The 57158-nt window shown below is 70.8% G+C and carries 52 protein-coding genes and 1 tRNA gene (1 of these 53 cut by a window edge); 27 read left to right on the forward strand and 26 right to left on the reverse strand.

The annotated features are described in order from the left end of the window. The first annotated feature begins 72 nt into the window (after positions 1-72). The 7 genes from ABGA98_RS10050 to ABGA98_RS10080 all read left to right on the forward strand — a co-directional run bounded on the left by ABGA98_RS10050 (position 73) and on the right by ABGA98_RS10080 (position 3332). Entirely contained in the window at positions 73-255 is a 183-nt protein-coding gene (locus ABGA98_RS10050; RefSeq protein ID WP_347617919.1) for a DUF1918 domain-containing protein, read from the forward strand. A gap of 9 nt (positions 256-264) precedes the next feature. Further along, on the forward strand, positions 265-672 hold the full coding sequence (locus ABGA98_RS10055) for a secondary thiamine-phosphate synthase enzyme YjbQ (protein ID WP_347617921.1): 408 nt from the start codon (positions 265-267) through the stop codon (positions 670-672). Positions 673-789: 117 nt separating this feature from the next. After that, the gene (locus tag ABGA98_RS10060) at positions 790-1218 is read left to right on the forward strand and encodes a DUF3052 domain-containing protein (RefSeq protein ID WP_132506048.1); all 429 of its coding nucleotides are present in this window, start codon (positions 790-792) and stop codon (positions 1216-1218) included. A 27-nt stretch (positions 1219-1245) separates the two neighbouring features. Beyond that, positions 1246-1710: a peroxiredoxin gene (locus tag ABGA98_RS10065; protein WP_347617922.1), complete on the forward strand. Its 465-nt coding sequence runs from the start codon at positions 1246-1248 to the stop codon at positions 1708-1710. Between the two features lie 14 nt (positions 1711-1724). Next, positions 1725-2036 carry a hypothetical protein gene (locus tag ABGA98_RS10070; RefSeq protein WP_347617923.1) on the forward strand — a complete coding sequence of 104 codons (312 nt, stop codon included), beginning with the start codon at positions 1725-1727 and terminating at the stop codon, positions 2034-2036. A 253-nt stretch (positions 2037-2289) separates the two neighbouring features. Then, entirely contained in the window at positions 2290-3240 is a 951-nt protein-coding gene (locus ABGA98_RS10075) for an ROK family protein (RefSeq protein WP_347617924.1), read from the forward strand. Positions 3241-3257: 17 nt separating this feature from the next. Then, positions 3258-3332 (forward strand) — tRNA-Val (locus ABGA98_RS10080). A 17-nt stretch (positions 3333-3349) separates the two neighbouring features. Here ABGA98_RS10080 and ABGA98_RS10085 read toward each other — a convergent pair. After that, the gene (locus ABGA98_RS10085) at positions 3350-3922 is read right to left on the reverse strand and encodes a GNAT family N-acetyltransferase (RefSeq protein WP_347617925.1); all 573 of its coding nucleotides are present in this window, start codon (positions 3920-3922) and stop codon (positions 3350-3352) included. Positions 3923-4094: 172 nt separating this feature from the next. Here ABGA98_RS10085 and ABGA98_RS10090 point away from each other — a divergent pair, with 172 nt between their 5' ends. After that, entirely contained in the window at positions 4095-4847 is a 753-nt protein-coding gene (locus tag ABGA98_RS10090; RefSeq protein WP_347617926.1) for a hypothetical protein, read from the forward strand. 109 nt (positions 4848-4956) lie between these two features. Here ABGA98_RS10090 and ABGA98_RS10095 read toward each other — a convergent pair whose 3' ends face one another. The 6 genes from ABGA98_RS10095 to ABGA98_RS10120 form a co-directional block, all read right to left on the reverse strand. Beyond that, positions 4957-6732 (reverse strand): FAD-dependent oxidoreductase, encoded by a 1776-nt coding sequence (locus tag ABGA98_RS10095; RefSeq protein ID WP_347617927.1) that lies wholly within the window; start codon positions 6730-6732, stop codon positions 4957-4959. A gap of 478 nt (positions 6733-7210) precedes the next feature. Beyond that, entirely contained in the window at positions 7211-7759 is a 549-nt protein-coding gene (locus ABGA98_RS10100; RefSeq protein ID WP_347617928.1) for a YciI family protein, read from the reverse strand. A 44-nt stretch (positions 7760-7803) separates the two neighbouring features. Then, a complete protein-coding gene (locus ABGA98_RS10105; protein ID WP_347617929.1) occupies positions 7804-8142 on the reverse strand; it encodes a VOC family protein in 339 nt (112 codons plus the stop codon). A 54-nt stretch (positions 8143-8196) separates the two neighbouring features. Further along, a complete protein-coding gene (locus ABGA98_RS10110; RefSeq protein ID WP_347617930.1) occupies positions 8197-9678 on the reverse strand; it encodes a hypothetical protein in 1482 nt (493 codons plus the stop codon). 45 nt (positions 9679-9723) lie between these two features. Continuing rightward, complete coding sequence (locus ABGA98_RS10115) at positions 9724-11130, reverse strand: glycoside hydrolase family 28 protein (protein ID WP_347617931.1); 1407 nt, start codon at positions 11128-11130, stop codon at positions 9724-9726. A 354-nt stretch (positions 11131-11484) separates the two neighbouring features. Then, complete coding sequence (locus tag ABGA98_RS10120; RefSeq protein ID WP_347617932.1) at positions 11485-13077, reverse strand: OmpA family protein; 1593 nt, start codon at positions 13075-13077, stop codon at positions 11485-11487. A gap of 592 nt (positions 13078-13669) precedes the next feature. Between ABGA98_RS10120 and ABGA98_RS10125 the strand changes: the two genes are divergently transcribed. Next, the gene (locus ABGA98_RS10125) at positions 13670-14506 is read left to right on the forward strand and encodes a GntR family transcriptional regulator (RefSeq protein ID WP_347617933.1); all 837 of its coding nucleotides are present in this window, start codon (positions 13670-13672) and stop codon (positions 14504-14506) included. Between the two features lie 42 nt (positions 14507-14548). On the opposite strand, the gene ABGA98_RS10130 is transcribed toward ABGA98_RS10125, so the two are convergent. Then, complete coding sequence (locus ABGA98_RS10130; RefSeq protein ID WP_347617934.1) at positions 14549-15580, reverse strand: WYL domain-containing protein; 1032 nt, start codon at positions 15578-15580, stop codon at positions 14549-14551. A 62-nt stretch (positions 15581-15642) separates the two neighbouring features. Between ABGA98_RS10130 and ABGA98_RS10135 the strand changes: the two genes are divergently transcribed. Further along, the gene (locus ABGA98_RS10135) at positions 15643-17880 is read left to right on the forward strand and encodes an excinuclease ABC subunit UvrA (protein ID WP_347617935.1); all 2238 of its coding nucleotides are present in this window, start codon (positions 15643-15645) and stop codon (positions 17878-17880) included. 66 nt (positions 17881-17946) lie between these two features. Here the strand turns inward: ABGA98_RS10135 and ABGA98_RS10140 are convergent, their stop codons facing one another. Beyond that, the gene (locus ABGA98_RS10140; RefSeq protein ID WP_347617936.1) at positions 17947-18651 is read right to left on the reverse strand and encodes a helix-turn-helix domain-containing protein; all 705 of its coding nucleotides are present in this window, start codon (positions 18649-18651) and stop codon (positions 17947-17949) included. Positions 18652-18736: 85 nt separating this feature from the next. On the opposite strand from ABGA98_RS10140, the gene ABGA98_RS10145 reads away from it, so the two are divergent. After that, positions 18737-19498, forward strand: a complete 762-nt coding sequence (locus tag ABGA98_RS10145; protein WP_347617937.1) for an SDR family oxidoreductase — start codon at positions 18737-18739, stop codon at positions 19496-19498. 311 nt (positions 19499-19809) lie between these two features. Here ABGA98_RS10145 and ABGA98_RS10150 read toward each other — a convergent pair whose 3' ends face one another. Then, the gene (locus ABGA98_RS10150; RefSeq protein ID WP_347617938.1) at positions 19810-19992 is read right to left on the reverse strand and encodes a hypothetical protein; all 183 of its coding nucleotides are present in this window, start codon (positions 19990-19992) and stop codon (positions 19810-19812) included. 130 nt (positions 19993-20122) lie between these two features. After that, entirely contained in the window at positions 20123-21100 is a 978-nt protein-coding gene (locus tag ABGA98_RS10155) for an aldo/keto reductase (protein WP_347617939.1), read from the reverse strand. A gap of 98 nt (positions 21101-21198) precedes the next feature. Here ABGA98_RS10155 and ABGA98_RS10160 point away from each other — a divergent pair, with 98 nt between their 5' ends. Continuing rightward, positions 21199-21675 carry a GNAT family N-acetyltransferase gene (locus tag ABGA98_RS10160; protein ID WP_347617940.1) on the forward strand — a complete coding sequence of 159 codons (477 nt, stop codon included), beginning with the start codon at positions 21199-21201 and terminating at the stop codon, positions 21673-21675. 137 nt (positions 21676-21812) lie between these two features. Here the strand turns inward: ABGA98_RS10160 and ABGA98_RS10165 are convergent, their stop codons facing one another. Further along, the gene (locus ABGA98_RS10165) at positions 21813-22100 is read right to left on the reverse strand and encodes a hypothetical protein (protein ID WP_347617941.1); all 288 of its coding nucleotides are present in this window, start codon (positions 22098-22100) and stop codon (positions 21813-21815) included. 203 nt (positions 22101-22303) lie between these two features. On the opposite strand from ABGA98_RS10165, the gene ABGA98_RS10170 reads away from it, so the two are divergent. From ABGA98_RS10170 to ABGA98_RS10200, 7 genes are all read left to right on the forward strand, one after another. Next, on the forward strand, positions 22304-23614 hold the full coding sequence (locus tag ABGA98_RS10170) for an MFS transporter (protein ID WP_347617942.1): 1311 nt from the start codon (positions 22304-22306) through the stop codon (positions 23612-23614). Further along, a complete protein-coding gene (locus ABGA98_RS10175; protein ID WP_347617943.1) occupies positions 23601-25640 on the forward strand; it encodes a molybdopterin-dependent oxidoreductase in 2040 nt (679 codons plus the stop codon). Before ABGA98_RS10170 ends, ABGA98_RS10175 begins: the two co-directional genes overlap by 14 nt. Beyond that, positions 25637-27031: an FAD-dependent oxidoreductase gene (locus ABGA98_RS10180; RefSeq protein WP_347617944.1), complete on the forward strand. Its 1395-nt coding sequence runs from the start codon at positions 25637-25639 to the stop codon at positions 27029-27031. The genes ABGA98_RS10175 and ABGA98_RS10180 overlap by 4 nt, the downstream gene beginning before the upstream one ends. Continuing rightward, positions 27028-29460 carry a nitrite reductase large subunit NirB gene (nirB, locus tag ABGA98_RS10185; RefSeq protein WP_347617945.1) on the forward strand — a complete coding sequence of 811 codons (2433 nt, stop codon included), beginning with the start codon at positions 27028-27030 and terminating at the stop codon, positions 29458-29460. Before ABGA98_RS10180 ends, nirB begins: the two co-directional genes overlap by 4 nt. Further along, positions 29457-29777, forward strand: coding sequence for a nitrite reductase small subunit NirD (gene nirD / locus ABGA98_RS10190; RefSeq protein WP_347617946.1), 321 nt, complete (start codon positions 29457-29459; stop codon positions 29775-29777). Before nirB ends, nirD begins: the two co-directional genes overlap by 4 nt. Before the next feature lie 64 nt (positions 29778-29841). After that, the gene (locus tag ABGA98_RS10195; RefSeq protein WP_347617947.1) at positions 29842-30831 is read left to right on the forward strand and encodes an iron-containing redox enzyme family protein; all 990 of its coding nucleotides are present in this window, start codon (positions 29842-29844) and stop codon (positions 30829-30831) included. Further along, a complete protein-coding gene (locus ABGA98_RS10200; RefSeq protein WP_347617948.1) occupies positions 30828-32153 on the forward strand; it encodes a glycosyltransferase family 2 protein in 1326 nt (441 codons plus the stop codon). Before ABGA98_RS10195 ends, ABGA98_RS10200 begins: the two co-directional genes overlap by 4 nt. Here the strand turns inward: ABGA98_RS10200 and ABGA98_RS10205 are convergent. Together ABGA98_RS10205 and ABGA98_RS10210 are read right to left on the reverse strand one after the other, a co-directional pair. Next, positions 32135-32794 carry a response regulator transcription factor gene (locus tag ABGA98_RS10205; protein ID WP_347617949.1) on the reverse strand — a complete coding sequence of 220 codons (660 nt, stop codon included), beginning with the start codon at positions 32792-32794 and terminating at the stop codon, positions 32135-32137. The genes ABGA98_RS10200 and ABGA98_RS10205 overlap by 19 nt on opposite strands. Before the next feature lie 23 nt (positions 32795-32817). Beyond that, positions 32818-33873 carry a histidine kinase gene (locus ABGA98_RS10210; RefSeq protein ID WP_347617950.1) on the reverse strand — a complete coding sequence of 352 codons (1056 nt, stop codon included), beginning with the start codon at positions 33871-33873 and terminating at the stop codon, positions 32818-32820. A gap of 88 nt (positions 33874-33961) precedes the next feature. Between ABGA98_RS10210 and ABGA98_RS10215 the strand changes: the two genes are divergently transcribed. Together ABGA98_RS10215 and ABGA98_RS10220 are read left to right on the forward strand one after the other, a co-directional pair. Next, positions 33962-35029 carry a hypothetical protein gene (locus ABGA98_RS10215; RefSeq protein ID WP_347617951.1) on the forward strand — a complete coding sequence of 356 codons (1068 nt, stop codon included), beginning with the start codon at positions 33962-33964 and terminating at the stop codon, positions 35027-35029. Between the two features lie 273 nt (positions 35030-35302). Further along, positions 35303-35947, forward strand: coding sequence for a class I SAM-dependent methyltransferase (locus ABGA98_RS10220; protein WP_347617952.1), 645 nt, complete (start codon positions 35303-35305; stop codon positions 35945-35947). Positions 35948-36017: 70 nt separating this feature from the next. Here ABGA98_RS10220 and ABGA98_RS10225 read toward each other — a convergent pair whose 3' ends face one another. Beyond that, complete coding sequence (locus ABGA98_RS10225) at positions 36018-36677, reverse strand: FCD domain-containing protein (RefSeq protein ID WP_347617953.1); 660 nt, start codon at positions 36675-36677, stop codon at positions 36018-36020. A gap of 280 nt (positions 36678-36957) precedes the next feature. Between ABGA98_RS10225 and ABGA98_RS10230 the strand changes: the two genes are divergently transcribed. Beyond that, a complete protein-coding gene (locus tag ABGA98_RS10230) occupies positions 36958-38880 on the forward strand; it encodes a Xaa-Pro dipeptidyl-peptidase (protein WP_347617954.1) in 1923 nt (640 codons plus the stop codon). Positions 38881-38922: 42 nt separating this feature from the next. Here ABGA98_RS10230 and ABGA98_RS10235 read toward each other — a convergent pair whose 3' ends face one another. The 6 genes from ABGA98_RS10235 to ABGA98_RS10260 all read right to left on the reverse strand — a co-directional run bounded on the left by ABGA98_RS10235 (position 38923) and on the right by ABGA98_RS10260 (position 44148). Further along, positions 38923-40317 carry a hypothetical protein gene (locus tag ABGA98_RS10235; protein WP_347617955.1) on the reverse strand — a complete coding sequence of 465 codons (1395 nt, stop codon included), beginning with the start codon at positions 40315-40317 and terminating at the stop codon, positions 38923-38925. Between the two features lie 54 nt (positions 40318-40371). Beyond that, positions 40372-41547, reverse strand: coding sequence for an NAD(P)/FAD-dependent oxidoreductase (locus ABGA98_RS10240; RefSeq protein ID WP_347617956.1), 1176 nt, complete (start codon positions 41545-41547; stop codon positions 40372-40374). Beyond that, positions 41544-42335, reverse strand: a complete 792-nt coding sequence (locus tag ABGA98_RS10245; RefSeq protein ID WP_347617957.1) for a hypothetical protein — start codon at positions 42333-42335, stop codon at positions 41544-41546. Before ABGA98_RS10245 ends, ABGA98_RS10240 begins: the two co-directional genes overlap by 4 nt. A 79-nt stretch (positions 42336-42414) precedes the next feature. Beyond that, a complete protein-coding gene (locus ABGA98_RS10250) occupies positions 42415-42630 on the reverse strand; it encodes a hypothetical protein (RefSeq protein WP_347617958.1) in 216 nt (71 codons plus the stop codon). Beyond that, positions 42617-43228: a hypothetical protein gene (locus ABGA98_RS10255; RefSeq protein WP_347617959.1), complete on the reverse strand. Its 612-nt coding sequence runs from the start codon at positions 43226-43228 to the stop codon at positions 42617-42619. Before ABGA98_RS10255 ends, ABGA98_RS10250 begins: the two co-directional genes overlap by 14 nt. Positions 43229-43407: 179 nt before the next feature. Then, complete coding sequence (locus tag ABGA98_RS10260; RefSeq protein WP_347617960.1) at positions 43408-44148, reverse strand: hypothetical protein; 741 nt, start codon at positions 44146-44148, stop codon at positions 43408-43410. 221 nt (positions 44149-44369) lie between these two features. Here ABGA98_RS10260 and ABGA98_RS10265 point away from each other — a divergent pair, with 221 nt between their 5' ends. Then, the gene (locus ABGA98_RS10265; protein ID WP_347617961.1) at positions 44370-45641 is read left to right on the forward strand and encodes a Scr1 family TA system antitoxin-like transcriptional regulator; all 1272 of its coding nucleotides are present in this window, start codon (positions 44370-44372) and stop codon (positions 45639-45641) included. A gap of 166 nt (positions 45642-45807) precedes the next feature. Next, positions 45808-46641 carry an SAM-dependent methyltransferase gene (locus ABGA98_RS10270; protein WP_132603089.1) on the forward strand — a complete coding sequence of 278 codons (834 nt, stop codon included), beginning with the start codon at positions 45808-45810 and terminating at the stop codon, positions 46639-46641. 18 nt (positions 46642-46659) lie between these two features. On the opposite strand, the gene ABGA98_RS10275 is transcribed toward ABGA98_RS10270, so the two are convergent. Genes ABGA98_RS10275 through ABGA98_RS10290 form a run of 4 tightly spaced genes read right to left on the reverse strand, consistent with a single transcriptional unit; the run spans position 46660 to position 51066 of the window. Continuing rightward, positions 46660-48267 (reverse strand): MFS transporter, encoded by a 1608-nt coding sequence (locus tag ABGA98_RS10275; RefSeq protein ID WP_347617962.1) that lies wholly within the window; start codon positions 48265-48267, stop codon positions 46660-46662. Between the two features lie 19 nt (positions 48268-48286). Beyond that, positions 48287-48706 (reverse strand): hypothetical protein, encoded by a 420-nt coding sequence (locus ABGA98_RS10280; RefSeq protein WP_347617963.1) that lies wholly within the window; start codon positions 48704-48706, stop codon positions 48287-48289. Beyond that, positions 48703-50220, reverse strand: a complete 1518-nt coding sequence (locus ABGA98_RS10285; protein ID WP_347617964.1) for a hypothetical protein — start codon at positions 50218-50220, stop codon at positions 48703-48705. Before ABGA98_RS10285 ends, ABGA98_RS10280 begins: the two co-directional genes overlap by 4 nt. A gap of 27 nt (positions 50221-50247) precedes the next feature. Then, a complete protein-coding gene (locus ABGA98_RS10290) occupies positions 50248-51066 on the reverse strand; it encodes a DUF4253 domain-containing protein (RefSeq protein WP_347617965.1) in 819 nt (272 codons plus the stop codon). A 128-nt stretch (positions 51067-51194) separates the two neighbouring features. On the opposite strand from ABGA98_RS10290, the gene ABGA98_RS10295 reads away from it, so the two are divergent. Then, positions 51195-51773 carry an HAD-IA family hydrolase gene (locus tag ABGA98_RS10295; protein ID WP_347617966.1) on the forward strand — a complete coding sequence of 193 codons (579 nt, stop codon included), beginning with the start codon at positions 51195-51197 and terminating at the stop codon, positions 51771-51773. A 189-nt stretch (positions 51774-51962) separates the two neighbouring features. Here ABGA98_RS10295 and ABGA98_RS10300 read toward each other — a convergent pair whose 3' ends face one another. After that, positions 51963-52976: a TIGR03118 family protein gene (locus ABGA98_RS10300; RefSeq protein WP_347617967.1), complete on the reverse strand. Its 1014-nt coding sequence runs from the start codon at positions 52974-52976 to the stop codon at positions 51963-51965. A 227-nt stretch (positions 52977-53203) separates the two neighbouring features. Between ABGA98_RS10300 and ppgK the strand changes: the two genes are divergently transcribed. Both ppgK and hrpA read left to right on the forward strand, forming a co-directional pair. Beyond that, a complete protein-coding gene (gene ppgK, locus ABGA98_RS10305; RefSeq protein ID WP_347617968.1) occupies positions 53204-53923 on the forward strand; it encodes a polyphosphate--glucose phosphotransferase in 720 nt (239 codons plus the stop codon). A 187-nt stretch (positions 53924-54110) separates the two neighbouring features. Then, on the forward strand, positions 54111-57158 hold the 5' portion of the coding sequence (gene hrpA, locus ABGA98_RS10310) for an ATP-dependent RNA helicase HrpA (RefSeq protein WP_347617969.1). It continues 843 nt past the right edge of the window; only the first 3048 of its 3891 coding nucleotides appear in the window; it begins with the start codon at positions 54111-54113; its stop codon lies beyond the right edge, outside the window.

Below are 57158 nucleotides of genomic sequence, written 5' to 3' on the forward strand. Positions count from 1 at the left end.
TCCGGGCGCAAAAAATCCCTTGTCTCCAGATCTGGTCTTTTCTTGAGGCTTTCGGAGTATCAGGCTGGAGGTATGAAGGCGACGGCAGGCGACCGGCTCCTGATGCACGGCAATATCGTTGGCGAAAGGGACCGGATCGGAGTAATCGTGGAGGTCCAAGGCCCGGACGGCGGGTCTCCCTACATGGTGCGGTTCGACGACGGGCACACGGGGCTGGTGTTTCCCGGTCCTGATGCGGTCGTTGTCCGTAAGTAAGATTTTCTTGTGAAATCTCAAATCATCTCTGTGACCACCGGTTCACGGGAGACGGTGCACGACATCACGGCCGAATGCGCCGACTTTGTACGCGCGCAGGGCGATGACGGGCTGCTGCACGTTTTCGTGCCGCATGCCACGGCCGGGGTCGCCCTGCTCGAGCTGGGGTCACGCAGCGACGACGACCTGCTCGCCGCGCTGCGCGACCTGCTGCCGCCCGACGACCGGTGGCGTCACGCCCACGGTTCGGCCGGGCACGGACGGTCACACGTCATGCCCGCGCTGATCCCGCCCTATGCCACGATCCCCGTGCTGGGCGGGAGAATGGCGCTGGGCACCTGGCAGTCCGTGGCGCTGGTCGACCTGAACGTCGACAACCCGCAACGCCAGGTTCGGCTGTCGTTTTTGTCTGATTGATTCTGGCCGACCACGGCCGTACCCGTGGCGACCGTTGACGACTGAGGGTCACAGCGTGTGGACTGTGCCGAAGCGATAAACCGCATAAGCGGGGCCACTCAAGCAGGAGGGATAAACGTGAGCGCGACCGCGGGTCAGGCGCAGGGCGAGCGCGGCCTGGCCGAACGACTCGGCCTCAAGCCGGGTCAGGTGGTGCAGGAGATCGGTTGGGACGAGGACGTCGATGACGAGCTTCGCGACTCCATCGAAGACCTGACCGGCAACGAGCTGCTGGACGAGGAGAGTGACGACGTCGTCGACGTGGCGCTGCTGTGGTGGCGCGACGGCGACGGAGACCTCTTCGACGCACTGACCAACGCCATGCGATCACTCGCCGAGGGCGGCCAGATCTGGCTGCTGACTCCCAAGGCCGGGCGTGAGGGCCACGTGGAGCCGAGCGACATCGGGGAGGACGCCACGACCGCGGGTCTCTCGCAGACCAGCAGCATCTCCGCAGCCCCCGACTGGTCAGGCACGAGGCTCGTGACGCCCAAAGGCCGACGGTAGGAGCTCGAGCGCCCGCCGTGCGGCAGGATGGTTCCCGTGAACGCACATCCTGCCGAGGTCGGCGCCCAGGCTCCTGATTTCGAGCTGCAGGACCAGCACGGCACGCCGGTGCGCCTGTCCCAGTTCCGGGGCGCCAATGTCGTGCTGGTCTTCTACCCGCTCGCTTTCAGCGGGATCTGCCACGGCGAGCTGTCCGCGCTGCGCGACACCCCGCTCGACGGGGCACACCTGCTGACCGTCTCGGTCGACTCCATGTTCACCCACCGCGCATGGGCGGATCGTGAGGGTTACACGTTCCCGCTCCTCTCCGATTTCTGGCCACACGGACAGGTCGCGCGGGCGTACGGTGTCTTCGATGAGGCGAAGGGGCTCGCGCTACGGGGGACCTTCATCATCGACCGCGAGGGCGTGATCCGGTGGAAGGTGGTCAATCCGACCTCCACCGCACGTGACGTCGCCGACTACGTGAAGGCACTCGCCGACATCTCTTGACTTCGGAGGCAACGATGCCCTGCTACCGCTGCGGGGCCCGGCAGACCGACCCGGTGCGCGGCGCCAGCCCGTGGCAGCGCGGGGTGCGCAACGAGTCCCAGGTGCTCGTCTGCCCGGACTGTCAACGGCTGCACGACCACGACCTCGACGCGTGCTCCACCTGCGGGTCCACGGCGCTGATCTGCCGGCTGGGCGAGGTGGAATGCCGGTCGTGCGGGGCCGTGCGGATGGCCCGCTCCGATGCGCTGACGGTCTCGGTGGCGCCGCCGCCGGGGCTCTCCGCGGAGGTGGAGGCGGCGCTCAACAGGGTCCTCGGGCGCGCCTGAGCTGCTTCTGGGGCGGCCGCACGGGCTCGATGCCGGGTGGTCCCACGTCCGGGTGCACAAGCCCTCAGGCGTACGCCTGGGCTCTTCCGGCGCGTGTCGCGGGCGTCTGGCGTACGCGGTCGGAGGGGTCCCGCCCGGGGTCGCTGCCTGGAGCGCCGGCCGGCGGGAGCGACCGCCTGCGTGCGCCCGCTACGTGCAGCGCTTCAACAGCGCCTTTCCGGACATGTGATGAGCTGCGCTATCGTCTCCTTCCGTGTCCGCAAAGAGTTCGTTCGTCGTAGCGCTCGACGTCGGTGGCACGTCCATGAAGGGCGGCCTGGTCAGCGAGTCCGGCGCGGTGCTGCTGAGCGAGCGGCGCCCGACCCCGCGGGCGGAGGGCCCAGAGGCGGTCGTGGCCGCCATCTCCGGCTTCATCGGCCACCTCGCCGGCTCGGGCGACGGCGACCCGGCAGGCGTCGGTCTGGCCGTGCCCGGCCTGGTGTCCGACAACTCCGCCGTCTACGCCACCAACCTGGGCTGGCGCGACGTTCCCGCCACGGACTTCACCGCCCTGGACATCCCGGTCATGCTCGGGCACGACGTACGCACGGGCGGCCTCGCGGAAAGCATCCTCGGCGCTGGTCAGGGCGTGGCCGACTTCCTCTTCCTGCCCATCGGCACGGGCATCGCCGGCGCCTCGATCATCCACGGCGAACCGTACGGCGGCTCCGCGGGCTGGGCCGGCGAGATCGGCCACACCCCGGTCTTCCCGGACGGCGAAGAGTGCGCGTGCGGCCAGTTCGGGTGCCTGGAGACGTACGCCTCGGCCGCCTCGGTGGGGCGCCGCTACAGCGAACGGGCGGGCGTGGAAGGCGTCAAGGCCGAGCAGGTCGTCTCCTCCGACGACCCGATCGCCATCGAGGTCTGGGACGAGGCCGTGGAGGCCCTGTCGCTGGCGCTGGCCACGTACACACTGCTGCTCGACCCCTCACTGATCGTCCTCGGCGGCGGCCTGGCCGAAGCGGGCCCCGCCCTCTTCGACCCGGTACGCACCCGCCTTGTCAAGCGACTGGCCTTCCGCGACGCCCCACCCCTGGTGCCGGCGGCGCTCGGGGTCGACGCCGGGATGCTGGGGGCGGCCCTGCTCGGCTGGCGCGCGGCGGGCCGTCCTGAGCTGGGCCCAGGGTGGACGGTGGATGTGCGATCGGCGCCGATGGTGTCGTAAGGTGTAGTGCCGATCAGGGGCGGTTAGCTCAGCGGTAGAGCACTCGCCTTACAAGCGAGGGGTCACTGGTTCGAACCCAGTACCGCCCACCAGCATGAACACCTGATGATCAATCGTGGAAACGGCCCCTGCGGGGCTGACGGGGACGAATGTGTCCAACGCAACATGTCGGGACCCAGTAGCGACGCTTCTGCTCGGTGATGTCGAGCAGTTGTCCGCCGTTGGCTTCGATGACCCGTTGCGAGGCGATATTGGTCTTGTCGCACATGACCAAAGCCTGAGAGATGCCTAGAGACTGGGCGATCGGCAGGGCCGCCGCGAGCATAGCCGTCGCGTGACCCTGGCGGCGCGCGCTGGGGCGGACGTCATAGCCGATGTGGCCGCCGAACGTCTCCAGCGCCGGGGTGAGCCGGTGACGGATGGCCAATCTTCCCAGGAATTGCTCGCGGTCGACCCACCATAGGGTGGTCATCGGCACGAATCCGGGACGTACACCCCATGAGTTCCGCTCGTCGACCACGCGCGCGGTGTACGCCTCGAAGGCCTCCGGGGCCACCAGAGCCTGCGGGTCGACATCGTCGATGTACCACGGAACCGGATAGTCAAGGTCGGCACGGAACTCGGCTACGGCGGCCAGAAACGACGTCCGCAACGTGCCGATCGGATCGATGAACTCTGGCATGGCGATCATGATGCCTGCGAGGGTGGGTGGCGCCAAGCCGTTATCGGGCTCAGCGACGTCGTCGCAGCATGGGCACAAGGTTGTCTCTGGCTGGCTCAGAGTTTCTTTACTGGGTCAAGGCGACGGCGCTCCGCGCCGTGCGCACGGCCCGCGCCCGCCTGCCGTCCCGGGCATGCGGCCTGACGCCAAGGTCACGAACCAGAACCTGGCCGACCGGTGTGGCGTGGACGTCAAGACGGTGGAACGCTGGCTTCAGGACGAGGCTCGTGTCCCGCATCTGCGGCACCAGTGGGCCGCCGCAGAGGCACTAGGAGTTGAGACAGCGGTGCTATGGCCAGACGCAATTCGCAATACGGTGAAAACGGGGCCGGATAAGGAAGTATTGACCGTTTATCCGTATCGCTCCGCGTGCCCGAAATCAATCTGGCGCAACCTCATCAACGCGGCGCGCAACGAGATCGTGTTCGCCGGTTACCCGAACTACTTCCTGTGGCTGGAACACCCGAACCTGGCGAAGGTCCTCAAACGGAAAGCGCAGCAGGGCTGCAAGATCCGGTTTCTCGTCGGCGACCCGGACAGCAAGGTCACCCAAAGCCGCGAGGAGGTGGAGAACGTCCCGCTGGCCGTGTCCACACGCATCCGGATCACGCTGTCGGAGATCGAGCAGCTACGCGACGTCCCCGGCATCGAGGCCCGATACGGCGACGAGCACATCGCCATGAGCGTGTTCCGATTCGACTCGGAGATGCTCGTCACCCCTCACCTGGCCAGGCTCGTTGGGCACGACTCGCCGATGCTGCACCTGCGGCGGTACCAGGACGGCGGCTTGTTCGACCGGTTCGCGTACCACGCTTCCGAGCTGTGGAGCAACGGCCGTGACGTATGGCAGCAACCGCAGCCCACGGGCCAGATGCTGGGTGACTAACTGAGTGACAATCGCCCCGGACGACCCTGGACTTCAGAGGACCGCACGGGACCATAACCCCAGGTGGGGACGGGAGCGATCCCGATCTGTCCGAGCGCCGCCGGTCGGCCTACGGGCCCAGGTAGACGTTCGACGAGAGCCATGCCGGACGCGGCAGGCCGAAATGCTCCTCGAGCATCAGTTCGGCCTGAGTAAGCGCACCGTAGACCCAACCCTGCCCGGTCGACCACGCCGATCCGCAGATGTACAGGTTGGCGCCGGGGATCGGGTGGCGCATCCGCGGCATGATCTCCCAGCTCTTCGCCCCGACCTGCCAGAAGTGGTAGGCCGCGCCGTATGGGTCCTGCACCCAGTCCTGGAAGTAGGCGGCTGTCGGGTCGGGGATGCGGGCGCGGCGTCCGTGCAGCTCGCGCAGCTGGCGCTGCGCCTCGTCGACCAGTGTTCCCGGCGCCGTCGCGTCCATCGGCCGCGGCGGCCGGGTCACCGACACCGGGACCAGGCGTTTCGGCCGCGTCAGCAGCTCGTTCCAGAACTCCACGTCGCTGAGGTCGTTATAGGAGGCCAGCAGCAGGGCATTACGGTTGGCGGGGTCGGCTCCGGGCTGGTTCCCCTCGACGCCCCAGTAGTACGTCTGACGCAGGGGCAGGTCGCTCACCGAGCGACCGGCATTCAGGCCGAGATCCTCCCACCACGGCCGGTCGTAGGCGAGGAAGAGCTTCGAGGCCGGCCTCGTGACGATCGAGCCGAGGTCGGACAGGAACCGGTTGCTGGAGAAGAGGAAAGTGTCCGGGTCCAGCAGCTCGATCGAGCGCTGGGGCATCGCCAGGACGACGTGGCGCGCCCGAACCTTGAGCGGCCGGCCCTCGGGCCACACAGTGATGGCAAGGGTCAGCACCTCCTCGCCGTCAACCGTCTCCCGGTCGATCCGGCGTACCTGGTGGTGGAGGTGGACACTCCCGCCCTCCGCCACGAACCGGCGGACGAGCTCCTCGGGCATCGTCTGGTAGCCGTCACGCAGGAGCAGGTACTGCGGCGGCGGGGAGCCGACGAAATCCGCCACCGATGCCTCCATCGCCTCGACGCTGTTGACGTTGGACACCACCGACCCGTAGCCCAAGCCGTCGCGGAGGAACGACCACCCCTCCTGACCTACCGCATCGAGCAGCAGATTCCAGAACCCGATGTCGTACAGGCGCCGCCCCTCGGCCGACGCCGTTGGCTTGATCCTGTCCCAGGCCCGATGATCCATCTGGGCAGCGTTGGGGACGAAGCGCTGAATGACGGACAGGAGCGCGTCGTCCGGCGTCATACCGCGGATCGCGGCCGGCAGGTCGTAGGGCACGACCCTCGGATCGGTGAACTGCCTCATAGTGAAGCGGCGCTGACGCAGGTAGACGAGGTTCTGTGGCTCGTCGACGGGGAAGGGGGCCGTCGGCAACCGGAGATGTCTCACCAGGTCGGCCACGACCGGCTGGTTGGTCAAGTAGCGCATCCCACCCAGCTCAGCGTGCAAGTGTGGCATACCGTGCGGCGTCACCGAGAAGAGGCGGCCGCCGACGCGCTCGCTGCTCTCGAACAGACGCACCACGAGCCGGCCGCCGCGCCGCCGCCGCAGCCTGCTCAGAACGCCGCTACGCCTGGCCTCCGATCCGAGCAGCCGCCAGCCCGCGTACGCGCCGGACACTCCGGCGCCGATGACGGCGACATCGATGACGCCCTCCCCGGCCTGCGCCGAGGCAGCCCGCGCCGGGGCGCCGAGCATTCCCCCGACGATGGCGGCGGTACCGACCGCCGCGCCCCCCTTGAGCAGATCGCGCCGCGTGGATCCACCCTTCGCCGACGGGATTCCGGCTGGGATGTCCTCGCTGTGCTCGTGGACGCTCATGCAACTCCCCTAGCGTGCTCCGCAAGTGGGGGTCGTGATGATGTTCCATCCAGTTGCCGGTCTTGTCGAGGCAACACCCCGACCGGGTGCATTGTCGTGCGGGTGGCATGGCCCTTACACGAACATCTGGTGACCGGCAACCCCCGAAGGACTTCCAGCGCGGACCACTTAGCTCAAACGCTTGGGCACTCCTGGAAATCCGGTCTCATCCTGTGGTTCGAGCTCACCGGCGCCTCCTGATGCCTGGCCACGTTCGGCGCACTCGCCAGGGCACGGACCGGTTCGGACACCTGGCGTGGACCAGGTGGGAGCGCAGAATGGTGACGTCCTCTGGGCGGCTCCAGAAGTCGTTGCCGCCGCGCACGACCAGCGTCGGTGCGGTGATCAGGCTGGCGTTCCAGACGGAAGAGGGCGGTCTGGCTCTGTGCAATTTGTTCCTTGACCTCAACCGGCTATCACATGAACGTTCGCGTGTTCGTCAGCGCCGCCCGCCGAACTCCCAGTCGTGGACCTCGATGTCCGCGTACCGGTCCTGGGTCAGGACGGCGCGTGCCGCGTCCGGGTCTGGTGCCCGCACCAGCGCCGCCGTACCCAGCCAGGTCGTGCCGTCGTCGGACAGCAGCGGCCCGTACGCGATCAGGTCGTCCCGGCCGGGCCGCGGGGCGGGGTCGGCGGCCTGCCCGGTGCCCAGGCCGAGCACCAGATAGCGGTTGCCGCCCTCCCGGCCGCCAGGGAAGTCCCACATGGTGCGCCCGAGGACGTTGTGCCATCGGCGCAACATCACGTCGCGGTAGACGCCGGCCTGGTAGTTGGGCTCGTCGAAGACGAACGCACGCGCGGTGGCAGGATCTGGCAGGTCGAGGATGTGCACGCTGCCGGTGGCCGTGTCGGTGCCGCGGGCGAAGGTCGGGCCACGGGCGATCATCTCCGCCGCGTACCGGTCCATGTAGGACCAGTGCTCCTCCACCAGCTCGTCGCGCAGCGTCGCGGTGTCAGGCCGGTCGCGGTGGTAACAGAAGAACTCCATGCCGAGAGTACCTACCATGCACCGCGCCGGCAGCTCCACCGTGATCAGGGCGCCTCGGCGAGCGACAGGCTGTTCCCGTCCGGGTCCAGCACGACGACGTGGCGCACGCCGTTGCCGTAGGTTTCCACCGGTTCGTGGCTGATGCCGTGGGCGGCGAGGCGGTCCAGGATGTCGTCGAGGCCGGTCACCCCGAGCGTGATCATGGCCCTCCCCACCCGCTCGGCCCCAGCGCCCCGGTCGTCGACGACGACCCACGCGTTCTCGCCGACCTGCCACAGGTACTCCTCGCCGATGACCTCGTCCGCAGGGCGGCCGAAGAACACCCCGAACCATTCCAGTGACTTCGTACGGTCGCTCACCGGCATGACGCTGTACAGGTCCACGTGGACCACTCCTTTCGATCGTGTCGGACGTTGGACTACTCCCGTGACCGGAACTCATCGGGGAAACGTGCTCGGAGCCGTCAAGGAATCCTCGCGGGGGTGGCCGCCGCTGCCGGTCTGCTCGCGTACGAGGAGGGCGCCGAGAGCGGCGGCGACGATCGGCAGCCCGGCGACCACCGCCGCGATCACCGGCCACGGGGTCGGGAAGGGCACTCGTGGCGGTGAGTCCCACGTGGTCGACGCCGTCAACGGCCAGATCAGCAACATCCCGATGGGGCACCCGGCGACCGCGCCCAGCACCGTGCCGCACGCCGCGCTCAGCCCCGCGCGACAGGCGCCGAACCACCGGAGCGTCGCGGCCGAGCCGTCACCGGCCCGCGCCGGCAGACGGCCTGCCCGCGGGCTCGTGGCCCTGCCTCCGCCGGTGGCCAGAGCACTGCCGAGGGCCACGAGAAGGACCGCGGCGACGACGGCCGGCCAGCCGGTCCAGGGCTGGAATCCCCGCTCCACATAGGTTTGCGCGACGTCACCCAGCCGGGCGTCGAGCCGCTCCTGCTCGCTCGCCGAGACGCGGTGGACGGAGGGATCGACGATCAGTTCGCCGGGTTCCAGCTGATGGCCGAGGTCCCGGATCGCCTTCGCCGGGACGAAGATCGTCTCCATGTGCGGATCGTCGGTCCGGGCGACGATCGCCGGAAGGGTGTGGATCGTCCGTGGATCGCCCCCTCCAGTGATGATCCTGACCGAGTCGACTTCCACGTCGGCGGTGGTGACCACCACCGCCGTGTCCTCGTCGTACGGCGTCGACCGGTCACCTGTGAGATACCGCAGCAGAGCCTCGTCACCGATGACCTCATGCGGGTAGACGGTCCCTTCCGGCAGGCCGAGACCGTCGACATGCACGCCGACATGCGGGGAGTGACGGGGGACCTGACTTTCGGCCACGGGCACGCCGGGTAACTCCCGCTGGATCGCCGCGCGTACGGCGTCCATGCCCGCCGGCGGGAGAGGGCTCACCAGGAGGGCGCCGGGCCGGGCCCGCGGGAGGTAGTCGGCCCTGAGCTGGGCCGTCGCGCCGACCGCGATGATCGTCAACGCGATTCCGGACGCCGTCGCCATCGCGGTCAGCGTGATCGCGGGAGCCGTCGCCGTACGACGACCGGCCAGGTCGCGGGCCGCCAGGCGAACGGGCAGCGGCAGCCGTTCCGCGTACCGGCCGAGCATGTCCAGCAGCCGCGAGGCGAACGGGCTCAGCCCGATGAGAAGCAGGCCCGCGCCTGTGAGAGCCGCCACGGTGAATTCGGCCCATGCGTAGGAGCCGTAGCGCGAATCTGCCCGCGCCGAGCACGCGCCGAACGCCATCAGCCAGACGCCGGCGAACGACACGAACAGGCCCCCGAGGACGTAGGCCCGGTGGATGCGCTTATGGCGGGACCGCGGCGCGGACAACAGCGCGATCGTCACCGACAGGGACGCGAACATCCCGAGCACGGTCACCATCCCGGTGATCGCCAGGGACGTTGTCTTGAAGATCATGGCGGAAGGGTAGTGGGAACCGGCCGGAGCCCTCCCGCCCCGCGGTCAGGGCACGGTCAGGGGCTCGCCGTTGGCGGTGACGTTCTTGAGCACCAGGTCCTCGACGTGCTCGACGACGACCGGCGTCGCGGTGGCGCCGAAGTCCACGTCGGTCAGCGTGATCCCGCGGATCGGGGCGTCGGCGTAACCGCGCAGGTTGAGTGCCCGGTTGGCGGTCCGTACGGTCATGTCCCGCACGTCGATCCCGCCCACGCGGGGGTTGAAACCGTGGCCGGGTCCCTCCTCGTAGTTGAAGTTGATGTCGATGACCGAGCCGCCCACCTGGCCGATCTCGAGATCCCTGGCGTGGAAGCCCTCGATGAACCCGCCGCGTACGGAGTTCGTCTTGAAGCGCAGGGCGATGTCGAGGTTGGGGCTGGACATCGCGCAGTCCCTGATGAAGACCTCGCGTACGCCGCCGGACATCTCGCTGCCGATCGTCATGCCGCCGTGCCCGTCGCGGAAGGTGCAGTTCTCGACGACGATGAGCTCGCTGGGCACGTTCACGCGGCGGCCGTCGGCGTTGCGTCCCGACTTGATCGCGATGCAGTCGTCGCCGGTGTCGAACGTGCAGCCGCGGATCACCACCATCCGGCTCGCCTCGGGGTTGCAGCCGTCGTTGTTCGGGCCGTGCGACTCGACCGTGACGTTCTGCACGAGGACGTTCTGCGACAGCGTGGGGTGGATCTCCCACATCGGTGAGTTGACGATGGTGACGCCCTCGACGAGTACGTTGTCGCACCGGTAGGGCTGGACGAAGGACGGACGCAGGTAGCCGCCCTCGCCGTATCGCCGCCGGATGACCGGCACGCCCTGCTCGGCCTGGGCGAACAGCGCGGCCCTGGCCTCGGCCTGGTGGGGCTCGCCCGGCTCCCAGCCGTCGTCGCCCGACCCCTTCCACGGCCACCAGTGATCGTGGTCGGCCTGCCCGTCGAGTACGCCTGACCCGGTCACCGCGATGTTCCGCTGGCCGTGGGCGTAGATCAGCGGGGAGTAGTTGTAGAGCTCGACGCCCTCGAATCTGGTCAGCACCAGCGGGAGGTACGCCTTCGGGTCGGTGCTGAACAGCAGCCTGGCACCCTCGGTGACGTGCAGGTCGACGTTGCTCAGCAGGTGGATGGCGCCGGTCAGGAACCGCCCTTCCGGCACGTCCACGTGCCCGCCGCCCGCCGCGTGGCAGGCCCTGATCGCGGAGCGGATGGCCTTCGTGCAGTCCGTCACCCCGTCGCCGGTCGCGCCGAAGTCCCTGATGTCGAACCGGCGTCGCGGGAATCTCGGCCCGCGCACCCTGGCCACGATGTGGTTCGCCCGCGCCCACGGATCGGGCGTGGCGTGTACGGCACGCGCGTCGAGGATCGGGACGGCGAGGGCGGACATCGCCATGGCGCGCATGGCGTTGCGGCGGCTCAACATGGGGCGGCTCCCTGCCTGCTCGGGACACCCCGGATGCTAGGCCAACCCGTTGCAGTGATCTAGGGGTGTGGGCCACATCAGGCCAGGATCAGGGGAGCAACCGTTTGCATTCGTTCGGGCCCTGCTACGGTCGGGGCATGGTGGAACGGCCGCGTTATTCCGCTGCGGACCTCACCGTGCTGAGCTGGGACGAGGCCGTGCGCAGGCGCCCGGGCATGTACTTCGGCGTCGGCCGGCAGAGCCCGGATCTTCCCACCAGGATCCTGATCGCCGTGGTCAGGGACGCCCTCCACCTCCCGGACGGCGAACACCGGATGGCGGCCTTGACCGTCGGTACGTGGCGAGCCCGGGCGATCAGGAGACGGGAATGCCGGCGACCTGGCCGATGCGCTCCGCCTCCAGCGTGACCGCGGTGACGTTGTCGGCGGGCGCCGGATAGTACACATATCCTCGGGCGACCGCGCCGGAATCAAGCGAGGGCACCCAGTTCTCGACGAATTCCCCGTGCATCTTCAGCGGGTGATAGCGCGTCTTCGTCGCCGGGTCCACGAGGACGAACGCGCCGAAGTCCGCCGCCGCGGAGAAGGCGCTGTCCCAGCCGCCGAACGGCGCGGGAATGGCGGTGAGCGCCGAGCCGCCTTCCAGGACCACATCGAACGTGGCGACCAGATAGGCGCCGTCGCGGTGGAAGGGGTGAAAGTCCACCCGCAACCGGTGATCGCCGCTCCTCCAGGTGAGCGAGCCCGCCACCGGCCCTGGCTCCGCCTGGAACGGCGCCGGCGGGCGGGTGGAGCCTCGGACGTCCGACGGGCCTGTGGTGACCGTGACGTCCGGCCTGTCCTCCTTGATCTGGTAGGAGATCTCCACCCGCCGGTTCCTGGCGCGGCCCTCGGGGTTGTCGCTGCCGTCCGGCTTCTCGTTCTTGGCGATCGGCTCGCTCTCGCCCTTGCCGGTGGCCTCGTACGTGTAGCCGGGACCCAGCTTGCCGGCGAGGTAGTCGCGTACCACCTCCGCGCGCTTGACCGACAGGTTCTGGTTGTAGGAGTCGCCGCCCTTGCTGTCGGTGTGTCCCTCGATGGTGATCGGTGGTTTGGCCGGGTCGGCCCGTTCGCGGGTCTCGCGTACGGCTTCGTCGAGAATGGTGGCGGCGTCGTCCGACAGCGTGGCCTTGTCGAAGGCGAACAGCACGTCGGTACGGAGCCCCACCGTCTCCTTGCCGCCGTCCTTCAGCGTCGTCTTCTGAGGCGCCTCCACCAGCTCGTTCACGCCGGAGACGCCGGACCAGATCTCGCCCGACGGTGGCACCACGGCCCACTGGAACTCCGCGCCCGGCGCGGGATCGCCGTCCTGGCGCTTCTTGGCGACGGGCGCGGCGGCGCCCTCGGTGACCGGGAGGCCCGTCATCGCCGCCACGGGCATGTCGGGCACCAGTGACACGCTCCTGACGCCGGCGGGGAGCGGCGGGAAGTAGACCTCGACCGGGTAGCGCACGCCCGGCCGGAAGTCGTCGGGCAGACGCGCCGAGGCCATGGGGTGCCGGGTGCCGAACGCCGGCCCATCCGCGTCCTTCTCCCGCAGCGTGAAATACACCTTGCCGCCCACGGGGTCCAGCAGCCGGAACCTGCCGAAGCTCACGCTCTGCCCGCGCAGGCCGTCGTACCCGAAGTCGCCGGAGACCGGCTTGTCCGCGGTGGTGCTGATCATCAGCTTCAGCGCGGTGAGGGCGGAATGGCGTTCGACGGCCTTGACCTCCACCCGGAACGGGTCAGGCGAGTCGAACCCGACGAGCCCCTCGCGCGCGTAAGCGACCGCCGGGCTGGGGGAAGGCCGGTGGGTGGCGTGGGTCGCCGGCGGGCTGTCGCCCGGGGGCGCGGTCGCGCCCGCCCCGCCGCAGCCGGCGAGCGCGGCGGTGGTCAGGATGACGGCCATTGCCTGAGTCGCGCGCACGTGACACCTCCGGATCGACGCCGGAAGCCTAGCCCGTTCCCCCGGCGGGTTCGGGCCTTTCGGGCAGATGGGGGCATGACCGTGACCAGATGTCGGCGAGGTTCACCTGTGCCCCGCTGAAACAGCCGACACGGGCAGGGTTTCTCGCACCCACGGATTCCGCGTACGGGCCCTGGCGGGTTTCCCGTCACCGACATGGTGACCAAAAGCGGATGGGGATATACCGCCTTCTTCAGGGGCTTTCGCGTGATCATCGAGCGGCTTGGTCAAGGCTCAGGACGGCGAGAACAACGGTGACCATGGGGATGAGGTCCGGCCAGATCAAGACAATGACGATCACCACGAGGGTGAGCGCCATTTGTGGAACGCCGTTGCGCTCATGTGGCGGCTCGGGCGGAAGTGGTGAGATTGGCGCCGGATTGTTCATCGTGTTCGCCGCTATTCCTATATAGAAGTTGGATTGGTGGATGTCCAGAGCACCACATCCAGCGCAGACAGGGCTATATCCAGCAGGCCACGATGGTGTCGTCTGAGCGACTGGAGAAATCGGCCAGGAGGTCTACCATCAGAACTCACCACTTCTGTACAGCAAATGGAGTGCCTACCTGTGACGGCAAGCCGTGCACCTGTCCCGAAACGCGCGATATACGAGCGTATTGCGGATGACTTGCGCGATGCGATTCGAAACAACGCGCTTCGGGACGAAACCAATCAACCTACTGATCGCCTGCCGGGAGAGGTCGCGCTCGCCGAGCAGTACGGGGTCTCTTTGGGGACGGCGCAAAGTGCCCTGAATCTGTTGAAACATGAAGGGCTTATCGATCGCACCCCCAAGCGCGGAAGCTGGGTCAGAAAGGTACGGAAGAAGTTCCTCCGCGACGGTGTCAAGCGCCTGGAAGGCGACTCCGAGCACCGGTTCATGCTCGCCGACATCGACACCCGTGAGCTGCAGATACGGTACTTCGCGGCCGGCGCCCGCACGGCGGAGGTGCACGAGGAGGAGATGGTCAAATGCTTCGGCAGCCACATGCGCCTGCTCTACCGGCACCGCCTGTACGAAGCCGGAGACACCCCTGTCTCCCTGGCCACCAACTACCTGCCCCTCTACCTGTTCACGGACGGCGGCGAGGCGGTGCGGCGTCAGGACACCGGCCCCGGCGGGATCTGGGCCAGGCTGGCCGAGGCCGGCCACGAGGTGGTCGACGCCGACGAATACATCGACTGCCGCATGCCCACGCCTGAGGAGGCGCACGAGCTGCAGATCCGCGGGCACACGCCGGTCTTCGTGCTGTACCGCGTCGCCGAGAACGATCGTGGCCAGGTCGTGGACCTGGCGGTCATCGTCCTGCCCGGCGACCGCTGGAGACTGCGTTACAAGGTCTGGAAGAAGCGGCAGGCCGTCGCCATGAGGCAACCGTTCTCCTCCTGAGAGCCGTCGCGAGGGGGCGCCGGGCGTGCAGGCGCCCGGGCTTCACCCCGCCGGCGACTCGCCACGGCCGGCAGGCGCCGCGGCGAGGAGCCGTTCGCCGAAGGTGCGGCAGGCCTCCAGGAGGTGCGGCGCCGCGTCGATCTCGAAGCCGGCCTCCAGGAACGCGAGGTTGAGGACCAGCCACTGCCAGGAGTCCAGCGCGAGGACGACCCGGGTGTGCGTGTCGTCCACGGAGTGGATCTCGGCGTCCTGGAACCTGAGGGCGTCGACGACGTCCGCCGCCGGCGCCGCGACCAGGACGCTGACGCGTTCCTTGCTCCTGTTGAGCCCTCGACGCAGATATTCCGACGCCGACTCGGCCGGCAGCGGGCGCGGCGTGTAGCGGTGGCCGGTCCTGGACGGGCCGGTGACCCGGTCGAGGCGGAACACGCGCCAGTCGGCACGGTCGATGTCCCAGGCCAGCAGATACCAGCGCAGCAGGTGGTGAACCTGCCGGTAGGGCTCGACGCGCCGTTCCGTGTGTTCGCCGCGGGCGTCGGTGTAGGTGAACGACATCGTCTCGCGGTGCGCGATGGCTTCGCCGACGAGGCCCAGCTGCCGGGCGGCGACGCTCGGCGCGCGTTGCGGGCTCGCCTCCAGGCTGGAGCGGATGGAGGCGACATGAGGGCGCAGCCGGGTGGGGAGGAACTGGTCGAGCTTGCCGTACGCGCGGGTCGCGGCGGCGTCGATCCCTCCCCCGACGGATGGCCCGGTGGATGGCCCGGTGGATGGCCCGGTGGATGGCTCGGTGGCCGGCTCGACGGCGGCGAGGGAGGCCAGCGCCAGCAGGGTGGCCACCGCCTCGTCGTCGTCCAGGACGAGCGGCGGCATCGTACGGCCGGAGGCGAGCCGGTAGTAGCCGCCGGGGCCGGGCTGGGTGTCGACGGGATAGCCGTATCCGCGGAGCCGGTCGATGTCCCGGCGCAGGGTCCGCGGGCTGACGTTCAGCCGCCGGGCCAGTTCTTCGCCGGTGAACGAACGGCCCGTCTGCAACGTCGAAAGCAGGGCCAGCATGCGTTGGGTGACGTCCGCCATGGCCTGATTCTCGCACCGGTTGCGGTCAGAATGTGGCCACATCTGCTCGTAGCCTCTCCGTCATGAGTGAGCGCAGCATCATCATCCGCCGGGCCCGGACCAACAACCTGGCCGACGTGGACGTCGACGTTCCGCGTAACCGGCTGGTCGTCTTCGCGGGGGTGTCAGGGTCCGGCAAGTCGTCGCTGGTGTTCGACACGATCGCCGCCGAGGCCGGTTACCAGATCAACGAGACGTTCCCGCCGTTCGCGCGGAACCGGTTGCCGAAGTGGACCCGCCCCGACGTCGAGCACATCGAGGGGCTGACTCCGGTGATCGTCGTCGACCAGCGCCGGATCGGCGGCAACGCGCGCTCGACCGTCGGCACGATCACCGACGCCTGGACCTACCTGCGGCTGCTGTTCTCCCGCCTCAGCCACCCCTACGTGGGCGAGTCGAGCCACTTCTCCTTCAACGAGCCCGCCGGCATGTGCCCCGCCTGCTCCGGCCTCGGGGAGGTGGTGGTCACCGCCGTCGAACGTTTCCTGGACCTGGACAGATCGCTCGCCGAGGGCGCGATCCTGCTGCCCGGCTTCGGCGACGGCGGCTACTGGTACGCCCAGTACGCCGACATCGGCTCTTTCGACCCCGACACCCCGCTCCGCCGATGGTCCCCGTCCGAACGCGAGGCGCTGCTGTACGGCGGTCAGGCGGCGGCCCGGCTGGGGCGTAAACCCCCGAAAGGCTACGAGGGCGTCGTCGAGCGGTTCGAGCGGATCTACCTGCACACCTCCGACAACCTGTCGGAGCGCAAGCAGGAGACCATCCGCCGCTTCACCCGCGCCGAGACCTGCCCGGAGTGCGGCGGCGACCGGCTCGGCAAGGCCGCGCGGACGGCCACGGTGCTCGATCACACGATCGGCGAGATGGCCCGCATGGAGATCACGAAACTGGCCGGACTCGTCCGCACGATCGACTCCGCCCGCGTCGCGCCCGCCGTGGAGGCACTGACCGCCAGGCTGGAGGGGATGATCAGAATCGGGCTCGGCTACCTCACGCTCTCCCGCGCGACCACGACCCTCTCCGGCGGGGAGTCCCAGCGCATCAAGATGGTCAGGCACCTCGGGTCCAGCCTCACCGAGATGACCTACGTCGTCGACGAACCGAGCGTGGGACTGCACCCCACCGACGTGGAGTCGATGATCAGGATTCTGGAACGGCTCCGCGACAGCGGCAACACCGTCCTCGTCGTCGAGCACGACCCCGCCGTCATGGCCCACGCGGACCAGGTCATCGAGCTCGGACCCGGCGCCGGCGACGGGGGCGGGCGGCTCGTGTTCCAGGGCGCCTACGCCCGGCTCCGGGAGGGCGACTCGCCGACCGGCCGCGCCCTGGCCAGGCAGCGGCCGATCAAGCGCGACCCCCGCCCCGCCACGGGCGCCTTCACTGTCGCGGACGCCACCCGCAACAACCTGCGCAACCTCACCGTGCGGTTCCCCACGGGAGTGCTCACCGTGCTCACCGGCGTCGCGGGTTCGGGCAAGTCCAGCCTCGCCGGGGAACTGGTGGCCCAGCACGACGCGGTCGTGATCGACCAGAAGCCGGTCAGCACCAACCGCCGCTCCACCCCGATCACCTACACCGGCGTCGCACCCGCCATCCGCAAGCTGTTCGCCAGGCACAACGGCGTCCCCGCCGCCCTGTTCAGCGCCAACTCCGAGGGCGCCTGCCCCGGCTGCGGCGGGCTCGGCGTCATCTACACCGACCTCGCCTTCATGGACGGCCAGGAGGTCGGCTGCCCAACCTGTCACGGCCGGCGCTTCACCCCGGAGGTCCTCGCCCACACCGTGAACGGACTGTCGATCGCCGACGTCGACGACCTCACCGTCGACCAGGCCGTCGCCCGGCTGCCCGACCAGGGCATCGCCCGCGCCCTGCGGCAGCTCTCCGCCGTCGGACTGGGATACCTGCGCCTGGGACAGTCGCTGAGCACGCTGTCAGGAGGGGAGTGCCAGCGCGTCAAGATCGCGAAGGAGCTCCGCGAAGCCGGGCAACCCACCATCTACGTGCTCGACGAGCCCACCACCGGATTGCACATGGACGACATCGACACGCTCCTGCACGTCCTCGGCGACCTCGTCGACCACGGCCACACCGTCGTCGTCATCGAGCACAACCTCGACGTCATCCGCCAGGCCGACTGGCTCATCGATCTCGGCCCGGGACCCGGCAGGCACGGCGGGACCACCCTCTTCGAAGGCCACGTCGCCGACCACACCGACCGGACCACCCCCACCGGCCGCGCCCTCGCCCTCGGCTGAGCCTTCCGTATCGGCGGGCGCGGCCGAGGAAGGCGTCCACCCCGGCTTCGACGGCGCCGAGGAGCGTCAGGGATTTTCACCGGCGCGACGTGGTGGTTCCTCACCGGAGGAGACGCGGTCCGTCTGCTTCCCCGCCTCGGCCATCGCACGGTAGAGCTGGTCCGCATCCCACGCCGGCTCTCGCAGATCGAGCCGGTTCGTTGCCCGGAACCCGTCCAACGCCAGGTATGCGTGCCGCCGCCACATCGACGGGGCAACGTGCCGCGTCGCCTCGGCGATCCTGCTGCTCGCCCACAACAGGAGAAAGAGGTCGGCGCCGGTGACGTCCGAACGCACGACGCCGGCCGCCTGCGCGCGCCCCAGCGCCCGTTGCGCGAGCACGCAGATCTGGTGGTGCGCGGCCTCGGTGCGGTCGTCACCGGAGAACCGCCGTGCCAGGAAGTCGCCGAACGCCCGATCTCCGGCCTGGGCCGCGCACAAGACTTCGAGCAGGTCGCGGAATGCCTCCCACGGATCCTCCAGGCCGAGCGCGGCCTCCGCCTCCTTGATCACGTGGCGCAGCTTCGGTTCGAGCACGGCGCACAGGAGGTGCAGACGCGTCGGGAAGTGCCGGTAGAGGGTGCCGACCACCAAGCCGGCCTTCCGTGCGATGCCGTCGAGGGCGGCCTCAGCACCTTGGTCGGCGAACGCGCGCCGAGCGGCATGGAGCAGCCGTTCGCGGTTGCGGCGGGCGTCCCGGCGAGCGGACAGCCGGTTCTCTCGGGGAGGCATGAGGCCACCGTAGCAAAAGTGTGACATACCTCAACTTTGAGGGTGCTCTCATCTTCGCTACAGTGGGCAGCGCCAAGATGAGAGCATGCTCATTTTCGACCAAGGGAGCGGCATGGCGAAGCTCGGCGGGAAGGTCGCGGTGATCACCGGCGCGACTTCTGGACTGGCACTGGCCACGGCGAAGTTGTTCGTCGAGGAGGGGGCGCACGTGGTCATCACCGGCCGGCGCCAGGATCGGCTGGATGCGGCGGTGGCGGCCATCGGCCACAACGTGACCGGTGTGCGCGGCGACGTCGGTCAGATCTCCGACGTGGTCCACCTGGCCGAGGTCGTGGCGGCCGAACTGGGCCGGGTGGACGTTCTCCTCGCCAGTGCCGGCGCCTGGACGTGGGACGAGCACATCGGCGATGTGACCGAGGAGTCGTTCGACGCCGTGTTCGGGGTGAACGTGCGCGGGACGTTCTTCACCGTGCAGAAACTGCTGCCGTTGTTGTCCGACGGTGCCTCGATCGTGCTCATCGGGTCGGGCGCCGCGGACAAGGGCGATCCGGGAACGACGGTCTACGCCGCGAGCAAGGCGGCGCTGCGGTCGTTCGCCCGAACTTGGACAACCGACTTGAAACAGCGCGGAATCCGGGTCAACGTCCTCAGCCCCGCCGCGATCGACACCCCCGCGTTCGCGGACCTCCCCCCGGGTTTCAAAGAGCGGATCGCCTCGCGGGTGCCCGCCGGCCGCCTCGGTGACGAGTACGAGATCGCCACCGCGGCGCTCTTCCTCGCTTCCCCGGACTCGAGCTTCGTCACCGGGATCGACCTGCCCGTCGACGGCGGGATCGGCCAGGTCTGACCCCGACAAGGGATCGAAGGTCAAGAGGCGGGAACTCCGTCCGTCTTCTCGTCCCTACGTATCCGGCTGCGAGGCTTGACGGCCCGGCGGCGTGCAACCGGGTTCACGGGGAGACGACCCCTCGCCGCAGGCCGGTCAGCCCCAGCGCACCGGCCTGCGGCGCCGCCGCCACTACCAGCGCGAACCTCACCCATGACTGCGATGTGTCGCTGGAGTGCCAGGGCCGGTATGGAGTTGGGATCTTCAGGTCGGTCAGAGGCTGCGGATCCACAAGCTGGTCCCGCGTAGGTGCTGATCGGACGGCCTGGACGTCATGCGGCCACGTGGTGCTGCAGGCCGGGGTCCCCGGATGGCGCCGGATCGGGCTCGGCGGCCAGGGCACGGAGCTGGTCGGCGAAGGCGAGGGCCTGCTCGGCCGTCAGGCGCGGCTCGGCGCCGACATAGAAGACCACGATGTCACCCGCGGGCGATCGCACGGCGTTGAAAGGAGTCATGATGCCGACGATTCTGTCCGACGGGACCGACAGTTTCCCGGCGCGCGGGTAGGGACGACGTCGAAGCCGGCCATCTGGTCATGCTGTGTGCTCCCTGGCGGTAGCGCAGGCGACGACGGGACCGGGCGTCCTACCAGCGGTGGTGCACCTGGGGGCGGATCAGGTCGTCGTAGACGGCGCGAACTGCCTCAAGGGTCGCGGCGTCCAGCGGAGGCAGGTCCGCGGCGGCGGCGTTCGCGGTGGCCTGGGCCGGGTTGCGGGCGCCGGGGATGACCACCGAGACGCCCTCCTGGCCGAGGATCCAGCGGAGCGCGAACTGGGCCATGCTCGCCCCCGGCGGCACCAGCGGAGCCAGGAGGCGGACCGCCTCCAGGCCGGTGGCGAAGTCGACGCCCGAGAAGGTCTCGCCGACGTCGAACGCCTCCCCGTGCCGGTTGAACGCGCGGTGGTCGTCGGGGGAGAAGGTGGTGTGCTCGTCGTAGCGGCCCGACAGCAGGCCGCTGGCCAGCGGGACACGGGCGATGATGCCCACCCCGGCGGCGCGGGCGGCGGGCAGGACCCGCCTCAGCGGCTTGAGCCGGAAGGCGTTGAGGATGATCTGCACCGTCGCCACGCCCGGCCTGGCGATCGCGGTCAGCGCCTCCTCGCACGTCTCCACGCTCACGCCGTACGCGGCGATCTTCTTCTCGGCCACCAGCGTGTCGAGGGCGTCGAACACGGCGTCCGCCGAGTAGACCGGCGTCGGAGGGCAGTGCAGCTGCACCAGGTCGAGCGTGTCGACGCCGAGGTTGCGGCGGGAGCGGTCGTTCCAGGCGCGGAAGTTGGGCATCACGTAGTTGGCGGGGATCTGCTCCACCCGCCGCCCCATCTTGGTGGCCACGGTCAGCCCGGGACGATCCTTGATGAAACGGCCGACGATCTGCTCGCTGCGCCCGTCTCCGTAGACGTCGGCGGTGTCGATGAACGTCACACCGCTGTCCACGGCCGTTTCGAGGGTCGCGCGGGCCTCCTCCTCGCTGACCTCGCCCCAGTCGGCGCCGAGCTGCCATGCGCCGAGGCCGACCACGCCGACCTGCCGACCGGTACGTCCCAACACGCGGTGTTCCATGAACCGTCCTCCGTTACGGGTGCCTGGGGATCCAGTGTCCCGTATGGTGGCCGCCCGGCGGGACGGGATGCCCCCGCCCCCCCGCTACGCTGAAAGCCATGATTCGCCCCGCCACGCCCGCTGACGTGCCCGTCATCGCCATGCTGATCCGCGAACTCGCCACGTACGAGAAGGCCGAGCACGAGGTGCGGGTGACCCAGGAGCAGTTGCGTACGGCGCTGTTCGGCGACGCGCCCGCCGTGTTCGCGCACATCGCCGAGCACGACGGCGAGGTGGCCGGGTTCGCCCTGTGGTTCCTGACCTTCTCGACGTGGAAGGGCGTGCACGGCATCTACATGGAGGACCTGTACGTACGCCCCGAGCACCGCGGCGGCGGCTACGGCCGCGCGCTGATGGGCGAGCTGGCCGGGATCTGCGCGGAACGCGGATACGAGCGGCTCGAATGGGCGGTGCTCGACTGGAACGAGCCGGCCATCGGCTTCTACGAGAACCTCGGCGCGGTGCGCCAGGAGGAGTGGCCGCGCTACCGCCTGAGCGACGCTCCGCTGCGGCGCCTGGCTGATCGGCCCTGCTGATCGGCCCTGCTGATCGGCCCTGCTGATCGGTCCCGGTGATCGGTCCCGGTGATCGGCTCTGGTGAGCCGGCTCTGCCCGGCCGGGGCGCGCGGTCACGCAGGTCACGGAGCGTGATGTGACCTGCGTGACCTCCGCGTCACACGCCGGCGTGGGTCTTGGCGCGGGTCTCCGCCCGCTCGTACATCTCGGACTCCGGCCCTTCGAGCTCGCGGTGGGTCTCCTCGATGCGGAGCGCCACCCCCAGCGCGAAGAACGACGGCGCCCACTCGCCGATGAAGATGCCCCAGCGGTCGGCCCTGTCGATGCCCGCCGCCTCCATCTTCTTCGACATGAACCAGGCCGTGAAGGAGATGGCGATCGACGCCATCCCCGCGGTGTACATGTGACCCGACTTGATCCCCATATGGTGAAGCTTCTTGATCATGTTTCTCCCCCCTTGCTGGAGTGCTGTTACCCGGAGGGGGACGTGATAAGCGATCATTTCCAGCTCGTTTCCGCCGTGACACATGTGCGTGGCTTGTTACCGAGGTGAATCACCCGTAACGAATCCACGGCGACGGAGCGTCAACGTGCGTAACGCGTCCTTCCTAGCTTGGAGATCCCGGACGCCGAGCGTAGGAGAGGTCGATGGCGCGCTGGATCGCCGACTGGCACCCCGATGACCCAGCCTTCTGGGCGAGATCAGGCAGGCGGGTCGCGCGGCGCAACCTGATCTTCTCGATCGTCGCCGAGCATCTCGGCTTCACCGTGTGGACGTTGTGGAGCATCGTGGCCACGCGGATGGGCTCGTACGAGTTCTCCACCGACCAGCTGTTCTGGCTGGTGGCGCTGCCCAACCTGATCGGCTCGGTGTTGCGCGTCCCCTACACGTTCGGCCCCGCGAAGTTCGGCGGGCGCACCTTCACCGTGGTCAGCGCCCTGCTGCTGCTCATTCCCGCCGTGCTGCTCGGTGTGGCGGTCAACGACCCGGGCACGCCGTACTGGCTCTTCCTGGTGATCGCGGCCCTGGCCGGGTTCGGCGGTGGGAACTTCGCCTCCAGCATGGCCAACATCACCTACTTCTACCCCCGCGACAAGCAGGGCGTCGCGCTCGGGCTGAACGCGGCGGGCGGTAACATCGGCGTCAGCTCGGTCCAGCTCGTCATGCCGCTGGTGATCGGCTCGCTCGGGCTGGCCGCCGCCGGGTGGTTCTGGATCCCGCTCATCGTCGTGTCGGCCGCCTGCGCCTGGTTCTTCATGGACAACCTCAGCAGCGCCAGGGCCGAGCCGCGCGAGCAGCTCGCCGTCGCCGGCAGGGCCCAGACCTGGATCATGTCGTTCCTGTACATCGGCACCTTCGGCTCGTTCATCGGCTACGCCACGGCCTTCCCGCTGCTGAGCGCGAACCTGTTCGCCGGCGCCCCGTACGCCGCGGTGGCGTTCATCGGGCCGCTGATCGGCTCGCTGGTCAGGCCGGTGGGCGGCTGGCTGGCCGACCGGTTCGGCGGCGCGCCCGTCACGCTGTGGAACTTCGCCGCGATGGGCGGCGGCGTGCTGCTGGTGTGGCTGGCCGGCACGTCCGGCGACTTCTGGCTGTTCTTCCTGGCCTTCCAGACGTTGTTCCTCACCTCCGGCCTCGGCAACGGCTCCACGTACCGCATGATCCCGGCCATCTTCCAGGCCAAGGCCGTGGCCGAGCGCGGCGAGAGCGAGGAGGCCCTGCTGTACGGCAAGCGCCAGGCCTCCGCCGCCATCGGCATCATCTCGGCCGTCGGAGCGCTCGGCGGGTTCCTGATCAACCGGGCGTTCGGGATGTCGTTCGCCGCGGCCGGCACCCCCGCCCCCGCGTTCCTCGCCTTCGGCGTCTTCTACGTGTCCTGCGCCGCGCTGACCTGGTGGTGCTACACGCGCAAGGTCGGCGCCTCCGTGATCGCGAGCCTCGCCCATGCCCGGGTCTGACGTGACGAGGACACACTGCCCGTACTGCGCGTTGCAGTGCGGTATGGCCATCGGCCCAGGAACGGGCGGAGACCTTGCCATCACCCCCAGGACCGACATCCCGGCCAACGCCTCGGGGGCGCTGTGCCAGAAGGGGTGGACGGCGGGCGAGCTGCTCACCAACGGCGAGCGCCTGACCACCCCGCTCCTGTACGGCGAGCCCGTCGCATGGGAGACCGCGCTCGACCACGTGGCCGCGCGGCTGTCCGCCCTGCGTGCCGAGTACGGCCCCGACGCCGTGGCCGTGTTCGGCGGCGGCGGCCTGACCAACGAGAAGGCGTACTCGCTTGGCAAGTTCGCCAGGGTCGCGCTCGGCACCAGCCAGATCGACTACAACGGCCGCTTCTGCATGTCCTCGGCGGCGGCCGCGTCGACGAGAGCGTTCGGCATGGACCGGGGGATGCCCTTCCCGATCACCGACCTGGCCGGGGCCGACGTGGTGCTGCTGGCCGGGGTGAACGTGGCCGAGACCATGCCGCCGTTCCTGCGGCACCTTTCAGGGCCGCGGCTGATCGTCATCGACCCGCGGCGGACCAGGACCGCCAAGGAGGCCTGGCTGCACCTGCAGCCCGCGCCCGGCACCGACCTGGCGCTCGCCCTGGGGATGTCGCACCTGGCCGTCGCCGACGATCTCGTGGACGAGACGTACGTCGCCGCGCGGACCGCGGGGTTCGAGGAGCTGCGCACGTCGCTGGCCGGCTGGTGGCCCGAGCGGGTCGAGCGGATCACCGGGGTGCCGGTTCACCAGATGCGGCAGGCGGTCAGGGCGCTGGCGGCCGCCGGCAACGCCTACGTCCTGACCGGGCGCGGCGCCGAGCAGCACGCCAAGGGCACCGACACGGTGAGCGCGTTCATCAACCTGGCGCTGGCGCTGGGCCTGCCCGGCACGTACGGCTCCGGGTACGGGTGCGTGACCGGGCAGGGCAACGGGCAGGGCGGGCGGGAGCACGGGCAGAAGGCCGACCAGCTTCCCGGTTACCGCAGGATCGACGACCCGGCCGCCCGCGAGCACGTCGCCGCCGTGTGGGGGGTGCGCCCCGGCGACCTTCCCGGGCCGGGACGGCCGGCGTACGAGCTGCTGGACGCGCTCGGCACCCCCGAAGGGCCGCGCGCGCTGCTGCTGTTCGGCTCCAACCCGGTCATCTCGGCGCCCGCGGCCGAGCACGTGGCCGAGCGCATCGCCGCCCTCGACCTGCTGGTGGTCTGCGACGTCGTCATGTCCGAGACGGCGGCGCTGGCGGACGTGGTGTTCCCGGTCACGCAGTGGGCCGAGGAGAGCGGCACCATGACGAACCTCGAAGGCCGCGTGCTGCTGCGCCGCCGCGCCGTCGACCCGCCCGCGGGCGTCCGGAGCGACCTGGACGTCATCGCCGGGCTCGCCGCGCGGCTGGGCCACCGCTTCGACAGCGAGCCGGCCGCCGTGTTCGACGAGCTGCGCCGGGCCAGCGCGGGCGGGCTCGCCGACTACTCCGGCATCACCTACGAGCGCATCGCCGCCGGGACGGGCGTGTTCTGGCCGTGCCCGTCGGAGGGGCATCCGGGCACGCCGAGGCCGTTCCTCGACTCCTTCGCCACGCCGGACGGCCGGGCCAGGTTCGTGCCCGTCCAGCACCGGCCGCCGGCCGAGGAGACCGACGAGGACCATCCCGTCTACCTGACCACCGGCCGGGTGCTGGCCCAGTACCAGAGCGGCGCGCAGACGCGCAGGATCGCGCCGCTCGTCCAGGCCGCTCCAGAACCGTTCGCCGAGCTCCATCCCGACCTGGCCGAGCAGCTCGGCATCGCGCCGGGGGACGTCGTGCGGATCAGCAGCCGCCGGGGCGAGACCAAGGCCGTCGCCAGGATCAGCGACGCCATCAGGAGCGACACCGTGTTCATGCCCTTCCACTGGGAGGGCGCCAACCGGCTGACCAACCCGGCCCTCGATCCGGTGTCCGGGATGCCGGAGTTCAAGGTCTGCGCGGTCAGAGTGGAGAGGGACTCATGAGACTCGTCGTCGTGGGCAACGGGATGGCCGGGTCGCGGCTGGTCAGCGAGGTGCGCGCCCGGGACCCCCACATGAGGATCACCGTTTTCGGCGCGGAGTCGTGCCGGCCGTACAACCGGGTGCTGCTGTCCAACGTGCTGGCCGGCAGCTCGCGCCCGGAACAGGTGCGGCTGGTGGACTCTTCCTGGTACGACGCGCACGACGTGGAGGCGGTCTTCGGCAGCACGGTCACCCGCATCGACCGGCAGGCCGGGCACGTCGTGACCGACGGCGGGCGGCGCGAGCCGTACGACGTGCTGGTCCTCGCCACCGGCAGCGACGCCATCGTGCCGCCCATCCCCGGCGTGGAGCGGGCCATCCCGTTCCGCACGCTCGGCGACTGCGAGCGCATCATGGCCGCCGCCGGGCACGCCCGCAGGGCCGTGGTCGTCGGCGGCGGCCTGCTCGGCGTCGAGGCCGCCCGCGGCCTGGCCGGGCGGGGACTGCCGGTCACGCTGCTGCACCTGGCCGGGCACCTCATGGAGCGCCAGCTCGACGTGGAGGCCGGTGAGGTGCTCGGCGAGACGCTGGCCGGGCTGGGCGTGGAGATCCGCACCGGGGTCAGCGCGGAGGCGGTGCGCGAGGACGGCGTCCTGCTGGCCGGCGGCGAGCTGGTCGCGGCCGACCTGGTCGTGCTGGCCTGCGGCGTGCGCCCGGTGACCGGGCCGGCCGCGGCGGCGGGCCTGCGGGTGCGGCGCGGCGTGGTGGTGGACGACGAGCTGCGCACCGACGACCCGTCGATCTTCGCCATCGGCGAGTGCGCCGAGCATGACGGCACCGTCTACGGCCTGGTCGCGCCCGCATGGGAGCAGGCCGCCGTGGCCGCGGACGTCATCACCGGAGGCAAGGCCCGCTACCGCGGTTCCCGGCTGGTCACCCGCCTCAAGGCGAGGAGCGTCGAGCTGGCCGCGATGGGCGAGACCCAGCTCGGCGAGGAGCACGCCGAGGTGGTGCGGTTCAGCCACCGGGCCCGCGGCACCTACCGCAAGCTCGTCATCCGTGACGGCCGGCTGGTCGGCGCGATCCTGCTGGGCGAGAGCGACGTCGTCGGCACGCTCACCCAGCTCTTCGACCGCGGCGGGCCGTTGCCCGGCGACCGGGCCGGCCTGCTGTTCCCGGGGGCGGCGGCGAGGCCGGTCGCCGACAGCCCGACGCTGATGCCGGACGCGGCCAAGATCTGCCAGTGCAACAACGTGACGAAGGGCGAGATCAGGGCGTGCTGGGAGGCGGGAGCGCGGGACGTGGCCGCGGTGGCGGCCGCGACCCGCGCCACGACCGGATGCGGCACCTGCCGCGACGCCGTGCAGGGCATCGTCGGCTGGCTGTGCGAGCAGGAAGGGGTTTCGGTATGAACAGGATCGTCGTCGTGGGGTACGGGCCGGCCGCGCACCGGTTCGTGGAGACGCTCGCGGCCAAGGGCTTCGACGGCCGGGTCACCGTGATCGGGGAGGAGCCGCGCCCGGCCTACGACCGGGTGGCGCTGACCTCCTACCTGTCGGGCACCACCGCGGAAGACCTCACCTATCCCGTCCCCGGCGGGGTCGTGACCAGGCTGAACACCCGGGTCACCGCGATCGACCGGCAGGCCGGGCACGTCGTCACCGAGGACGGCGGCGCCGAGCCGTACGACGTGCTCGTGCTGGCCACGGGATCGGCGCCGTTCGTGCCGCCGGTGCCGGGGGCCGGGCACGCCTTCGTGTACCGCACCATCGAGGACCTCGACGCCATCAGGGTGGCCGCCAAGGACGCCGCGGAGGGCGTCGTGGTCGGCGGCGGCCTGCTCGGGCTGGAGGCCGCCGACGCGCTGCGGGCGCTCGGGCTGAAGGCGCACATCGTCGAGATGAGCCCCTGGCTGATGCCCCGGCAGGTGGACGAGGGCGGCGGCTCGGTGCTGAAGTCCCACATCGAGCAGCTCGGGCTGAGCGTGCACGCCGGCGCGGGCGTCCAGGAGATCGTCACCGACGGCGAGGGCCGGGTCACCGGGCTGCGCAAGCCCGACGGAACGCTGGTGGACGCGCAGATCGTGGTGTTCTCCGCGGGCATCAGGCCGCGCGACGAGCTGGCCAGGTCGGCCGGGCTGGCGGTGGGCGAGCGCGGCGGCATCGTGGTCGACTCCGCGATGCGCACCTCCGACCCGTCCATCTACGCCGTCGGCGAATGCGCGCTGGCCGGGGGCATGATCTACGGGCTCGTCGGGCCGTGCAACACGATGGCCGAGGTGGCGGCCGAGCAGATCATGGGCGGCCGGGCGGCGTTCGAGGGCGCCGACCTGTCGACCAGGCTCAAGCTGCTGGGCGTCGAGGTGGCGCAGTTCGGGGCGATGGACGGCGCCCTCGACGTCACCTACATGGACCCGGTGGCCGGCGTCTACAAGAAGTTGTTCATCAGCGACGACGCCCGGACGCTGCTCGGCGGCATCTGCGTGGGCGACGCCTCGCCGTACACGACGCTGCGGCCGTTCGTCGGCAAGCCGCTTCCCGCCTCGCCGTCCGACCTGCTGTTCACCGGGTCGGGGGCGGCGAACCTGGACCTGCCCGACGACGCGCAGGTGTGCTCGTGCAACAACGTGTGCGCGGGCGACGTCCGCACCGCCATCGCCGAGGGCGGCGCCGCCGACGTGGCCGGCATCAAGGCGTGCACCCGGGCCGGCACGACCTGCGGCAGCTGCGTGCCGATGCTCAAGCAGCTGCTGGAGAAGTCGGGCGTCGAGGTCAGCAGGAGCCTGTGCGAGCACTTCACGTACTCGCGGGCCGAGCTGTTCGACATCGTACGGGTGCGCAAGGTCAGCACGTTCTCCCAGCTCATCACCGAGCACGGGCAGGGCAGGGGCTGCGACATCTGCAAGCCGGCGGTTGCCTCGATCCTCGCCTCGCTGCACAACGGGCACGTCCTGGAGGGCGAGCGGGCCGCCCTGCAGGACACCAACGACGCCTTCCTCGCCAACATCCAGAAGAACGGCACGTACTCGGTCGTGCCGCGCATCCCGGGCGGTGAGATCACGCCGGACAAGCTGATCGTCATCGGCGAGGTGGCCCGCGACTTCGGCCTCTACACCAAGATCACCGGCGGGCAGCGCATCGACCTGTTCGGGGCCAGGGTCGAGCAGTTGCCGGAGATCTGGCGGCGGCTGGTCGACGCCGGGTTCGAGTCGGGCCACGCGTACGGCAAGGCGCTGCGCACCGTGAAGTCGTGCGTGGGCTCGACCTGGTGCCGCTACGGCGTGCAGGACTCCGTCGGCATGGCCATCGCCCTGGAGCTGCGCTACCGCGGGCTGCGCTCCCCGCACAAGATCAAGTCGGCCGTCTCCGGCTGCGCCCGCGAATGCGCCGAGGCCAGGTCGAAGGACTTCGGCATCATCGCCACCGAGCAGGGCTGGAACCTCTACGTCGGCGGCAACGGCGGCTTCCGGCCCCGCCACGCCGACCTGCTCGCCAAGGACCTGAGCACCGACGAGCTGATCAGGACCATCGACCGTTTCCTCATGTTCTACATCCGCACCGCCGACCGGCTGCAACGCACCGCCGCCTGGATCGAGTCGCTGGACGGCGGTCTCGACTACCTCCGTGAGGTGATCATGGAAGACTCGCTCGGCCTCTGCGCCGACCTCGACGCGCAGATGGAGCACCACATCGCCACGTACGCCGACGAATGGCAGGCCACACTGGACGACCCGGACAAGCTCAGCAGGTTCGTCAGCTTCGTCAACGCGCCCGGCGTCCCCGACCCGTCGATCGTGTTCGGCAGCGAGCGCGGCCAGATCCGGCCGGTGATGGCGCGATGAGCTGGACGCCGGTCTGCGACTTCGACGCCCTGCTGCCGGAACGCGGCGTCTGCGCCCTGGTCGGTGACGTGCAGGTGGCCGTCTTTCGCACCTACGACGGCGCCCTGCACGCGCTGGCCAACCGCGACCCGTTCAGCGGGGCGTACGTGCTCTCCCGCGGCATCGTCGGCACCAGGAAGGGCGAGCCGACCGTCGCCTCGCCGCTGCACAAGCAGGTGTTCAGCCTCGTGTCGGGACGCTGCCTGGACGAGGACGCGGTGACGGTGCCGGTCTATCCCGTACGGGTGGCCGGCGGGTGCGTGGAGGTCAGCGTTTAGGGGTCCCGGCCACGGGCAGCCACCTGCTTGAACCGCGGGAGCACGGGGGATGCGGGGGTGCCTGATGCGGCTGCCACCTGCGCGTGGTCTGATCACGTCGCTGCTGTTCGACCGGCTCGCCGGCTCGCCCGGGGCGCCGTTCCCTGACGCGCGCGTGACCGGCGGGCTGGACGACGACGATCTCCAGCTCGCCCTGTTCGCCTGCTACGAACTCCACTACCAGGGGTTCGACGAGGTCGACGACCGGTGGGAGTGGGACCCCGGGCTGCTGGGCTTCAGGGCAGGGCTGGAGCGGCGGTTCGAGGAGGCGCTGAGAGCCGCCGTGCCGGGCCCTGAGCCGGTGCCGCCGCGCGAGGTGCGCCAGGCGCTGACCGCGCTGACCTCCGCTGACGGCGGGCCGTCCGTGGCCGCGTTCCTGCAGCGCGACGCGGACCTCCCGACCTTCCGCGAGTTCGTCGTGCACCGGTCGATCTACCACCTGAAGGAGGCCGACCCGCACACCTGGGGCATCCCCCGGCTCAGCGGCGGGCCCAAGGCGGCCCTGGTGGAGATCCAGGCCGACGAGTACGGCGGCGGCAGGCCCGAGCGCATGCACGCCGAGCTGTTCCGCGCCACCCTGCGGGGCCTCGGCCTCGACGACTCCTACGGCGCCTACCTGCACCGCGTCCCCGGCGTCACGCTGGCCCTGTCCAACGTGATGTCGCTGTTCGGGCTGCACAGGAGGTTGCGCGGGGCGCTGCTCGGCCACCTGGCGGCGATCGAGATGACCTCGTCACCGGCCAGCCGCCGCTGCTCCACGGGCCTGCGCCGGCTCGGCGCCGGCCAGGAGACCGCCCGCTTCTACGACGAGCACGTGCAGGCCGACGCCGTGCACGAGCAGATCGCGGCCCACGACATGTGCGGCGGCTTCGCGGACGCACACCCCGAGCTGACGGGCGACATCCTGTACGGGGCCGCGTGCGCGATGGAGCTCGAACGGCGGTGGGCCGAACACGTCATGGGCTGCTGGCGGCGCGGGGCGGGCTCGCTGCTCGACGAGCGGGTCCCGGCGTGAGCACCGCGCCCGGCCTGGACACCACGCTGGACCTCGACTACGTGCTCCCGCTGCGCTGGGACGACGACCAGGGGCTCGGCGAGCTGACCGGCTACCTGTCCCGGCTCTCCCGGCACGCGCGGGTGATCGTCGTGGACGGCAGCCGCGACGACCTCTTCGCCCGCCACGCCGCCCGGTGGCGCGGCCTGGTCCGGCACGCGCGACCGGCGGCCGGGCTGCGCTTCACCAACGGCAAGGTCGCGGGCGTCACGACCGGGCTGCTGCTGGCCACAGGCGACCGTGTGGTGATCGCCGACGACGACGTGCGCTACGACCTGCCCGCCCTGATCAAGGTGCACGACCTGCTGGCCCGCGCCGACCTGGTGAGGCCGCAGAACTACTTCGACCCGCTGCCCTGGCACGCCCGCTGGGACACCGCCCGTACGCTGCTCAACCGCGCCTTCGGCGCCGACTACCCGGGCACCTTCGGCGTGCGGCGCGGCTTCTTCGTGCGCATGGGCGGTTACGACGGCGACGTCCTGTTCGAGAACCTGGAGCTGATCCGCACCGTGCGCGCCCACGGCGGCCACGAGTTGCACGCGCCCGGCCTGTACGTCCGCCGCCTCCCGTGCGACGCGCGCCGGTTCTGGTCGCAGCGCGTCCGGCAGGCCTACGACGACCTGGCGCAGCCGGCGCGGATGGCCGCGTTCCTGCCGATGGTGCCCGCGCTGGCGGCCCTGGCCGTCCGGCGGCCTCGTGGGCTGCCGGCGCTGACCGGGCTGACTGTGCCGGCCGTGCTGCCCGCGCTGCCCGCGCTGCCCGCGCTGCCCGTGCTGCCCGTGCTGTCCGTGCTGTCCGTGCTGTCCGTGCTGCCGGTGCTGCCCGTGCTGGCCGCGCTGGCCGTGCTGTCCATGGGCCTGGCCGAGGCGGGACGGCGGCGGGCGGGAGGGCGGCAGGTGTTCCCCGCGTCGGCGGCGCTGCCGGCGCCCGTCTGGGTGCTGGAGCGGGCCGTGTGCAGCTGGCTGGCGCTCGGGGCGGCGCTGACCGGCGGCGTGCCGTACGCGGGCGGCCGGATCCGGCGCTCCGCCCACTCGGTGCGCGCGCTACGGCGGCGGGTCCGGCTCGCTCGCGGCACGGAAGCCGCCGGCCTTGTGCGAGCCGTCGCAGAACGGCTTGACCGAGGACAGGCCGCAACGGCACAGAGCGACGGTCGCCCGGCCGGCGTCGATGGGCTCGCCGTCCTGGGTGAGCAGCTCGAAGTCGCCCCTGATGAGCAGGGGACCGTCGGCGCACGTGGTCACGGTGACCGGGTCTCGCATGCCCGTCACCTGCCCCAGGGCTGAGAGCTCTCACCCGCGAGCACGATCCCCAGCTCGTAGGCGCGGACGACGGCCTGCGTGCGGTCCCGGGCGCCGAGTTTGTCCAGGACGTTGCCGACGTGCGTCTTGACCGTCTCCCTGGTGACGTACAGGCTGGCGGCGATCTCGGCGTTGTTCAGCCCTCTGGCCAGCAGGCGTACGACGTCGAGCTCTCTCGGGGTGAGGCCGGGCACGTGCGGCGCGTCCCGGCGCGGGGCGGCCAGCCGCCGCAGGGCGTCGGGGAACAGCACCGCGTCCCGGTCGTGGACCACCCGGATGGCGGTGACGAGGTCGGACGCGGGAGAACGCTTGAGCACGTAGCCGGCCGCCCCCGCGCGCAGGGCGGCCCAGACCAGCTGGTCGTTCTCGAACGTCGTGACCACGATGACCCGCGTGCCGGGTGCGTTGCGGGCCAGCTCGCCGGTGGCGCGCAGGCCGTCCATGCCGGGCATGCGGATGTCCATGAGCACCACGTCGGCCGTACGCCCGTGCTCGACGGCGGCGTGGCCGTCGGCCGCCTCGGCGACCACCTCGATGTCGTCGTGCACGGAGAGCACGGTGGCCCAGCCCGAGCGGATGAGCGGCTCGTCGTCGGCCAGCACGACCCTGATCACGGGCCTGCTCACGGGCCTGATCACCTGGGGCCCGCTCACAGGGGAAGCGTCGCCGTGACCCGCCACGTGCCGCCCACCTCCTCCTGCTCGAACGCCCCGCCGGCCAGGCGCGCCCGCATCCGCATCCCCACCAGCCCGCGCCCGGCCCCCGACGGGGGGCGCCCGGCGACCTCGTTCTCCACGGTGAGGACGACGTCCGCACCGACCGCCAGGTCCAGCCTGACCGGCCCGCGCCCGTGCCTGAGCGCGTTGGTGACGGCCTCCCTGGCGATCGCGTACGCCGTCCGCGACGTCGCCTCCGGCACCCGGTCCACGGGGTCGGCCCGGCACTCGACGGCCAGCCCGTCGACGAGAGCGTCCAGGGAGTCCAGCGTGGGCGTGCGGGCCTCGCTGCCCTCGTCGAGCACGCGAAGCAGCACGTCGAGCTCCTGCTGGGCGTCGCGGGCCGCGCCCATCAGGTGGCCGAGCGACTGCTCCGCCACCAGGACCGTGTCCTGCCGCCGCAGCGCCGCCTGGGCCGCCATGGCCTGCACCAGGACGACGCTCAGCGCGTGCCCCACCGAGTCGTGCAACTCCAGGGCCAGGCTCTGGCGGCGGCCGAGCTCCTCGATCACCCGCGACGGGTCCGCCCGCAGCAACCTGCGGGCGGCCCGCTGCTGCCCGAGCCCCGCGCCCGCCATCACCGCCAGCACCACGACGATCAGGAGCAGGACCTGCGCCACCGCGCCGGGATCCGCCCGCCAGCGGCCGGGCGAGAGCACCGCGGGGACACCAGGCGCCAGCGCCAGCGCGCCCGCGCTCAGCGTGGCACCCACGAACAGGTGCAGGGCCGTCAGAACGCCCAGGTAGACGCGGTCCGGATGCTCGGGCACCGCCACGCCGAGCAACTCCCGCAGCGCGACGACCTCCAGCCTCCCCACCAGCGGCACGCAGGCCACCAGACCCGACGCGGGCAGGCAGAGCGCCCACAGCAGCAGCACCCGCGACAGCGAGATCTCCGTCACCACGAGCAGCGCCAGGACCGCGGCCACCGGTGTCAGCAGCGCCGCCCCCAGCAGCTGGTAGAGCACCGCCCTCCAGTGAATGGTCACAACTCCAGAAGCTAGCCGACGGGCCGCGCGGGCACCTCCCTCACGTGGGGGAGGCGGCGGCCGGCCCGGCTTCCTAGCGTGGGCTGCCATGAAACCACTCGGAGTACTGCTGTCACTGGCCGTGACGGCCGTCGGCGCGCTGTGGTGGACGACTCCGGCGTCGTACCCCTTCGGTGCTCGCGACCGCGTCACGGTCTCGCTCTCGCACCTGTTCGAGCACGACGTGGGCGGCGCGATGACGGTCGCCGCCGGCCTTGCGGGACTGGCCGTCGCGCTGCTCTCCGGCCGGCCGAACCCGCTGGTCAAGGCGGGCGCGATCGTTCAGGTGCTGTTCTTCGGCGGCGTGATGTCCGACGCGGGCGTCATGTCGGTCATGGGCTACGTGATGGGGCTGTCCCTGCCGGTGGCCCTCGCCGCGGTCGTCGTCGTGCCGGTCGTCAGGGCCTGCGTCCGCGGCAGGATCTGGGGCTACGTCGCGCTCGCCGTCCTGGTCGTGGCCGGCGCCGCCGTGGCCGCGTTCCTCGGTGGCGCCATGTGGGCGTACGCGGGCAACGTCACGGCCGGGTTGCGCTCGTACGCGGGCCGCATAGCCTGGACGCTCGCCGACATGGCGGCGTTCGCCGCCTGGGTGTGGATCACCTTCCGCCTGTTCGGCGGAGCGCTGCCCCGCTGGGCCGGGCCGGTGCGGGCGCGGCGGTGGGGCAGGGTCGTCACCGTCGGGGCGGCTCTGTGCCCGCTGCCCTACGCCCTCTACCGGTTGACCTGGCTGACGCCGTGGCCGACCGACATCTCCGGGCCGATCGACCTGCCGCTCAGGCTGCAGGGACTGATGCTCGCCTTCGCGGCCGTGACCGCAGCCGTGCTCACGCTGGGCCTGATCAGCAGGTGGGGAGAGGTGTTCCCGCGCTGGATCCCCCTGGTGGGCGGGCGTCCCGTGCCCGTGCCGCTCCCCGTCGCCCTCGGGGGAGCGGTGGCGGGCGCCTGCTGCCTGGCATCGCCGGGGCTGGCGGTCAACGCCGTCGAAAGCGGGGAACTCTGGGCGCTGCTGCTGTGGCCGTATCCGCTGTGGGGGGTGCTGCTCGGCGCGGCCGTGCTCGCGTACTGGCTGCGGCGCAGGCCCGGCGGCGGCTACACGGCGGCGTCCACCGGCGCGTAGACGTGCGGGCTCCGGTGCATGACCGGGAGCACGCAACGCCGTCCTGACTCCACGTGGTCGCAGCGCTCGGCGTCCTCGCGCTGCGGAAGGGGCCCGGGGTTCACCTCTGATAACGGCACTGAAGGGACGCTATAGGCGCCACCCCGGGCGATGGTCTCGGTGTGGCAACGATCGCGGCTCTGAACGGTCTCATGAGTATCAGTGAAGCGTTACGGTGAGTGTTCGATCGTTCAGGACGCGTCAGCGGCGCGTCCGGGACCTAGCGTGGGGCCTATGGGGGATCTGTCGAAGTTCCAGCGTCCGCGCTTCGCGCGCGCGTACGAACGGATGATCGCCGAGTCGGAGCGGTCGGGCACGGCCGAGCACCGGCAGCGGCTGCTGGCCGGGCTGGCCGGGCGGGTGGTGGAGATCGGCGCGGGCAACGGGATGAACTTCCGCCACTACCCTCCCGAGGTGCGTGAGGTGGTCGCGGTCGAGCCGGAGGACCTGCTGCGGTCGGCGGCGGAGCGGGCCGCGGGCGGGGCGCCGGTTCCCGTGCGCGTGGTGGCCGGGCACGGCGGGGCGCTGCCCGTCGAAGACGGCGGGTTCGACGCGGCCGTGGTGTCGCTGGTGTTGTGCTCGGTGCCCGACCAGGCGGCCGCGCTGGCCGAGGTGTGCAGGGTGCTCAGGCCGGGCGGGGAGTTGCGGTTCTACGAGCACGTGCGTTCGCGCGGCCCGGCGCTGGGCGTGCTGCAGGACCTCGTCACGCCGCTGTGGCGGGTGGTGGCCGGCGGGTGCCGCCCCAACCGCGACACCGCGCGGGCCATCAGGGAGAGCGGGCTGGTGATCGAGGAGTACACGCGCTTCTCGCACAGGCCGGTGCCCTCCACTCCGGCCCTGCCGCACATTCTCGGGCGCGCACGCAAGCCGGACGCGTGACGCCTGCCGCCGGATCGCCTTCGGCGGTCGACCTGCGCCGGCCACCCCGGTGTCGCGCGGGCGGAGGGTGCTAGAGGCCGCGTTCCTGCCGGTCGAGGATGGCGACGCAGACCGCGACCGCGCGCGCCGCGTCGCCGTCGGCGATCGCCCGCAGCAGGTCGGCATGGGAGCTGTCGGGGTCGAGCGCCGCCTGCTCCTGGTCTCTGACGCTGTCGCGCAGCGCGTCGCCCATGCTGCGGTAGAGGTCGCCGAGCAGCGCGTTGTGCGCGGCGTCGGCCACCCGCAGGTGGAAGTCGACGTCGGCGTCGGCGAACCTGTCGAGGTCGCCCTCCTTGCCGGCCGCGTCTCTGCGGGCCAGCGCCTCGCGCATCGCGGTGAGGTCCTGCTCGGTGCGCCGGCCGGCCGCCAGCCTGGCGGCCACGAGGTCGAGCCCGCGGCGCACGTCGATGATGTCCATGGCGGCGGCGGTGTCGAGCCGGCGGCGCAGGGCGATCTTGGACTCGTCGGTCGCGGTCACGTAGGTGCCGTCACCCTGCCGGGTGTGCAGCAGCCCCGCGTGCGCCAGCACGCGCACCGCCTCGCGTACGGACAACCTGCTCATGCCCAGGCTCTGGGCGAGCTGGCTCTCGGACGGGATCTTGGTGCCGACCGGCCACACCCCGCTGGCGATCTCGCGGCGCAGCTCGTCGATGGCGGAGTCCACGAGCGAGGTCCGAGCGACGTTTCGCATGCACCTTCTCCTCACCGGCTGTTGACCATCCACCCTAGACGCTGCGCGGGCCGGGCCTGGAGACGTGGCGTCGCGCGGGCGGGTAACGATGTGATCGCTATCAGGCGGCGGGTCCGACCCGCGGCGGGCCGCTCGATCGCGCCCGGCAGGCTGCCCTGGAACTCCGCTCTAGAAACCCGGCCTCGAACGCGGTCCTCGGCAGCCGGATCCGAATCTTGTCAGGTTCCCAGTCATCTGCGAGATTGCAGGGTATTTGGGTCAATTATCCCGGAGGTCACGCGTGTCACAATTACGCCCGGCCCTCGTCGCCGTCGCCCTCACCCTGGCGATCGCGACCCCGGCCCAGGCGGCCGCCGCCCCTGCGATCATCGTCGAGAACGGCCGCACGCAACCGGTCTTCTCCTATGCGGACGCCGTCCGCGAGCACGTGTACGTCGAATCCACCGTCGACAGCGACCAGGACGGCGCCCTCGACAAGGTCCGTGTGGACATCATCAGGCCCAAGGAGTCCGGCCCCGGGCTCAAGGTGCCGGTGATCATCGACGAGAGCCCGTACTACGACAATTCCGGCCGTGGCAACGAGGGAGAGCGCAAGGAATACGACGAAGCCGGAAATGTCGTCAAGTTTCCGCTCTTCTACGACAACTATTTCGTCCCCCGCGGCTACGCCGTCCTCAACGTCGACATGCTGGGCACCACCCGGTCCGAGGGTTGCCCCGACATCGGCGGCAGAGCCGACGTGCTCGGAGGCAAGGCCGTCATCGACTGGCTGAACGGCCGCGCCAAGGCGTTCAGGGCCGACGGAACCCCGGCCGTGGCCGACTGGACGACGGGCAAGTCGGCCATGATCGGCAAGTCGTACGACGGCACCCTCGCCAACGCCGTCGCGGCCACCGGCGTGGAGGGCCTGGAGACGATCGTGCCCATCTCGGCGATCAGCTCCTGGTACAAGTACCAGCGCTCCAACGGCGTCGTCTACAACTACGACTACGCCTCCTGGCTGGCCGGCTACATCGACACCGACCCCGCCGCCAAGTGCCAGGCCGTCCGCGACCGGATGGACGCCGAGGACGGCGACGACACCGGGAACCACAACCGGTTCTGGGCCGAGCGAGACTACATCGACGGCCTGCTCGGCGACGTCTCCAAGGTCAGGGCCAGCGTCTTCGTCGTCCACACGGTCAACGACCTCAACGTCAAGCCCGACAACTTCTCCGCCTGGTGGAAGGCGCTGGCCGACAGGAACGTGCCGCGCAAGATCTGGGTCGGCCAGACCCAGCACGTGGACCCGTTCGACTTCGAGGGCCGCAGGACCCTGTGGGTGGAGACGCTGCACCGCTGGTTCGACCACTGGCTGCACGGCGTCCGCAACGGCATCACCCGCGAACCCCGCGCCGACGTCGAGATCGGCCCGGCGCGGTGGATCACCCAGCGCGACTGGCCGGCCCCGTACGCGGTCAAGGCGTCGCTACGGCCCGCGCCCGACGGCACGCTCGGGCTCAAGCCCGCCCCCAGGAAGAGCACCGCCTCCTTCACCGACGTCGCCATGAGCGAGAACGACATGGTGGCCGGGATCGGCACGGCGAACCCGGGGCGGGTGGCGTTCACCACCGGCCCGCTCCCGCTCGACCTGCGCCTGTCCGGCACGCCCACCGCCGACCTGCGGGTCAAGCTGGACAAGCCCACCTCCAACCTGACCGCCCTGCTCGTCGACTTCGGCGAGGCGACCCGCGTCGACTGGATGCGCGGCCAGGGCATCACCACGCTCACCGAGGAGGACTGCCACGGCGAGAGCACCGCGGCCGACGACGCCTGCTACCGCAAGACCGTCACGAACGTGGCCACCCGGCCGCTCGAGATCGTCGCCCGCGGCTGGATCGACGTGCAGAACCGCGACTCGCTCAGCCACGCCGAGCCGCTGCCCGCCGGCGAGTACGGGACGGTGAAGTGGCTGACGCTGCCGCAGGACTACACGTTCAGGAAGGGCCACAGGATCGGCCTGGTGATCGCCGGGACCGACGCGACCTTCAGCGGGGAGACCGGCACCGGCGCCAACGTCACCGTCGACCTGGCGGGCAGCCGCGTCGTCGTGCCGTTCGTGCTCGGAACGCCGCTGACCGACGTGCCGAAGGACACCACCAGGTTCCGCGGTCCTGAGCGGGTGGACCTGCCGGAGCCCGAGCCCGGGTTCCACTTCTTCTAACCGCCCGACCGGCCTTGGGCTCCGCCGGGAGCCCAAGGCCCCCTATGTCCCGGGGCCGTGCGGCGCCGCGAGCCGTACATCCGACTGCGCGGCGGCCTTGGTGATCACCGCCTGCTGCCCGCCCGCGTTCATGAGCGCCCAGACCAGCCCCGCCGCCAGCAGGCCGACGCCGAGGAGCAGCGCGAGCCTGACCACGGTCCTGACCGGCGCGCCCGCATCGGGGTCGTCGTCCTCAGGCCGGTCCCGCCAGAACTCCTGGGCGCCGTCCCTGGCAGGTCCGCCGCCGAAGCCGTTCGCACGACCGTTCACGTGACCGTTCGGGGAGCCGTTCACGTGACCGTTCGCCCGGCCGTTCGCGCGGCCGTTCAGGGGGCCGTGCACGGCGCCGTTCAGGGGGATCCCGCCGTACCTGACGATCGTGCCGTCGCCGTGCGACGACCCGTTGCTGTCGCCCTTGATGACGGCGCTGTAGACCAGCTTGTCGTCGCCCGCGCCGCCGCGGAAGGCCCGCGTGCGGCTCGGCGGCGTGAACGGGTGCCGCCCGCGCACGGCGGGAGCGGCGGGAGGCTCCTGGTCGGCGGCGGCCGCGCCCGCCGCCGACCAGGGCTTTCCCGAAGTCGCCGTCGTGGGGTCGGCGACTGGGACGGATGGCGTGGCGTCGGCGACCGGGGGAGACGGCGCGGAGCCGGACTCCACCAGTGTGCGGGCCTGCACAGGAAAGCCGTCCGCCCGCCAGATAGGCCCCTCGCCGGGCAGCGGCTGCGCCGACGCCAGCCGGCTGGGAAGTGTGCCGGGCAGTGCCGCGATCGGCAGGCGGCGCAGCAGCGCCGCCGCCGTCACGGTCCTGGGCGCGGCCCGGCAGGTCGCACAGGACTGGATGTGGCGGCCGATCCTGGCCCTGGCGCGCCGGCCGGGCGCGCTGACCCAGTCCGCCACCCGTGACGTCAGATCGGGGCAGCCGTCGGGGGCCCGCGCGGCGATGATCGCGGCGAACCACTCCTCCAGGCCGGCCGCGGCCTCGGTGACGGTGGCGCGCACCTCGCTCTGGCCCATCTCGAAGAGCACGGCCAGCTCGGTGTCCGACAGGCCGTGCCGTACGGACAGGTCCAGCAGCTCGCGCTGCGGCCGTTCCAGGGAGAGCAGCGCCTCGGGCAGCAGCTCGGACATGCGGCCGGGACGCGACCACGAGCCGATGCTGGCCGGCTTGGCGACCACCGCGCGGTGCGCGCGGGCCACCGCGTACAACCAGGGGCGGCGCAGGCCGGGATCGCCCACGCGGTCCGCGTACAGGTGCGCCGTCAGCGCCGCGCCCGCGACCGCCTGCTCGGCGTCGCCCGCGGCGAGCTCGGTGCGGCAGTAGTCGTAGAGACGGGCTCCGTGCTTGTCGCACAGGTCGCGAACGGCCTGGCGCGCGTCGTCAGACAGGGTTCGCCACATCCGGTGTCACACCTCCTCGGTCGGTACGCGGGAGCACGAGGTCACGGGGCCTGCTCATGTCCTCCCGGCGGAGTTGGGGACCGTGTCCAGCAGCGAGGCCTGCGCCAGGTAGGCGCGGGTCGCCTCCGGGTCGCCGGCGATGGCCCGCAACCCCGCCATGGCCGCCTCGAGCCTGGCGCTGTCGTGCTCCCGCACGCCCGCCGGCCGGGTCTGCCCGCGGGGGACCACCCGCTGCAGCAGCACCGAACGCCGCCGCCACGCCCACGCCTCCAGCGCGGCGGGCTGGGCGAAGCCGCCGATCACCGCCGCGATCACCTGGCCGAGCTCGACGGCGTCGTGGATGCCCGCGTTCATGTTGAGCCCGCCGACCGTCGAGGTCAGGTGCGCGGAGTCGCCCACGAACAACACCCGCCCGCACCGGTACGAGGTCAGCACCCCCCGCGAAAGGGCGAACCGGTCGGCGCCCGTCACGCGGATGGGCTCGCCGGCGCCCGGCAGCGCCCGCCGGACCAGCAGGCCCAGGTTGGCCTGCGACAGCGGCTCGTGCGTGTCACAGGGGATCTTGAAGATGATCCGCCAGTGGTCGGGCAGCCCGAGCAGGGTGCACGACTGCTGCACATCGCGTACGTACGTCAGCGGCGCCAGGCTCGGCAGCAGCCGGTCGAGCGGCGAGTCGGTGAACACCCGCAGCGCCTGCGTCGGATACGCGGACCTGGGGAACGGCAGCCCCAGCGAGCTGCGCACCGTGCTGTGCGCGCCGTCGGCGGCGATCATGTACCGGGCCCGCGTCCAGGTGTGGCCGACGCGGACCCGGATCCCTGTTCCGCCCTCCGCCACACCGTCCACGCGGGTGCCGAACCTCACGTCCACGTCCGGGTGGACGCTGAGGGCGGAGAGCAGCAACCGGGTCAGTGAAGCCTGGTCGGCGTGGATCCTGAACGGGTGCCTGGTCAGGCCGTCCAGCCGGTTCATGCCCATCTCGGCCAGCACGATCCCGGACCGGTCGCGCCACTGAACGCGGTCGACGACGCGGCCCTCGGCGACCAGCCGGGAGGCCACGCCGAGGCCGTCGAGCAGGTCGAGCGTGGCCGGATGGAAGGTGCACGCCCGTGGTTGCCTGCTGAGCTCGTTCTGGCCCTCCAGCACGGTGACCGGGATGCCCGCCCGGGCCAGCGACAGGGCCGCGGTCAGCCCGGCGGGGCCCGCGCCGACCACGATGACGCCGTTCATGCCATGCCTCCCACGCGCGCCCCGTTCGAGGCGGCCATGTGGCGGCGGTAGGGCACGCGGCTGAGCGTCACCGGCCGGCCGATGGCCCGCGACAGCGCCCACCAGGCCGTGCAGAGGTTGGAGGTCAGCAGGACGCGGTCGTTGCCGGTGCTGAGCGGCCCCAGCACGGGCAGCGTGGCCGTTCCCGAGCCGGTGAACAGCAGCGCGGCGTCACCGGGCAGGTCCGCCAGCTCGACCTGCCTGATCAGCTCGGCCGGTGTCACGGTGTACGGCGAGTAGCCGCCCCCCGCGCGGACCTGCACCACCTGGGTGACGGTGAGCCCGGCCTTCTTCCAGAACCGCTCGGCCAGCTCCGTCAGCCACGGCTGGTACGGCGAGACCAGGACGATGTCGCTCACCATGAGGTGCTCCATCGCCTCCCGCGCCGCCAGCGTGGCGGAGGCGAACGGCACTCCCGTCCTGGCCGTCAGCTCGGCGCACTGCTCGCGGTCGCGGTCGGGATCGAGCAGGTAGCGCGGCTCGCTGCAGGCCATGACCATCGCGCTCAGCGGCAGGCCGTCGAAGGCGTGCACCATGGCGGGCAGGGCCTCGTTGTAGCCCTCCAGCCGCTCGGCCAGGGCGGGCCCCGGGCGCCCCGCGGAAAGCGGGCGCCGGGCCGCCGGGATCGGGTGGTGTACGGGGAAGCGGGTGACGTGCATGTCGGCACGCGACCCGAGCAGGCGGGTCAGCTCGGGCTCCGCGGAGGGGTTCGCGGGCGCCACGATCACCCCGACCCTGCCGCGGCTCACTGCACCCCCCCGCGACGTGCGGGTCCGGGGGCGAGGACGGTGCGCATGGGGTTCCTCCTGCGAGGGGAAGGCGGGAAGGTCACTGGGCGTGGTGCCTCAGCGCCTGGTCGATCTCGGTGATGGCCTGGACGGACACCTGCCGGATGCGGCGCAGCCGGTGCACGCTGCGCGCCGGTTCCGCCGGTGGCGGAACGTCGTCCTGGTCCTCGCCCCAGGACGGCGGCGCCGCGCCGGGCCGTACGCCCCGGGCGTGCACTTCGTGCGGCTGCGGCCTGCGCAGTTCATCGGTGAGCATGGTCGCTCCTGTCGGTCGCGGGTCGATGACCCTGTGAAGGGACATGCCGGGAATCTCGGCGGCGGTCCGGCCGCCGGCCGGCGCTCCGTACTCGCTCGGCGCGCGACCGGGTGAGGAGCCGGCGGCTGATCGCCGGCCCCTCTTCCGCCGCGCGTGGAGATCGAGGTTCGGTCTCACGGCCCGAAGCCACGGCGACCCGCACCAGCGCCGTGGCGGCGAGCAGGACGGCGGCCGGTGAAACGGCCACCCGCACGGAGGCGTGCCTGGGCGCCGGCCTCAGAAACGGCCGGTCGATCAGTACCGTGGCGCCCGTCACGCCGATCTCCCCACCCCGCACCGCCTCCGTGCCGGTGGCGGCGAGCGCGGTGGCTCGCCGGCGGTGCTCGGCGACCGGGGTCGCCGCTTCCGCCGGCAGGCCTGCCGCGTTCGCGCGGCCCCGGCGCGGGGTCGTGGGCGACCCCGCGCGCGGCACCGCGAACGCGCCCGCCTGGTCCGGCGGGTGCGACGTGTACCGACCCCAGGCGCAACCCCTCGATTTGACCAGCACGCCAGCCGCTACCGCGCTGGTCAACAGCACCGCGCCGACTAGGTCGGGCACGTGCCGCACGATGCCGGAGGGGCGAGGAAGCGCCGGGGCCGGCGCATATGTGCCTCTGACCGGCCGCCCACCGGTCGAGGCCTGCCGGGACGCGGTCGTGACGACCACCGCCGCGTCCTGGCAGTGACGGGGCGTGCCGGGCGCTGCCGCGCCCGGCCCGCCGGAAGGAACGGCCCGCCTCATCGGGCCGTTCCCGCGCTCAGGGCCCCATCAGGGACGCTGTTGGGAACGCTGACGCCGACCATGCGCTCCGTCAGGCCCGCCGTGGAGGAGCCGGAGTCACCTGATTCCCGTACGTGTGACCTGGCCGGCGCCGCACCGCCGGCCACGGTACGCGCGACCTTCGAGGCGAGCGCGAGATGCTCGCCGCAGCGCCGGGCCACCTTGGCCTCCAGTCCGGTCACCTGGGCGAGCCTGAGCCGTAGCGGTTCCAGCGACGAGCCGCGTTCGAGACCGTCGAGATCGGCCAGCCGGGCGGGCCAGCGCAGCGCGTCACCGCAACGGGCCTCCACCTCGCCGGGAAGCTCGTCGGCCGGGAATCCCTCGTGCCTGAGCCGCGTGGCGATCATGACGGCGGTGAACGCCGTTCTGTCGAAGTCGGCCAGCCGTCCCGCCAGGGCCGCCCGCAACATCCTGGCCCGGTGGCTCAGGCAGACCGCACTCCACCCGAGCAACAGCAGCCGATCAGGGCCCGTCTCCGTGTGCCAGCCGGCCAGCCGCAGCTCGCGGGCCATCCGGTGGTAGAAGCGCCAGCGGTGACGGGGACTGTCGAGCCAGACCTGGACGCCGCCGAGCGGCAGGCTCGCGACGTGCACGCCGGCACCGGCGACGCGCGCGCAGATGCGCTGGACGACCTGCTCTTGCCTGCTCGGGGCCGGATCCTCCTGGAACCAGGAACTGCCCGAGGAATCCATGGTCACGTCCGGCCACCTCCTCGTCGAGAACTTTCTCCAGAACCACTGGCTGTTAAGTCTCACTTTCCATACGCTGCGATAGTCTGCTGAAGAAGGGGGGTGTGTCAACTGACAGTTTGCGCATATGTTGATACCTCCCCGCTGGGCAGAGCTTGCCCACATGGCAGGGGACAGGGGGGTCCGCGTCCCTTACGCTGGATGAGTTCACGGGCGGTAGGAGGTGTGCCGTGGCGAACTTCGCCGAACGGCTCGATCTCGCGCTGACCAAGCGCGGCTTCACCGGCGCGCAGGTCGCCTCCACTCTGACGGAGGCGGGCATCCCGATCACGCGTGCCTATGTCAGCCAGTTGCGCACGGGCAAGCAGACCAACCCGACGCTCCAGGTGCTCAGGGCGCTCGCCTCCTGCCTGCAGGTGAGCGTCGGCTGGCTGGTGGGCGACGACTACGTCGAGTCGGGCAGCGTGGAGGAGCTCCAGGTGCGGGCGGCCACCATCGGCCGGTCCGTCTCGGGCCTGTCGGAGAGTTCGCTCGCCGTCCTGCACGGCGTGGTCGAGCTCGCCCGCAAGGCCGAGGGCCTGCCCGACGAGCCCGCGCCCGCCGCCGGCATCCCCGACGCGGCGGCGCCCCTGAGCGATCCGCAGCGCAGGGCGCTCGGCAGGCGTCTGCACGCCCTGCGCCAGGCCGCCGGGCTCTCCGTCGAGCAGGTGGAGACCGCGCTCGGCAAGGGCGCGGCCGCGATCCCCGCCATCGAGGAGGGTCGCATCGCGCCCGCGCCCATCACGGCCGAGCGCCTGCTCACCGTCTACGGCGTCACCGCCCCGCCCGTCCGCGACTACATGATGTCGCTGGCCAGGGGCGAACGCGGAACCGCCTGGTACGACGCGCACTCGGTGCCCGTCTGGCTGGCCGCCGCCTACGCGCTCGAACAGCGGGCCACGGTCATCCGCACCTACCACAACCAGTTCGTCCCGCCGCTGCTGATGGCCGACGACTACGCCAGGGCCGCGATCGCCGCGGCGGGGCCGGCGATCCTCGGGCAGCGGACGGTCGACGAGGCGCTCGCCCTCGTGCTGGCCCGCCAGGAGGCCATGGCCGGCGAGAGCGGCACCGTGGTGTGGGCGATCATCGACGAGAGCGTGCTGACCCGCTCCATCGCCGGGCCGCACGTCCAGCTCCGCCAGCTCGACCTGCTGCTCGACCACGCCAAGCGGCCCAACGTCTCGCTGCACGTCGTGCCGATGGACGACCCGGCCTACGTGCCGCGCACCGGACCGTTCACCATCTGGCGCTTCGCCGAGGAGTTCGAGGCCGACATCGCGTGCGCCCACGGCATCGAGTCCGACGAGCTGGTCACCGAGGGCGGGGCGGTCGAGACGTACCACCAGGCCTTCACCAAGCTGTCGGTGACGACGACCACCCGCGAAGAGACCTTCGAGGTGCTCAATTTCCATCGCGAACGGCTTTCGCGTTCGCTGGGAAACGATCTCTTTCCCGCGTAAATGATCATTACGCGCGAGGCGGGGTAACGCATATATACCGAAAACTAATGGCTTTTCGTGTTGTCATCTGCTCCGTAGCGAGGATCATATGGTGTGGGTCATCGAGTGGGGTCCGAAAGGACATCTTTTCCCGAGATAGTGGGCGAGGGGAAAGGGGCAACACTCAATGCGTCAGCGTGCCATCCGAAACCTGGCGAAGCTGGAGCTGACCCAAGCAAGGATCACCCGTATTCTCGACGCCGCAGCAGGTGGAAAGAACAACTTCGTGGCGGACCGCGACGCGGTACGCCGGTACGACCAGGCAGCCCCGATCACGACGACGGCCGCACGGGCCGTGCTCCACTATCTGTGCCGTGTGGTCCGTCATCTGGCGAGCGTGGGTGTGGACCAGTTCGTGATCGTCGGGAGTGGTGTCCCCAGCGGCCTGCCGCCCGGCAGGCAACTGCACGACATCGCCCGCGATGCCCTGGACGGCTCGGCGCCGCGTGTGGTGTACGTCGAGAACGACCCGATGGTGCTCGCCGGAGCGAGGGCGACCATCGAGCCCGTCACCGACCTCGTACGCGTTGTAGAGGGCGACGTGCGCGAGATCGACGACATCCTCGATGACAGGGTCCTGCAGACGTTCCTCGACTGGGACCGGCCCATGGCCGTGCTGCTGCTGTCGACCCACAGCCTGAACGACGACGAGTTCTTCCACTACGTGATCAAGCGGATCCGGCAGGCCGTTCCGGAACGGAGCTACCTGTCGCTGCTGCAGACCACGTTCGACGCGATCCCCCCGGAGTTGCTGCCCGCCATACACGACCTCTTGGCGATGACGCTTCCCGGGCACGCGATCCGTACAAGGGAGGAGGTTGAGGCGCTGCTCGAAGGCCTGGTGCTGGTGGATCCGGGGCTGGTGTGGGTCCCGGAATGGCGGCCGGACGGCCACGAGAGCGCCTGCGTCGACCAACCGAGTTCGTCCGGCACCTACGGCGCCGTGGCGCGCATCCCGTGAGCCCGGCCATGGAAACGGTTACGTCTCGGCGGCAGTCACGGAGGGTCCGGCCACTTCGCCGGCCGGACCCTTACCGGCCGGCGAGGCCGTCTCGACGCCGAACATCAGCACCGCGAGCACGGCGAGCACGAGGGGCACCGCCCCGAGCAGTGCCGTCGTGCCGATCGAGGGCGCCGCCGCGCCCGCGACCAGCACCGCCGTGACGGCGACGCCGCCGAACTTGCCGACCCCCGCCGACAGTCCGGAGCCGCGCGAACGTACCCGCGTCGGATAGATCTCCGCGCTGTAGGCGGCCAGCACCGCGGCGATCGTCGCCGTACCCACGATCGGCCCGGCCAGCACCAGGTAGAGCCAGGTCCGGTCGTGCGCCAGCGCCTCCCCGGAGAACGACAGCACCACCAGCGCCGCGGCCACCAGCGAGGAAAGGACGACGATCGTCTTCTTCGCGCTCCACAGCCCGTACATCGCGGCGGACACGAAGATCAGCGGCAGCCCCAGCAGCGTCGAGTCCCGCAGCGCCCGGTCCGCCGTCTGCTGGTCCAGGCCGAGCCGCTGCAGGTTCGACGGGATCCAGAGCTGGAAGCCGTACGTGACCAGGCCGATGCTGAGCCCCAGGATCACCATGGCGACGGTGAGCCCGGTGAAGGGACGGCGGAACAGCCGTGAGTAGCCGCCCTCGTGCTCGTCCTCGACCCGCTCCACTTCCCGGACCGAGGCGGTCGCGCCGTACCTGGCCATGATGGTGCGGGCCTCGGCGTCGCGGCCGTGCGCCAGCAGGAAGCGCGGCGACTCGGGGATGAAACGGTTGAGCAGGATCAGGACGACCCCGGTCGGCAGGCCGGCCAGCCACAGGACGCGCCATGAGTACTCGGGCACCAGCGTGGCCGACAGCCAGCTCGCCGCGAGATAGGCGATGGCCAGGTTGCCGCCGATCAGCACCATCACCCAGCCCTTGTGCCGGGGCGGGATGGCCTCGGCCAGCAGCGAGAACGCGATGGGCAACATGCCGCCCGCGCCCAGGCCCATGGCCGCGCACATGATGAGGTTCCACTCGAAGTCCGGCATCACGCCGCAGATGGCGGTGCCGATGAACAGCACGCCGGCGAACAGGATCGAGGGTTTGCGGCCGATCTTGTCGCCCATCCAGCCCCACAGCAGCGAGCCGAGCACCGTCCCCGTGAGCCCCGCCAGCGGCAGCAGCGCGACGGGCAGCTCGCCCGCGGGATTGAGCGCGGACTTGAGCCCGTACTCCTTGGCCATGCCGGGCGCGACGAAGCCGAGCGTGATCGGCTTCATGGCGTCGATCACCACGGCGAGGGACATGACCACGATGAGCCCGATGTGGGCGGGTCGCATCCGCGCGTCGTCGAGCGCGCGCACCCGCACCTCGCCGGCCGGCCTGGCGGCGAACGTACCCGGCGGAACCAGCCCGTAGGCGGTGACGGCGAGGCCCGCCACGATGAGGCCCATGCCGATCGTCATCGGCAGGTCCATCGGCATCCCGGCCAGCCGGTAGTGCATGTCCGCACCGTGCACGTACATCGGCAGATGCAGCACGACCCCCGCGACGGTGGCCAGGAAGCCCAGCCAGAAGTACAGCGGTCGAGCCAACTCGACGCCGCCCATGCCTTCCCCTCTCAAGTGATCACAGCAGACGGCCCCCGCGCAGCCGCCACTTGACGAACAGCACCCGCATCGGCCCGTTCACGAACAACCACTGGCCCAGCCAGACGAACCCGAACATCACGGCGAACCCCCATGCCGAGACCGGGCCCCCGACACCCGGGACCAGACCGCGATCGAGCAGCAGCCACATGAGCAGCCCTTCCGGCACGGCCGTGACCAGCCCGAACACCGTCGGCCAGTCCTTGTCCCAGCGGAACTGCATGAGCAGGTGGTAGAGCAGCTCCCAGCCGACGCCCACCACGGCGACCGCCAGCAGCACGAGATAGGCGTCCTTGACGGACATCGGCAGAATCGGCGTGATCAGCGCGGTCAGCACCGCTCCGACCGTGGCCAGCACGAACAGCCGGGTCTGCACGCGCCCGGCCAACGTGGGGATCAAGCGGGCCCCCTGTTCGCCGCCCACCTGAACCACTGGGCCGCCGACCTGACCGGCCCGAGCCCTTTGCAGAAGCCCCGTTCGGCCAGGTCGTCGGCGATGTCGAGGGCCGCGGTCTGCATACCGAGGAAACTGTCCACGGCCAGGAAGTGGTTGCCCGCGGTGGCCGCGCCCGAGGCGTAGAGCACGCCGTCTCCGCTCTGCCCGCCGACCACCTCGAAGTGCGGGCCCACCTGGAGCCGTCCGGCCTTGTTGGGCCGCGCGCCCCCGTGCTCGAGCAGGTCATCGAGCACCCGGTGCTCGGGCATGTCGGCCTCCAGCCCGGTGCAGTCGATGATGAAGTCGGACACGTACTGCATGCTCGCCGAGTTCGTGCTGCGGGTGTGGGTGACCAGCCGGCCGTCCGGCGCCCGCTCGATGCGGTCGACCACCGCCTGCATGGGGTGGTACCAGCTGCCCTGCCTGGCCACGCGGAGCTGCTCCTGCCAGCGGTCGAGCTTCGGCGTGGTGGTACCGGCGACCAGCGCGGCCAGCCGGGCGCGCCGCTCTGGCCCCGCCTTGCCGAACTGGGCCTTGAGCTGGCCGCCGAACGCCGACTTCGGCATCGTGAACGCCTGGTAGGCCCACCCGTCGCCGCCCTTGCGCCGCATGAACAGGTGCGGGCCATGCGCTCCCGTCACATAGGTGCGGAAAAGGTGCACGATCTGCGTATGGAGGCCGTACCGCTCCCTGTCGTCCATGAGCCGCTGCAGCACACGCGAGGCGACGATCCCGGCGCCGCGGACGACCACCACGCCGGGGCGCCTGGCGAGCTGGTCGTAGACGTGCTCGTGCGGCTCGTACGCGTTGACCACGCGATACCGCTCGCCCTGCCGCTGCCGGAACTCCTGGAGGTCGTCGAGGAACTTCAGCCCCGGATAGCCCACGGCCAGGTGCACGTACCGGGAGCGCAGCGCGACCCGCTTGGTCGGCCCGCTGCCGACGGGCGGCGTCAACACGGTGAAATAGCCGCCCTCCACACGTTTCCTGACCATGCGCACCTGGCCCTTGGCCAGCATCTCCCAGTAGCCGATGCGGTCGGCCTCGCGCCGCACACTCCGGGTCACGATCTCGGCCCTCGGGCTGTAGAAGTTGGTCATGAGGGGCTCGGTGAGCACCTGGAACAGCGGCTTGACCGAGCGGTCCTCCCACGCCTCCTGCACCGCGTACGAAGGGAAGCCCCAGATGTTGTCGGGACGGGCCCCGGCGTCGGAGCGGATGCGCTCGTGCGCGGGAAGCTGCGAGACGCGGGTCAGGTATTCCCAGGTCTGCCAGGGGGTGTCGCTGGTCGAGAGCACCCGGATGGCCGAGGTCGCGACGCCGCGGACGCGCAGCACGTCGACCAGCGTGAACGAGCCGAGCCCGCCGCCCACCGACACCAGCGGCATGTCATAGACAGGGATGCCGGCCGACCCCACCAGACTGTCGGTCCAGGCGGAGGAGCGCAACAACTCCGATGTGAGATCTCCCCGCGGCACGACGTAAAACTAACGTAAAAAACCGGTTCAGTCCCACCAGAAGGACCACGCGTGCCGGCCCAGGATCTGCTCGGCATAGCCCAGGAGGTCGCCCGGCCCCTGGACGACGTTGTCCGGGCAGAAGGCCCAGTGCTCCGCCGCCACGTGTAAGGCGTGCTCCGGGTCGTCCGGCGGCGCCGCCACGCTCAGGTCGAGCGTGTTGAACCCGACGCTGACCACGCGCGCCCCGAACCGGTCCTCCCAGCTGCGCACGACGGCAGCCAGCGGGACCATCCACTCGTTGTGGTGCAGCGCGCCCTGCCAGCCCATGACCGCCAGCGCGTCCGCTCCCCGGCCGGCGGCGACCAGGCCGAGCGGCATGCCCTTGGCCGCCAGCTCGCCCGCCAGCCAGTCGGCGACCGCCTCCGGCTCGGCCTTCAGCACGCCGGGCGCGGCCGGACCTGGACAGATGGCGCCGTACGGCTCCAGCTCGGCCAGCGCGTCCTTCGGCATCTGCGCCACCCACTCCTCCCACACCTCGGTCATGAACCCCTCGGCGGTGAAGTGATCGATCTGGCGGGGATCGTCCGGCACGACCTGCCCGACTGCCCACGGCTGCGCCGATTCGTCCAGCAACACCGGCCACAGGCCGCTGTGCGCGTGCCAGGCGCGCAGCAGCGCCCAGTCCTCGCCCGCCGCCGGTTCGTCGCTCATCCAGAACGCCGGCCGCGCGGCCTCGCCCTGCCGGGTGTAGCCGGGGTCGGGCCAGACCACGTCGCCAGGCGGCAGCCCGGTCGGCAGCCGTCGCCCCCCGCCGCCGTCGGCGAACAGCCTGCACAGCTCGCGTGGCAGCCGGTGATCGTCCATGCCCTACCGTTCCGATACCGAATCCTGTCTCGGAGATGGTAGTGCCGACCGTTACCCGAGCACCTTCGGCGGCGCCGGAAAAGTCATGGCTACTGGCCAGGGCGGCGCACACGGCACAATGAGGGACTGTGATCCCCTTCGCCGCTGTTCTGTCCGACCTCGACGGCGTGCTGCGCCACTTCGACCACGCCGCCCAGGCCGACATCGAAGCCCGTTACGGCCTGCCCCTGATGAAGACGGCCTTCGATCCCGAGCTGATCATGCCGCCGACGCTCGGCCACGTCACCGAGACGCAGTGGGCGGAGTCGATCGCCGTGGCGCTCGGCGGCGACGAGCGGGCCCGCCAGGCCGTCGGCGAGTTCATGAAGATCCGCTTCTGGGTGGACGAGGAGGTCAGGGCGTTGCTGTCCAGGGCGCGGCAGGAGGTGCCCCTGGTCATCGTGACCAACGCCATGGACACCCTCGAACAGCACCTCGACCTGCTGGGGCTCACGGGCTTCGCCGACGACGTCGTGAGCAGCGCCAGGGTCGGCGTGGCCAAACCCGACCGGCGGATCTACGAGATCGCCGCGGAGCGCGCCGGGGCCGAGCCCGCCCGCTGCCTGTTCGTCGACGACCGGCTGCAGAACGTGGAGGCCGCCAGGGCGCTCGGCATGACCGCCGTGCACTACCGCACCTACCAGGACCTCGCGGCCGTGCTGGGCTGAGGCGCCGGCCGCCCCGCGCGACCGGCCGGACAGGGCCGCTTCCGCGTACGCCGGCGGGCCGCGTGACCGGCAAGGCAAGGCCGTTCCCGCTTACGCCGGCTGGCCGCGTGACCGGCCGGGGCGGCGCCCCCACCCGGGCCGGGCGAGCTACGCGACCGGCCAGGCGGGGGCGGGGAAGGGAGCGCCCGGTCAGTACCCGCCGTACGGGCTCTTGGAGGACGGGGTGGAAGGCTTGCCCGACGAGCCCTTCGACGGGCCGTTCGAGGGCGCCGACGAGGACACCTTCGTGCCCTGCGGCGCGATCACGCCGATCAGGCCGTGCTTGGCGCCGTCGATGCCGGCGGAGAACCACAGGGCCTTCTCGCCGCCGGTGGCCGCGGTGCCGGGTTCGAGGTCCCACAGGCCGGGCAGCACGATCGGCTTGCCGTTCGACAGGCGAAGGGAGCCCAGGTGACGGCCGCTCTTGTAGGCGTGCACGGTCCCGTCGCCGAAGTTGCCGACCAGCAGCGCTCCAGCGTACTGTCCCCAGCCCTTCGGCGCGGCGGTCAGCCCCCAGGGAGCGTTCAGCCCGACCCGGGAGATGCGCCCGGTGAGGCGCCCGTTGCCGTCGAAGCGGCTCACGAAGCCCTTCCCGTCGCCGAACACCGGCTTGCCCGTGGTCTTGTCGCGCAGGGCGTAGGCCACCCACACGTTGCCGTTGACGACCGCGACGTTGTAGGGCTTGTAGGTCGAGGGGATCGCCTTGTCCCTGAACTGCCAGCGCGACAGCCGGATGCGCTCGAAGTCCTCGTCGAAGGCGTGGATGCGCCCACCGGCGAAGTCGGCGGCCAGCAGGAAGGCGCCGTCGTCGGTCTCGACCAGCTCCAGCCCCTTGTAGTCGGCGCCGCGGGTGAAAGCCGCGATGATCGCGTTGCCCGGGTCGGCCTCCGCGTTCCAGCCGGTGATGGCGCCGCTCGGGCTGGAGAAGATGAACGTGGCCGGCCTGCCCTTCACGGTGAAGCCGTCGCCGGGGTTGAACACCTGGCCCGTCGGGGCTCCGCCCGGAATGGCCACCTCGGTCTTCTCCTTCTTGCCCGTGCCGGAATAGACGGTGGCGCTGCCGGTGCCGGTGTTGGACACCCACAGAGTCTTGCCCATGGCCAGGCCCCACGGGTTGACGACCTTGGGGTCGGTGACAGGGGCTTTGCCCTTGACGTCCGACACAAGGTTGATGATGTCGAAACGCGTCCTGGTGGTGGCGTGTGCGGGAGTGGTGAGAGTCGCTCCCAGAACGACCGCAACAGCGCAGAGTGTGATGATGCGTGGCCGCATCCGTTGCCTCCTAGTTAGCGCTTGTGACGCGAGATACGCGGGGGGCGGGGAGCGGGTTCAGTCAGGTCCGGAAATGGCGGCGCGGGAGTTTTCCCGCATCGCGCGGGGAGAGGAAAAGCATGAACGTGTTGGGCATCGATATCGGCGGTTCGGGAATCAAGGGCGCGCCCGTCGACACGAAAGCCGGCAAGCTGACGGAGGAGCGTCTGCGCATTCCGACGCCCCAGCCCTCCAAGCCCGACGAGGTGGCCGAGGCGGTCGCGTCGATCATCAAGCATTTCGGCTGGAGCGGCCCCGTCGGCATCACCTTTCCCGGCGTGGTCGTGGACGGCGTCGTCCTGACGGCCGCCAACGTCGACCGTTCGTGGGAGGGGGTCGACGCGGCCGCGCTCTTCGGCGGGGCCACCGTGCTGAACGACGCAGACGCGGCGGGCATGGCGGAGATGACGTTCGGCAAGGGCAAGGGGCAGCGGGGGACCGTGCTCGTCCTGACCTTCGGGACGGGCATCGGCAGCGCGCTGTTCACCGACGGGCGGCTCGTCCGCAACACCGAGTTCGGGCACCTGCGGCTGCGCGGCAAGGACGCCGAGCACCGGGCGTCGGCGCGGGTCAGGGAGGAGCGGGACCTCAGCTGGAAGGCGTGGGCCGGGCGGGTGGAGGAATATCTCCGATACGTCGAGATGCTGTTCACGCCCTCGCTGATCGTGATCGGCGGGGGTGTGAGCAAGAAGGCCGACAAGTTCCTTCCGCACATCCACCTCGACACTCCCGTGGTGCCCGCCGCCCTCCGCAACGAGGCGGGCATCATCGGCGCCGCCCGCGCCGCCGCGTCCCGCTGACCGGCCTCGTGTCCGCCGCCGAGCCGATCCCGTTCGCCGTGCGCGAGCCGCTGCCCGGCGTCGACCTGCCGCAGCGGCCCACGATCGTGAGGCACACCGGGATATTGGGATGCGCGGGCCGGCCTGGTCGGGCACCATGGGCGGTTGGCTCCGGGGACGCGGGGCTCCAAATATCCTTGAAAGCAGTATGGGAACGTCTTCGTTGTCCTCTCCACTCGCCGACCTCCAGTCCCGCCTGCCCGACCTCATGCCCCGCGATCAGCGGCGGCTGCGGCGCAGGCTCGACGGCATGCGCCGGGTGCGCTCGCGGGACGCCCGCGACAAGATCGTCGCGGAGATCCTCTCCGACGTGGAGCGAGCCGAGCAACGGCTGGTACGCCGCCGCGAAGCCGTACCGAAAGTCACCTATCCGGAGAACCTGCCGGTCTCCCAGCGCAAGGACGACATCCTCGCGGCCATCCGCGACCACCAGGTCGTGATCATCGCGGGGGAGACCGGCTCCGGCAAGACCACCCAGATCCCCAAGATCTGTCTAGAGCTGGGGCGGGGCGTGCGCGGGCTGATCGGCCACACCCAGCCCCGCCGCATCGCCGCCCGCACGGTCGCCGAGCGCATCGCCGAGGAGCTCGGCACAGGCGACGGCCAGAAGCTCGGCGACGTGGTCGGCTACAAAGTCCGCTTCACCGACCAGGCCGGTGACCGCACCCTGGTCAAGCTGATGACCGACGGCATCCTCCTGGCCGAGCTGCAAAACGACCGCATGCTCGACCAGTACGACACCCTCATCATCGACGAGGCCCACGAACGCAGCCTCAACATCGACTTCATCCTCGGCTACCTGAAACAGCTCCTGCCCAAGCGCCCCGACCTCAAGGTCGTCATCACCAGCGCGACGATCGACCCCGAGCGGTTCTCCCGCCACTTCGACGACGCGCCGATCATCGAGGTGTCCGGCCGCACCTACCCGGTCGAGGTGCGCTACCGCCCGCTCGACGATGATGACGACCAGACGCAGGGCATCGTCGACGCCTGCAGAGAGCTGATCGGCGAGGGCCCCGGCGACATCCTGGTGTTCCTGTCGGGCGAGCGGGAGATCCGCGACGCCGCCGACGCCCTGGCCAAGGCGGAGTTTCGCAACACCGAGATTCTGCCGCTCTACGCCCGGCTGAGCGCCGCCGAGCAGCATCGTGTCTTCCAGCGCCACACCGGCCGCCGCGTCGTGCTGGCCACCAACGTGGCCGAGACCTCGCTCACGGTCCCCGGCATCAAATACGTCGTCGACCCCGGCTACGCCCGCATCTCCCGCTACAGCCACCGCACCAAGGTGCAGCGCCTGCCGATCGAGGCCATCTCGCAGGCCAGCGCCAACCAGCGCAAGGGCCGCTCAGGCCGCACCTCCGACGGCATCTGCATCCGCCTCTACGAGGAAGACGACTTCCTCAACCGGCCCGAGTTCACCGACCCCGAGATCCTGCGCACCAACCTCGCCTCGGTCATCCTGCAGATGACCTCGATCGGGCTGGGCGACATCGAGGCGTTCCCCTTCGTCGAGCCGCCAGACCGCCGCCAGGTGAAGGACGGCGTCAACCTGCTGCACGAGCTGGGCGCGTTCGACGCCCACGGCAAGCTCACGCCCATCGGCCGCAAGCTGGCCGGCCTGCCCGTCGACCCCCGGCTGGGCCGCATGGTGCTGGAGGCGGAGAAGAACGGCTGCCTGCGCGAGGTCATGGTGATCGCCGCCGCCCTGTCGATCCAGGACCCGCGCGAGCGGCCCTCCGACAAGCAGCAGCAGGCCGACGAGAAGCACCGCCGCTTCGCCGATCCCGAGTCGGACTTCATGGCCTACCTCAACCTCTGGCACTACCTGCGCGACAAGCAGAAGGAGCTGTCGTCCAGCGCGTTCCGGCGGTTGTGCAAGGCGGAGTTCCTCAACTACCTGAGGGTGCGCGAGTGGCAGGACATCTACAGCCAGCTCCGCCAGGCGCTCGGCGCCCAGCTCGGCAGCCGGGCCGCCGACCCCCAGCAGGTGCACGCGTCGCTGCTCGTCGGGCTCCTGTCGCACATCGGCGTCAAGGACGTCATGGAGAAGCGCGGCCAGGACGGCCGCAGGCCGATCCAGGAATACCTCGGCGCCCGCAACGCCCGCTTCGCCATCTTCCCCGGGTCGGCACTGGCCAAGAAGCAGCCGCAGTGGCTCATGTCGGCCGAGCTGGTCGAGACCTCCCGCCTGTGGGCGCGCGTCAATGCGAAGATCGAGCCGGGCTGGGTCGAGCCGCTCGCCCAGCACCTCGTCAAGCGCACCTACTCCGAGCCCCACTGGGAGAAGAACCAAGGCGCCGTCATCGCCCTGGAGAAGGTCACTCTCTACGGTGTGCCGCTGGTCGTCGGCCGCAAGGTCAACTACGGCCGCATCGACCCCGACCTGTCGCGCGAGCTGTTCATCAGGCACGCGCTCGTCGAGGGCGACTGGGACACCCACCATCGTTTCCTGAAGGACAACCGCCGGCTGCTCGGAGAGGTCGAGGAGCTGGAGAACCGCGCCAGGCGCCGCGACATCCTGGTGGACGACGAGGCGCTGTTCGACTTCTACGACCAGCGGGTGCCCGCTGACGTCGTCTCGGCCCGGCACTTCGACTCCTGGTGGAAGAAGGCCAGGCACGAGCAGCCCGACCTGCTCACGTTCTCGCCGGAGATGCTGGTCAACGAGGGCGCCGACGTCAGCACCCGCGACTATCCCGACACCTGGCGCCAGCTCGGGCAGCGCATGAAGCTGACCTATCGGTTCGCGCCGGGCCCGGATGAGGACGGTGCCGACGGCGTGACCGTGCACGTGCCGCTCCAGGTGCTCAACCAGGTCAGCTCCGACGGCTTCGACTGGCAGATCCCCGGCCTGCGCGAAGATCTGATCACCGCGCTGATCAGGTCGTTGCCGAAGAACCTGCGCCGTAACTTCGTGCCCGCCCCCAACTACGCCAGGCAGGTGCTGGAGGGCGTCAAGCCGGGCGGCGAGCCGCTGCTGGAGGCCGTGGAGCGCGAGCTGCTGCGCCTGACCGGCGTCCGGGTGCCGCGCGAGGCCTGGCAGCTCGACCAGGTGCCCGGCCATCTGCGCATCACCTACCGGGTGATCGACGAGCGCAGGCGCACGGTGGCCGAGGACAAAGACCTCGACGCGCTGAAGCGCCGCCTCGCGCCGCGCCTGCGCCAGACGCTCTCGCAGGCGGGCGACGACCTGGAG

The sequence above is a fragment of the Nonomuraea sp. B1E8 genome (assembly GCF_039871515.1).
GTDB lineage: Bacteria > Actinomycetota > Actinomycetes > Streptosporangiales > Streptosporangiaceae > Nonomuraea.

Bases quoted from the DNA above. Each gene is read 5' to 3' on its own strand.
- ABGA98_RS10140 (WP_347617936.1), bottom strand. From the start codon at position 18,651: ATGCCTCCCCGAGAGAACCGGCTGTCCGCTCGCCGGGACGCCCGCCGC.
- ABGA98_RS10145 (WP_347617937.1), top strand. From the start codon at position 18,737: ATGCTCATTTTCGACCAAGGGAGCGGCATGGCGAAGCTCGGCGGGAAG.
- nirD (WP_347617946.1), top strand. From the start codon at position 29,457: ATGAGCTGGACGCCGGTCTGCGACTTCGACGCCCTGCTGCCGGAACGC.
- ABGA98_RS10220 (WP_347617952.1), top strand. From the start codon at position 35,303: ATGGGGGATCTGTCGAAGTTCCAGCGTCCGCGCTTCGCGCGCGCGTAC.
- ABGA98_RS10070 (WP_347617923.1), top strand. From the start codon at position 1,725: ATGCCCTGCTACCGCTGCGGGGCCCGGCAGACCGACCCGGTGCGCGGC.
- ABGA98_RS10110 (WP_347617930.1), bottom strand. From the start codon at position 9,678: ATGATCTTCAAGACAACGTCCCTGGCGATCACCGGGATGGTGACCGTG.
- ABGA98_RS10250 (WP_347617958.1), bottom strand. From the start codon at position 42,630: ATGCTCACCGATGAACTGCGCAGGCCGCAGCCGCACGAAGTGCACGCC.
- ABGA98_RS10235 (WP_347617955.1), bottom strand. From the start codon at position 40,317: ATGTGGCGAACCCTGTCTGACGACGCGCGCCAGGCCGTTCGCGACCTG.
- ABGA98_RS10170 (WP_347617942.1), top strand. From the start codon at position 22,304: ATGGCGCGCTGGATCGCCGACTGGCACCCCGATGACCCAGCCTTCTGG.
- ABGA98_RS10125 (WP_347617933.1), top strand. From the start codon at position 13,670: ATGGAGTGCCTACCTGTGACGGCAAGCCGTGCACCTGTCCCGAAACGC.
- ABGA98_RS10225 (WP_347617953.1), bottom strand. From the start codon at position 36,677: ATGCGAAACGTCGCTCGGACCTCGCTCGTGGACTCCGCCATCGACGAG.
- ABGA98_RS10090 (WP_347617926.1), top strand. From the start codon at position 4,095: ATGCGGCCTGACGCCAAGGTCACGAACCAGAACCTGGCCGACCGGTGT.
- ABGA98_RS10215 (WP_347617951.1), top strand. From the start codon at position 33,962: ATGAAACCACTCGGAGTACTGCTGTCACTGGCCGTGACGGCCGTCGGC.
- ABGA98_RS10155 (WP_347617939.1), bottom strand. From the start codon at position 21,100: ATGGAACACCGCGTGTTGGGACGTACCGGTCGGCAGGTCGGCGTGGTC.
- ABGA98_RS10175 (WP_347617943.1), top strand. From the start codon at position 23,601: ATGCCCGGGTCTGACGTGACGAGGACACACTGCCCGTACTGCGCGTTG.
- ABGA98_RS10275 (WP_347617962.1), bottom strand. From the start codon at position 48,267: ATGGGCGGCGTCGAGTTGGCTCGACCGCTGTACTTCTGGCTGGGCTTC.
- ABGA98_RS10065 (WP_347617922.1), top strand. From the start codon at position 1,246: ATGGTTCCCGTGAACGCACATCCTGCCGAGGTCGGCGCCCAGGCTCCT.
- ABGA98_RS10270 (WP_132603089.1), top strand. From the start codon at position 45,808: ATGCGTCAGCGTGCCATCCGAAACCTGGCGAAGCTGGAGCTGACCCAA.
- ABGA98_RS10095 (WP_347617927.1), bottom strand. From the start codon at position 6,732: ATGAGCGTCCACGAGCACAGCGAGGACATCCCAGCCGGAATCCCGTCG.
- ABGA98_RS10290 (WP_347617965.1), bottom strand. From the start codon at position 51,066: ATGGACGATCACCGGCTGCCACGCGAGCTGTGCAGGCTGTTCGCCGAC.
- ABGA98_RS10180 (WP_347617944.1), top strand. From the start codon at position 25,637: ATGAGACTCGTCGTCGTGGGCAACGGGATGGCCGGGTCGCGGCTGGTC.
- nirB (WP_347617945.1), top strand. From the start codon at position 27,028: ATGAACAGGATCGTCGTCGTGGGGTACGGGCCGGCCGCGCACCGGTTC.
- ABGA98_RS10135 (WP_347617935.1), top strand. From the start codon at position 15,643: ATGAGTGAGCGCAGCATCATCATCCGCCGGGCCCGGACCAACAACCTG.
- ABGA98_RS10100 (WP_347617928.1), bottom strand. From the start codon at position 7,759: ATGGAGTTCTTCTGTTACCACCGCGACCGGCCTGACACCGCGACGCTG.
- ABGA98_RS10240 (WP_347617956.1), bottom strand. From the start codon at position 41,547: ATGAACGGCGTCATCGTGGTCGGCGCGGGCCCCGCCGGGCTGACCGCG.
- ABGA98_RS10195 (WP_347617947.1), top strand. From the start codon at position 29,842: ATGCGGCTGCCACCTGCGCGTGGTCTGATCACGTCGCTGCTGTTCGAC.
- ABGA98_RS10085 (WP_347617925.1), bottom strand. From the start codon at position 3,922: ATGCCAGAGTTCATCGATCCGATCGGCACGTTGCGGACGTCGTTTCTG.
- ABGA98_RS10160 (WP_347617940.1), top strand. From the start codon at position 21,199: ATGATTCGCCCCGCCACGCCCGCTGACGTGCCCGTCATCGCCATGCTG.
- ABGA98_RS10150 (WP_347617938.1), bottom strand. From the start codon at position 19,992: ATGACTCCTTTCAACGCCGTGCGATCGCCCGCGGGTGACATCGTGGTC.
- ABGA98_RS10115 (WP_347617931.1), bottom strand. From the start codon at position 11,130: ATGTTGAGCCGCCGCAACGCCATGCGCGCCATGGCGATGTCCGCCCTC.
- ABGA98_RS10130 (WP_347617934.1), bottom strand. From the start codon at position 15,580: ATGGCGGACGTCACCCAACGCATGCTGGCCCTGCTTTCGACGTTGCAG.
- ABGA98_RS10165 (WP_347617941.1), bottom strand. From the start codon at position 22,100: ATGATCAAGAAGCTTCACCATATGGGGATCAAGTCGGGTCACATGTAC.
- ppgK (WP_347617968.1), top strand. From the start codon at position 53,204: ATGAACGTGTTGGGCATCGATATCGGCGGTTCGGGAATCAAGGGCGCG.
- ABGA98_RS10050 (WP_347617919.1), top strand. From the start codon at position 73: ATGAAGGCGACGGCAGGCGACCGGCTCCTGATGCACGGCAATATCGTT.